Source organism: Streptomyces acidiscabies, from assembly GCF_020010905.1.
Taxonomy (GTDB): Bacteria; Actinomycetota; Actinomycetes; order Streptomycetales; family Streptomycetaceae; genus Streptomyces; species Streptomyces acidiscabies.
Window position 1 is genome coordinate 3,915,568 of record NZ_JAGJBY010000002.1, and the last position, 57,671, is coordinate 3,973,238.

The window sequence follows — 57,671 nt, forward strand, 5'->3', positions numbered from 1 at the left end:
GTGCGCGGTCCTGCTGGCCGGCGTCGCGGTGAGCGCGGCGGGCCCCGTGCCGTTCGTCGCGCTGGTCGCGCCGCAGGTGGCGATGCGGCTGGCGCGCTCCGCCACGCCCCCGATGGCCGCGTCCGGGCTCTTCGGGGCCGTCCTGCTGCTCGGCTCCGACCTCGTCGCGCGGGCCGTGCTGCCGGCCACGCTGCCGGTCGGCGTGATCACGGCGGCGATCGGCGGACCGTTCCTTGTCTACCTGTTGGTGCGGGCGAACATGAAGTAGCTGGTACAAAGGTTAGGCACACCTAAATAGGCAAGGGGGCCCTGTGGTCGCTCAGCACATCACCGAGATCGAGTCCCCGGCCGTCGCGGCGACGCGGCTGGCCGCGCGAGGCGTCACGGTCGGGTACGGCAGCCGGACCGTCATCGACGACCTCGACGTGGCCGTGCCGCCGGGTGTCATCACCACGATCATCGGGCCCAACGGCTGCGGGAAATCAACCCTGTTGAGGACGCTGTCGCGGCTGCTGAAGCCCACCAAGGGCTCGGTCGTGCTGGACGGCGACGACATCGCGCGCCTCAAGACCCGGGACGTCGCCAAGAAGTTGGGGCTGCTCCCGCAAGCGCCGGTCGCACCCGAGGGGTTGACCGTGTCCGACCTGGTCGCACGCGGCAGGCACCCGCATCAGAGCTGGCTCAGGCAATGGTCCTCGGACGACGCCGAGGTCGTCGAGAAAGCCCTCGCGATGACCGGCGTACTCGACCTCGCGGACCGGCCGGTGGACTCGCTGTCGGGCGGTCAGCGGCAGCGCGTATGGATCTCCATGACGCTGGCTCAGGGCACCGACCTGCTACTTCTCGACGAGCCGACCACCTATCTCGACCTCGCGCACGCCGTCGATGTACTCGATCTCGTGGACGACCTGCACGAGTCGGGGCGGACCGTCGTCATGGTGCTGCACGACCTCAACCTCGCGATCCGCTACAGCGACAACCTCGTGGTGATGCGGGACGGCGCGATCCTCGCGCAGGGGCATCCCCGGGACGTCGTCACCGCCGAACTCCTCGACGATGCCTTCGGGTTGAAGGCGCTGGTCATCGACGACCCGGTGGGGGACCGGCCGATGATCGTGCCGATCGGGCGTACGCATGCCCAACTCGCCGAATGATCCGGATGATTGTGCTGGTTAGGCTAGGCTAACCTCAGTTTTCTGGGTAGGGTTTGCCTGCCCTGTGAACGAGGCGCGCGCTTTTTCACCGGGCGCCGGACCAGCTGGACAACGCGAAGGCAAGGGATTGCGGGATGCTCCTCCACAGAACGACGCTCATGAAGCCCTGGCGCCGGCTGGCGGCCACGCTGGCCGTCGCGACGCTCGGCGTCGGCCTTCTCGCGGGGTGCGGATCCAGCGACTCGGACAACTCCGGTGACAGCGTGGGTGCTTCCACGACGCCCGGCGCTTCCGGCGCCTTCCCTGTCACCGTCGACCACTTCTTCGGCTCGACGACCATCAAGAAGGCCCCCGAGCGCGTCGTCACCGTCGGCTACACCGACGACCAGACCGTCCTCGCGCTCGGCACCAAGCCCGTCGGCATGGTCGACCAGTACCCGAACCCGGCCGGCAAGTCCCCCGACATCAACACGCAGTGGCCGTGGGTGAAGGACAAGTGGGGCGACGCCAAGCCCGAGGTCATCATGAACAACGGTGACTCCGGACCCAACTTCGAGAAGATCGCCGCCCTGCGGCCGGACCTGATCGTCGCGGTGTACTCCGAGATCGACAAGGCCGCCTACGACAAGCTCTCGCAGATAGCGCCCACCGTCGGCCGTACGAAGGCGGAGAAGGAGCCCTTCAGCGCCCCCTGGCAGGACAACGCGCTCCAGATCTCCAAGGCCCTCGGCAAGGAGAAGGAGGGCGAGCAGCTGATCCAGGGCGTCCAGGGGCAGTTGGCCGCCGCGAAGAAGGCGCACCCCGAGTTCGCCGGCCAGACCGCCGTCGCGTTCTCCTGGTACAAGGACTCCATCGCCGCCTTCACCTCCACCGACGTACGCGGCCAGCTCCTGACCGGCATGGGCTTCAAGTACCAGACCGGTATCGACAAGGTCGCCGGCGGCGGCTTCTCCACGCAGCTCTCGCCCGAGCGCGTCGACCTCGTCGACGTGGACCGCGTCGTCGTCATCAACGACAAGGCCGACACCGAGGCGCTGAAGAAGTTCAAGCTCTACACCAACCTCGGCGCCGTCAAGAACAACAAGGTCACCTACCTCCTCGACAGTGAGGGCCCGGCGATCGGCGCCGCCATGTCGCAGGCCACGCTCGCCTCGATGCCGTACGCGATCGACGAACTCGTCAAGGCGGTCAGCCAGTAATGTCCGACGCCGGCGTGAGCACCGCCACGCGCTCCGCCCCGGCGGCGCTGCGCACGGCGACCGGCCGTGAGGCCGCGCGATGGGTCGCGGACCACTGCCGCGAGGTGCCCGGACTGACCGCGGCCACCGTGCTCACCACGGTGGCCGGGGCCGCGCTCCAGGTCCTGCCCGTCCTGCTCCTCGGCCGCGTGGTCGACGGGGTCGTGGGCGGCGACGACCGGTCGGTCCTGTTCACCATCGGCGTCACGATGGTGGTCGCCGCGCTGCTCGGCGCGGTGGCCACGGCCGCCTCCACGTATCTCATCGGGCGGCTCGGCGCGGATCTGCTCGCGCGGCTGCGCGAAGGCGCCGTCCGCGCCGTGCTCGGCATGCCGAGTTCGCGTGTCGAGCAGGTCGGGCGCGGGGACGTGCTCTCCCGGGTCGGTGACGATGTCGCCGTGATCTCCCGGGGGATCCGGACCGCCATCCCAACTGTCTTCTCCGCCGGGGTACTTGTCGTCATCGCCACCACTGGGATGTTCGGGCTCGACTGGCGGCTCGGGCTCGCGGGGGCGGCTGCGCTGCCCGCGTACGCGTTCGCGCTGCGGTGGTATCTGCCGCGGTCCGCTCCGCTCTATCGCAAGCAACGCGCTGCGCAGGCCGACCGGGCTCAGGCCCTCATCAGCGGTCTTGACGGGATCGATACCGTTCGTGCTTACCGGCTTGAGGACACCTTTCGCGAGAAGGTCGATGCCGAGTCGTGGCGGGTACGGAATTACGGCATCGAGGTTTTTCGGTTCTTCGGGCGGTTCGTCGGGAGGGAGAACCGGGCCGAGTTCATCGGGCTGACCCTCATTCTCCTTGTGGGGTATGCCCTGTTGGAGAACGATGCCGCGACGCTCGGTGATGTTTCCGCCGCTCCACTGCTTTTCCATCGGCTGTTCACGCCGCTCGGGGCGATCATGTTCACGTTCGACGAGGCTCAGAAGTCCGGGGCCAGTCTTACGCGGCTTGTGGGTGTGTTGGGGGAGGGGACTTCGGGGCGGCTCGTCGGGGATGCGGATGTGGCTGGCTCCGGGGCGTACGGGGTGACCGTGCGGGGGGTTACCTTCAGCTATCCCGATGCCGAGCAACCTGTGTTGCGGGACGTCGACTTGACCATTCCCGTCGGGGGTTCGCTCGCGCTCGTGGGTGCCACCGGGGCCGGGAAGACCACCCTTGCCGCGCTCATCGCCGGGATCGGGACACCGGATTCGGGGTCCGTACGGGTCGGCGGTACCGACCTCGCCTCCGTCGACGAGGCCGGCGCCCGTGCTCTGGTGAGCATCCTCACCCAGGAGAGCCACGTGTTCTCCGGTCCCCTCGCGGAGGACCTGCGGCTTGCCTCGCCTGCTGCTACCGACGAGGAACTCGCCGATGCGCTGCGGACGGTGGGGGCCTGGGAGTGGGCTTCCGCGCTTCCCGAAGGACTTGAAACGCCGGTCGGTGAAGGCGGCGAGCGGCTGGATGTGACCAAGGTTGCTCAACTGGCGCTGGCGCGGCTCGTGTTGGCTCGTACGCCGGTGGTCGTGCTGGATGAGTCCACCGCCGAGGCGGGCAGCGAAGGGGCTGCCGAACTGGAGCGGGCCGTGGTGGCGGCTTGCGCCGGGCGGACGACGTTGTTCGTCGCTCACCGGTTGACGCAGGCGATGTCGGCGGACCGGATCGCTGTTCTTGACGCCGGTCGGGTTGTGGAGCAGGGGACGCATGAGGAGCTTGTTGCGTTGGGCGGGCGGTATGCGCGTCTTTGGCGAGCTTGGCGTGAGGGCAGCTGAGTGCTCCTCGGGGGGTGCCGAGAAAGGTTGTCTGGAGGCTGCGGCTTCGTCGTGGCTGGTCGCGCAGTTCCCCGCGCCCCTAAAAGAAAGGGCGTTGCCCTGCCCCTAGTTGCTCAATAGGCCGAATCTCCGGGGCGCTTCACCCCCCACCTGAAGCCGACGTTCATAACGTGAAAGGGACGCGGAGTCTTCGATGCTGGAATCTGGTACTCGATTTGTGCGGCTTTCTTCCGAGCGCCTTGCCGGTGTGCGGCGGCGTACCGGTGGTGATCAGTCCGACCGGGCCATCAGTGAAGCGTGTGCCATCGGGCTGGAGTTCTGGGCTTCCGGGGCCAACCCCGAGGGTATTGAGCTGACTTCGGCGACCCTCTTCACCGACGTACTCGCCTGGGTCGGGAACCGTGACGGGGAGGCGTACGACATTGCCGTCCCCGACGGTGTCGACCCCGGCGATGCTCAGCTCGCCCTCGATGATCTCGCCGACTTTCCCGACCGCCCGCTCGGCACGATCGCGCCCTCCAGCGTGGCCGCGCGGCTCGCGGCGCTCGCGGAGTGGAACGACAACCGGGCCGACCGGGACCGTCCGACGATCGTCGAGATGTTCCGGGAGCAGGCGCGGACGAGGCCGGACGAGACAGCGATCGTCGACGAGTACCGGTCTCTGACGTACCGTCAAGCAGCTGAGCTGTCCAGCCAGTTGGCGCATCACCTGATCGAGCGAGGGCTCACTGAGGAACAGGTAGTCGGCATCTCCCTCGGCCGCTCCGCCGAGATGGTCGTCGGCCTGCTCGCGGTGCTCCAAGCGGGCGGCGCCTTCGTCCCGTTGGACCCGCAGTGGCCGGCCGCGCGCCGGGCCGTGGTGATCGAGGACGCGCGGGCCGTCCTCCAGCTCAATACGACGGGGGAGTACGACGAGGCCGAACCTCCCGCCGTAGCGGTCGACTTGGGGGAGTGGGCGTACGACGCGTACCCCACCGGCGGCACAGGGATCACCGCACCCGGCAACGGACTCGCCTACGTCATCTTCACCTCCGGCTCCACCGGCCGCCCCAAGGGCGCGATGATCCGGCACGAGGCGATCAGTGAGCGCCTGCTGTGGCAGGTGAACGAGATCCTGCACTTCGGGCACGACGACGCGTCCCTGTTCAAGGCGCCGCTGTCGTTCGACATCTCCATCAACGAGATCTTCCTCCCCCTGGTGAGCGGCGGACGCCTGGTCGTCCTGCGCCCCGGCGGCGAACGCGACCCCCACCACCTGCTGAGCGTCATCGCCGAACAGCGCGTCACCTTCACCTACTTGGTGTCGTCGATGCTGGACGTCCTCCTGGAGATGGCCGGCGACTCGGGGAAGCTGGACAGCCTGCGGCACGTGTGGTGCGGCGGCGAGGTCCTCACGCCGGAGCTGTACGAACGGTTCCGCACGAAGCTCGACATCCCGATGTACCACGGCTACGGCCCCGCCGAGACGACCATCGGCGTCTCCCACGTCATCTACCGGGGCCGGGCCGGGCGCCTCACCACGTCCATCGGCAAGGCCAACCCGAACACGCAACTGTACGTTCTGGACAACGAGTTGCGGCCGGTCCCGGTCGGCGTCGGCGGCGAACTCTACGTCGGCGGCTTCCTGTTGGGGCGCGGGTACGTCAACGCGCCCGGCCTGACCGCGTCCCGCTTCGTCGCCAACCCCTTCGCGAACGACGGCTCCCGCCTCTACCGCACCGGGGACTTGGCGCGCTTCGCCCCCGACGGCTCGCTCGACTTCCTCGGCCGCGTCGACAACCAGATCAAGATCCGGGGCATGCGCCTGGAGATCGAGGACGTCGAGGTCGGCCTCGCCGAACACCCCGGCGTCCGCTACACGTGCGTCGTCGCGAAGAAGAACTCGGCGGGCGGCACCTACCTCGTCGGGTACGTCATTCCCTCAGCCGGATATTCGGCCGGATATGGGGAGTTGACCGCCGACGAGGTCAAGGCGTGGGCGACCGAGCACATGGTCGAGTACATGGTCCCGACGCACGTCGTCGTGATGACCGAGTTCCCGCTCACCGCGAACGGCAAGCTGGACCGCAAGGCCCTGCCCGAACCCGAGGTCCGCACCGGCACGATCGTGCCGCCCGGCACCGAGAACGAGCGGATCGTCTGCGCGGCCGTCGCGAAGGTGCTGCGCCTCGACGAAGTCGGCGTCAACCAGGACATCTTCCAGCTCGGCGGCGACAGCATCCTCGCCATCTCCCTGCTCGGCGCGCTGCGCGAACAGGGGCTGCACGTCACCGCGCGCCAGATCTTCACGCACAGCGTCATCGGCGCGCTCGCCGCCGTCGCGAGCCGCGAGGACGTCTCCGCGACGGACCACGCGGACGTCCCGACGGGCACCGTCACCGGCTCGCCCATCGTGCGCTGGCTCGGCGAGACGACGGGCGCGGTCGACGGGTTCGTGCAGTCCGTCGTCCTCAACACCCCGGCCGAACTCACCGAGGACGCCCTCGACTCGGCGCTCACCGCACTCGCCGAACGCCACGACATGCTGCGCGCGCGGCTCGTGCGCGCAGAGCAGTGGGGCTTCGACGTCCCGTCCGCCCGCAGGGCTGCCGTGGACTGGCAGGAGAGCGACCTGTCGCTTGAGGAGTGCGTCGCCCTCGCCACCGCCGGACTCGACCCCGACGACGGCGTGATGCTGCGCGCGATCTGGCGCCGCGCGGCACGCCAACTCGTCCTCGTCGCCCACCATGTGATCGTCGACGGCGTCTCCTGGCGCGTCCTGCGCGAGGACCTCGCGACCGCGTGGAGCCAGTACAGCTCCGGCGCGAACGTCGAACTCCCGCCGGTGGGTACGTCGTTCAGGCGCTGGACGCAGCTCCTGGAACGCGCCGCCTTCGACGCCGATCGCGCCTACTACGAGCGGGAGTTGCCGGGGCCGGACCAACTCCTCGGCAGGCGCGCTCTGGTGGACACCGACACCGTGGCGGGCGAACGCGTCCGGGTCCTCACCACCGACCCGAAGACCACCGCCGCGCTGCTGGGCGAGATTCCCGCGAAGTTCCACGCGGGCGTCAACGACGTCCTGCTCACCGCCCTCGCCGTCGCGCTGTCCCGGTTCCGTCGGGAGCGCGGCCAGGAGCAGACGTTCGCGCACATCGAGCTGGAGGGGCACGGCCGCGAGGCGCGGTTCGTCGCGGACTCCGCCGGGTTCGAGCCCGAACTGTCGCGTACGGTCGGGTGGTTCACGACCCTGTTCCCGGTGACCGTCGACCCCGGTACGACCGAGGATCTCGCCGCCGCCCTCAAGGCCGTCAAGGAAGACCTCGCCCGCGTCCCCGGCAACGGCCTCTCCTACGGCGTCCTGCGCCACCTCCACGGCGCCGGCTTCACCGCCCCCGCGCCCCAGGTCCTCTTCAACTACCTGGGCCGCTTCGACACGGGCGCCGACGGAGACTGGGAACTCACGGGCACCACCGACCAGTTGGGCGAGAAGCGCGACCCCGCGATGCGGCTGCCGCGCGCCCTGGAGTTCAACGCGATCGCCGAACCCGACGCGGACACCAGCGAGTTCCAGCTCGTGACGACCGTGTCGTGGCCGTCGGGCGTGTTCACCGACGACGACATCACGGCCCTCGGCGACCACTTCCACGCCGCCCTCGCCGGACTCGCCGCGCTGGAGACCGGCGGCCACACGCCCAGCGACTTCGACCTCGTCCCGCTCACGCAGGCCGACGTGGACGCGTACGACGGGCCGCAGTTGAGGGACATCCTGCCGCTCACGCCGTTGCAGGAGGGGCTGTACTTCCACTCGGTCTTCGACGACGACTCGTCCGGCGCGTATGTGGAGCAGCAACTGCTCACGCTGGAAGGGGAGATCGATTGGGGTCGCTTGGAAGCGGCGGCCACTCGCCTGCTCGACCTCTACCCCAACCTTGCCGCCCGCTTCACCGCCCTCGCTGACGGCCGTGTGGTCTCCGTCCTGGAGAGCGGGGTGCAGGCGCCGTTCACCGTCCTGGACCGACCCGGTATCACCGACGCCGAACTCCGCGATCTCGCCGAGCGCGACCGGCGTGCCGGATTCGACCTGGCCGCAGGGCCGTTGATGCGGTTCACGCTGGTCCGCGCCACGGACCGCACGGTGCTCGTCCAGACCGTCCACCACATCATCGCCGACGGCTGGTCCGTCCCGCCGATGCTGCGCGCCCTCCTCGCCGAGTACCACGCGCCCGGCAGCGTCTACCCGATCGGCGGCTTCGCCGACTACGTCCGCGCTCTCGCCGGACGCGACGCCGCCGAGACCGACCGGGTGTGGCGCGCGGAGTTGGACGGCTTCACCGGTGCCTCGCTGGTCGCCGAGGGGCATACGCCCTCCGACACGTTCGCCGAGGTCTTCGCATCGGCGGAGGTCGAGACGCCTGGCGTGCCCCTGAGCGTCGCCGTGCACAGCGCTTGGGCCGTGACCCTCGGCAGCGTCCTGCACAGCACGGACGTCGTCTTCGGCTCCACGGTCTCCGGCCGCGACGCCGATGTGCCCGGCATCGCGGACATGGTCGGCCTGTTCATCAACACCATTCCGGTGCGGGCGAGTTGGACGCCTTCTACGACTCATGGGGATCTACTCGCGTCCGTCCGTGAACACCAGAGCGCGGTCCTCGCCCACCAGCACGTCTCCCTGTCCCGGATCGGCGCGGGCGCCCTCTTCGACACGCTCGTCGTGTTCGACATAGCGACGGACGTCACCGCCCTGCGCCGCCCCGGCGACACGCTTGCTGTCACGGAGATCGTCAACGAGGGTGCTCCGCACTACCCGTTGACGTTGGTCGTGGAACGCGACCGGTTCAACCTCATCTATGACGCGGAGGTGTTGGGGGAGCGCGACGCCCGCACCGTCCTGGACACCTTCACCTCGACGCTCACGGCGCTGCTCGCCGATCCGGACGCCCTCGTCGCCGGTCCGCGTTCCAAGGTGCCCTCGGTCGAACAGACCCCCCTCGGCGTCCGCTTCGACACCGCCGCCGGTCGCGCCCCCCACGCCACCGCCGTCACTCAGGTTGCCCTGGACGGCACGACCCGCTCTCTCTCGTACGGCGAACTCGCCGACGCCAAGACCGAGTTGGCCCGCGCCCTGCGCGCCGCCGGGGTCGGTGCGGGCAAGCGTGTCGCCGTCGCCGTGCCTCGGTCGGTGGAACAGGTTGTTGCGCTGGTCGCGGTCGTTAGTGCGGGCGGTGCGTATGTTCCGCTCGATCTCGCGTATCCGGACGAGCGGTTGGAGCACATCCTCACGGACTCCGCGCCCCAGGTCGTCCTCGTCGATGCCGAACACCGGGGGCGGTTCACGGAGTTGCTGGCCCGGACCGGGGTCGACGCGCGGGTGATTGTGCAGGGTGATGAACTCCCCCTGGACGATGAGCCGTTCGAGGTCGGCTGGCACGACCCCGCGTACGTCATCTACACGTCCGGCTCGACCGGGCGGCCCAAGGGTGTCGTCGTCCCGCATTCCAGCGTCGTGACGCTGCTCGCCAACACGCAGCCCGCGATGGGGTTCGGGGCCGATGACGTGTGGGTGCAGTTCCACTCGTACTCCTTCGACTTCGCGGTCTGGGAGCTGTGGGGGGCGCTGCTGCACGGGGGTGAACTGCTGGTCCCGGAGTACGGGTTGACGCGGTCGCCGGTCGACTTCCATCGGATGGTTCGTGAGCGGGGGGTGACCGTTCTCAATCAAACGCCGTCCGCCTTCTATCAGTTCGTCGAGGCGGATCGGCAGAACGGGCAGGCGTTGCCTGCTCTGCGCCGGGTCATCTTCGGGGGTGAGGCACTCGACCCGGTGCGGCTGCGGGGGTGGGTCGAGCGGCACGGGGTTCAGTCGCCCGAGTTGGTGAACATGTACGGGATTACCGAGACGACCGTGCATGTCACTCATCGGGTGCTGACCGATGAGGATTTTGCGGCCGACGTCAGTCCGATCGGGGGGCCGATTCCGGGGTTGGTGACCTATCTTCTCGACGACCGGTTGAGGCCGGTTCCGCCGGGGAAGGTGGGGGCGATCTACGTCGCCGGGGATCAGGTGGCTCTGGGGTATCTGGGGCGGGCCGGGCTCACGGCGGGGCGGTTCGTTGCCGATCCGTTCGCCGGGGACGGGTCGCGGATGTATCACACCGGGGATCTGGCGCGCCGGACGCTCGGTGGGGAGCTGGAGTTCGCCGGCCGAGCGGATGATCAGGTCCAACTCAAGGGGTTCCGGATCGAGTTGGGGGAGGTGGAGGCCGCCGTACGCGAGGTCGACGGGGTGACGGATGTTGCCGTGACCGTCGCGGACAGTGGGGATCACCTCGTCGCGCATGTCGTCGGGCGGGTGTCCGGGGATCTATCCGAGCGGCTCGCCGCGAAGCTGCCGGTGCACATGGTGCCGGGGCGGGTGCTGGCCGTGGACGCGCTGCCGTTGACGGTGAACGGGAAGCTGGACCGGAAGGCGTTGGTGGCGCGGGCGGCTGAGGAAGTTGCCGGTGCCTTCGAGGGCGCTGCCTTTGAGGGCTCGGGTGCCGCTGTCGGCCTTGCTGCCTCGGGCGCTGGCCTCGCGGCCTCCGGTGGTGCTGTTGGTATCGCTGCCTCGGGGGGCTCCGTCGACGCCCCCGCCCCCGAGGCTCTCGCCGCCCTGATCAGCATCTTCGCCGACACACTCCCCGGCACCGACATCGACGCCGACACCGACTTCTTCCGCGCCGGCGGCGACAGCATCGTCGCCATCACCGTCATCAACCGGGCCAGGGCGCTGGGCCTGGCCATCGCCCCCCGGGACGTCTTCCTCCTACGGACCCCGCGTGCACTGGCCGGACGCGTGAGCGCCCCCGTGCCCCCCGCACGCAAGGCCGAGGTCGCGATGGACGGCCCCCTCACCCCCACCCCGATCATCCTCCGCCAACGCCAACTCGGCGGCTCCCTCGCCAGGTTCGCCCAGGCAAGGACCCTCACCACTCCCGAAGGCACCGGCTTCACAGACGTCGAACGTGCCGTCAAGACCGTCGTCGCCGCGCACCCCACCCTCCGGCTCCGCCTGGCGACCGACCACGGCGTCTGGACACTCAGCACCGAACCCGACACCGAACTCACCGTCGTACGCAGCACGTTGACCCCCATGGCCGCAGCCGACGACCTCGCCGACCGCCTCGACCCCGAGGCCGGACGAGTCGCCGGGTTCGCCTGGCTGGAGGAGACCCGGACCCTGGTTGTGGTCGTGCACCACCTCGCCGTGGACGCGGTGTCCTGGCTGATCCTCCTGGAGGACCTGGCAACGGCCCTGAGCCGCAAGGAACTTGCGCCACCGACAACGTCGTACGCGCAGTACGCCGAAGCGCTGGCCGCCCGGGCGCAGCAGGACACCGGCACCCTCGGCCGCTGGATCACCACCCTCGACGCACCGCAACTCGTGTCCTCCATCGGCGAGTTGCGCGAGGCGACGGCCGTTCTCGACGCGGACATCACCGACCGCCTCACCCGAACCGCCCCCGCAGCCCTGGGAGTCGACCTCACCGAACTCCTCGTCGGCGCCCTGCGCCTCGCCCTTACGGCGATCCAGCCCGAACCCACCGACCTGGCCGTGGAGTTGGAACGCCACGGCAGGGTCCCCGTCCGCGAGGACCACGACTACACGCGCACCGTCGGCTGGTTCACCTCGATCGCCCCGGTCCGCCTCACCGCCCACACCGACCCCGTCGAAGCCGCCCGCGAGGTCGCCGACCGGCAGCCGGACGAGGAGGGGCACGTCGCGTACGGCCGCCTCAGGTACCTCAACCCGCAGACGGCCCCGCTGCTCACCGCCCGCCCCCAGGTGCTGTTCAACTACCTGGGCCGGGGCAGCGAGTCGCAGGCGCTGCACATCGCCGGGGGAGACCAGGGTAGTCCGTACGCGGTCGAGGTGAACGCGTGGATCGCCGACGACCGGCTCCACACGGAGTTCACACTCGCCGAGGGCATCCCGGACACGATCACCGACGCGTGGACCGAGGCGCTCACCCGCATCGCCGACGCCTCGACGACCGCCGAGCGCACCGCACCCGTCACCCCCCTCCAGCGCGGCCTGTTCTTCCAGGCCCAGTTGGCGGGGCAGGCCGGGCACTACGTCGCGCAGAGCTGGTTCACCTTCGAACGGCGGCTCGACGCCGACAAGTTGGCCGACGCGATGGCCCAGGTCATCGACCGGCACCCGGTCGTGGGCGCCGGGTTCACCACCGACGACGACGGCAACCCCGTCCAAGTCCTCAAGGCGGGCAGGCACGTTGACGTCCAGACCGTCCAACTGTCCTCTTTCGAAGAGGTAGACGCCTTCCGGGCGGCGGACCGCGACGCCGGGTTCGACCCCGGGGAACCGCCGCTGATCCGCCTAACAATCGTCCAACTCCCTGATGGCCGGGACGGGTTGCTGCTCAGCTACCACCTCCTGCTGTGGGACGGCTGGTCGCGCGAGATCGTGCTGAGGGACCTGTTCGCCGCGTACGCCGGTGAGCTGACCCAGGCCCCCGCACCCAGCTTCGAGGAGTACGCGCGGACACTGGCCACTCGCGATACCGCCGTCTCCGAGCGGTTCTGGTCGGACCAGCTCGCCGAGCTGTCCGGACCGACCCTCCTCGCCGGCCCGGCGCCCGAGCTGTCGACGGAGCTGCCGCCAACCCTCGTCCACACCCTGTCGGTTGAAGACTCCGACCTCCTCCGCGAGGCAGCCAAGGCGCACGGCGTCACCCTCAACTCCGTCCTCACCGGCGCCTTCGGCCTCCTGCTCGGCGCGCACACCGGCCGCAGCGACGCCGTGTTCGGCGTGACCGTGTCCGGGCGCGAGGGGGAGGGGCTCGACGAGATCGTGGGCGTCCTCCTCAACACGGTCCCGATGTGGACCCGGGCCCGCCCCCAGGACTCCGTGCGCGAGTACCTGGAGAGCGTGCAGTCCGCGCGGGTCGCCGCGATGGAGCACGAGCACCTCGGACTCGGCGAGATCCAGCGGGCCAGCGGCCACGACACCCTGTTCGACAACCTGTTCGTGCTCCAGAACTTCCTCGACATGGACGCCTTCGCGGAGATGAACGCACGGCACGGCATCGTCGAGGTGAAGGCCGACGACTCGACGCACTACCCCTACACGTGGGTCGTGACGCCGGGCGACCGGCTGACGGTCAAGGTCGAGCACCGGTACGGGAGTTCGGCGGACGCCCGGCGCCTGCTGGACGACTACCTCCGCGTCCTGCGCGACCTGGCCCGCGCGAGCGGACCCGTCGGCGCGCTGCCGGGACTCGGCGCGACTCCCGTACCCGGCGAGAAGACCGACATCACCACGGACACGGTCGTCGACCGCTTCGACCAGGCCGCCGGGCGCAACCCGGAGCGGCTCGCGCTCGTCGCCGACGGCAACACGCTGACCTTCGCGCAACTGAGGGACCGCAGCCGCGAGTTGGCGGGCGTGCTCGCCGGGCGCGGGATCGGTCCGGAGACCAACGTCGGTCTCGCGATCCCGCGTTCGCTGGACTCGATCGTCGCCCTGTTCGCCGTACTGAGGGTCGGCGCGGCCTATGTGCCGCTGGAGCTGGACCACCCGGACGAACGGATCGCGGCGATCGTGGCGGACGCGCGGCCGGACGTCATCCTGACCGTGTCGTCGGTGTCACCCCGCCTCAGAGGTGAACTGATCGAGCTGGACCGGCCGTTGCCGCCCGCCGAACCGTTCGTGACGTTCACGCCGGACGACCCCGACCGGCTGCGGCACCCGGCGTACACGATCTACACCTCCGGTTCCACCGGCAAGCCCAAGGGCGTGGTGACCGAGTACGCCGGTCTCACCAACATGCTGATCAACCACCAACGCCGCATCTTCGAGCCGGTGTTGGCGCAGCACGGGCACCGGGTGTTCCGGATCGCGCACACCGTGTCGTTCGCGTTCGACATGTCGTGGGAGGAGCTGCTGTGGCTCGCCGACGGGCATGAGGTCCACATCTGCGACGAGGAGTTGCGCCGGGACGCGCCCCGACTCGTCGAGTACTGCCTGGAGTTCGGGATCGACGTCATCAACGTCACTCCGACCTACGCGCAACAGCTCGTCGCCGAGGGCCTGTTGGACGACCCGACCCGGCGGCCCCCGCTCGTCCTGCTCGGCGGGGAGGCGGTGACGCCGACGCTGTGGCAGCGACTCGCCGAGACCGAGGGGACCGTCGGCTACAACCTGTACGGGCCGACCGAGTACACCATCAACACCCTGGGTGTCGGCACGTTCGAGTGCGCCGACCCGGTGGTGGGCGTCGCCATCGACAACACCGACGTGTACGTACTGGACCCGTGGCTGCGTCCCCTCCCGGACGGTGTCCCCGGCGAGTTGTACGTCTCCGGTGTCGGTATCGCGCGCGGCTACCTCGGGCAGCCGGGCCAGACCGCGCACCGGTTCGTGGCCTGCCCGTTCGGGGAACCCAGTGAACGCATGTACCGCACCGGTGACTTGGTGCTGCGGCGGCCCGACGGCAACCTCATGTACCTCGGCCGCACCGACCAGCAGGTCAAGATCCGGGGCCACCGCGTCGAACTCGGCGAGGTGGAGGCCGTGTTCGCCGCGCACCCGGCCGTACGGTTCGTCGCCGCCGTCGCGCAGCGCGATCCGCAGGTCGACGGGGCGTACCGGCTCGCCGCGTATCTCGTCCTGGACGGCGCCGAGTTGGCGGACGTCGCGGCCGAAGTCGGCGCCGGGCTCCCGGACTTCCTGCGGCCCACGCACTACGCGCAGGTCGACGGCATCCCGCTGACCGTCAACGGGAAGGCTGACACGAAGGCGTTGCCCGAGGCCCGGCCGCTCGGCGCGCTGACGACGGCGGGGGAGCGCGGGCCCGAGACCGAGACGGAGACGCTGGTCTGCGAGTTCTTCGCCGAGGCACTGGACCTGGACGACGACGAGGTGAGCGCGGTGAGCGACTTCGTGTCCCTCGGGGGACACTCGATGCTGGCGGTACGCCTGATCGGCCTGCTCCGCCGCGAGTTCGGCCCCGTCGTGACCATCCGAGACCTGTTCACCCTGCGCACCCCCGAAGCGATTGCCCACCACCTCGATGACAACTCCTGACCTCCAGCAGCCCCGCACCGGGGCCGACATCCTGCGCACCGCGCTGCGCCGCAACGTCGGCGCGATGGCCGGCGGCACCCTCCTCATGGGCCTCTACCAGGCCGGGGAGACCGCCTTCCCGATCGCGCTCGGCCTCATCGTCGAACACACGATGCAGGGCCGCAGCCTCGACAAGCTCGGCATCTCCATCGCCGCGCTCGCCGTGATCATCACGACGGTCTCCCTGTCGTGGCGGTTCGGTATGCGCATCCTCCAGAAGGCCAACACCACCGAGGCGCACCGCTGGCGCGTGGAGGTCGCCGCCTGCGGCCTCCAACCCGTCGCCCGCGACGTCGACTTGAAGTCCGGCGAAGTCCTCACCGTCGCCACCGAGGACGCCGACCAGACCGCCGACATCATCGAGGTCGTCCCCCTCCTCATCAGCTCCGTCGTCTCCCTCCTCATCGCCGCCGTCGCGCTCGGACTCGCCGACCTGCGGCTCGGGTCGCTCGTCATCGCCGGGTCCGCCGCGATCCTGACCGTCCTGTCGGTCATGTCGAAACGGATCGGATCGAGTACGCAGGAGCAGCAGGCCCGGGTCGCCCGTGCCGGCGCGAAGGTCGCCGACCTCATCACCGGCCTGCGCCCGCTGCACGGCTTCGGCGGCAACCATGCCGCGTTCCGCTCCTACCGGGCGGTCAGCAGCGAGGCGAAACAGCAGGCGGTCACCGTCGCCCGCGTCAACGGCATCTACGCGGGCACGGCCCTCGCCCTCAACGCCGTTCTCGCCGCCGCCGTCACCCTCACCGCCGGGTGGCTCGCCTTCGAAGGCCGCATCAACATCGGTGAGTTGGTGATGGCCGTCGGCCTCGCGCAGTTCATCATGGAGCCGCTCAAACTCTTCTCCGAGATGCCGAAGTACGTGATGATCGCGCGCGCCTCGGCGGCCCGCATGTCCCTCGTCCTCTCGGCCCCGCCGACGATGACACCGGGCACCGAAACACCCTCCGCAGGAGGGGACTTGGAGATCAACTGCGTCAGTTACGGCACGCTGCGCGACCTCACGTTCCAGGTGAAGGCGGGCGAGTTCGTCGCCATCGCCGCGTACCAGCCGCGCGCGGCGGCCGACTTGGTGTCCCTGCTCGCGGTGAACGTCCCACCGGACGGGTACGAAGGGGAGGTTCGCGTCGACGGGTCCGCGCTGGGGGAGTTGGCGGTGGAGGGGGTGCGCGAGCAACTGCTGGTGAACCCCTACGACGGGGAGATCTTCGCCGGGACCCTGCGCACGAACATCGACCCCTCGGGGACGAGCCGTACGGTCGACGAGGCGGTGGAGGCGTCGCTGCTTACGGACGTGGTCGCGCTGCACAAGGAGGGCCTCGACTATCCCGTCCGCGACCGGGGCGCCAACCTGTCCGGCGGCCAGCGTCAACGGCTGTCGCTGGCACGGGCGTTGGCCGCAGACACGGACGTACTCGTCCTGCACAACCCGACGACGGCGGTGGACGCGGTGACCGAACAGCTCATCGCCCGGCGGGTCGCGGATCTGCGGAGGGGGCGTACGACGCTGGTGATCACCAGCAGCCCTGCGCTGCTCGATGCGGCCGATCGGGTGCTGGTGTTGAACGACGGGGCGGTCACGGCGGAGGACACGCACCGGAATCTGCTGGCGACGGACGAGGAGTACTGCGCGGCTGTGGCGAGGTGAGACGGGGCGGGGGCGGCGTCGTGTTGCGAGGCGCGGTCACCGGGCGGGCCGTCGCGGGAGCGTCCGCGACGGCCTCTTGTCCGCTGCCGCCCGCGTGACGCGTCTACTCCCGGGAACCCCGCCCCCCTCACCCCAGCAGCCACCCCACATCCCGCACCAACGCCCCCCGCCACCCCGCCCGGTCATGATCCGCCGCCGCGCGCGACACCCGCACCCGCGCCCCGGCCCCCTCCACCAACCCCTCCACCAGCTCACAGTGCGGCAGCATCGCCCGCTCGTGCTCCCCGAGGTCGAACGCGACCCGCAGGCCGCCCAGTTGACCCGCTTCCCGCACCCGGTCCGCCATCACACCCCCGACCACCCCACCCAGCGGATCAGCGGACCCCACCGCCTCCGGCGTCCACCAGAACGACCCCGACTGACACGCCACCCCGGACACCAACTCGGGGAATTCCAGGGCCGCGTAGAGCGCGCTGAGCCCCCCGAAGCTCTGGCCGACGGCCACGAGGCGCGAGAGGTCGGCCGGTACCCCCGACTCGGCCACCAGCGGGAGGAGTTCGTCCCGGACCGCCTCCCACAGCTCGGGACGGCACGTGTACTCGGCCTCGCGGTCCTTGGCCGGGAGGAAAGCGAGGGTGACCGGCGGCAGCTCGCCGGCCGCGAAAGCCGCGTCGAACGCGGTCGTCGCGGGATGCAGGTACAGCCAGTCGTCACCGTCCAGCAACAGCACCAACGGCCCACCCCCACCCACGGGATGGAGCCGGACGGTACGTCGCCCCCCGAGCCGCTCACTCGCCCACCGCACCCGGGCCCGCGGCACCGGCAGCACCGCGTCCGCCCCCACCGCAGGCCAGTACGGCTGCGCCGGGGCGTCCGGCGTCGCGGCGATCGACCGGTCGCCCCCGGCGCCGAAGGGGTTGAAGGGATCGGCGTGCGCGTCCTCGCCGACGATGAACTGGTAGGTGACACGCAGGCGTTCAGGCATCGGGACCTCGGCGTACCAGCAGTCCGTGTCGGCCCAGCGGGTCAGCGCGACCGGCCCCGACCAGCTCTCGAACTCGATGCGGGCCTCGTCGCCGCGCCACAGGAACAGGGTGCGCCAACCTCCGTCGGCGGGCACCGACTTGGGCCCGTCGACGGCCGTCCAGAATGCGTCGGTGCCGACCTCGCCGTAGATCCCGTACTCGGTGAAGGCGTTGTCGGCCACGGCAGGTGTCTCCTTGTGAGAGGGGAGGGGACAGACTAGGCTCAGCTTCAATTAGGCGAGCCTAACCTAACGTTGACGTCCGTTTCCAGGAGGCCCGGAACATGAGCACGAACCCGTTCGACGACACCGAAGGCCGTTTCCTGGTCCTGGTGAACGACGAGGGGCAGCACTCGCTGTGGCCGTCCTTCGCGGAGGTCCCCGGCGGCTGGACGGTCGCGTTCGGCGAGGGGTCGCGGGAGGCGTGCCTGGCGTACGTCGAGGCCAACTGGACGGACTTGCGCCCGCGTTCACTCGCGGGGTGAGCCAGCGGGCCCGGTTTGGTCGGAAGTTTAGGTAAGGCTAACCTTGCTCTGCTCGTCGAGGAGTCGGCGCGTACCCCTGCCGGTACGCATCCCTCGTACGACGCGACAGAGAAAGGACACGTCCAGACCATGGCCACCCCCCACCCGGCCCCCCTCGCCACCGCTTCGCCGGTCTCCCTCGTGCGCCCTGCACGCCGGAACGACGCCGAGCAACTCGCCGCCCTGTCCCGCCCGTTCGCCCTCTCCGGTGCCCTGCGGGAACGTCCGACGGACCTGTACGCCACCCACGCCGCCGAGTTCCTCGTCGTCGAGTCCCTCGCCGGCGAACTCGACGGCTGCGTGGGCCTGAAGACGTACGGCGAGGCCGGGGTGCTCTACAACTTCTGCGTGGCCGAACACCGTCAGGGCACCGGAGTGGGCGGCCGTCTGATGGAAGCGGCCCTGGAACGCGCCCAACTCCTCACCCTCACCGCCCTGTTCACGGCGACGGCAGGCAGCGGCGCGCTGTTCCTGAGGCACGGCTTCACCCCGGCGTGCACGGACGCGAGAACCCCGCCCGGCTGGCACCCGAGGCAGGGCTCGCGCGTGCTGGTCCACCACGTCCGGTGAGCCAGCGCAACCACCGCCCCCGTAAAGGGACTTACGGCACCACCGTCGTACCCCCCGCCCCCTCCAGCAGACTCCGCACAACCGCATGCGGCACCCGCCCATCGATCACCTGAGCCCGCCGCACCCCACCCCGCACCGCCCGCAAACACCCCTCCATCTTCGGCAGCATCCCGCTAGCCAACTCCGGCAACAGCGCCTGGAGTTCACCGGCCGTCAGCCGGGGCACGACCTCCTCGCAGCGCGGCCAGTCCGCGTACAGCCCCGGCACGTCCGTGAGCATCACCAGGCGTTCGGCGTCGAGGGCCGAGGCGAGTGCGGAGGCCGCGAGGTCGGCGTTGACGTTGTAGACCTCGCCGTCGGCCCCGCGCGCGACCGGCGAGACGACGGGTATGCGGCCCTGGTCGAGGAGTGCGCGCACAGTGTCCGGGTTGACGTCGACGACCTCGCCGACGAGCCCGATGTCGACCGGACGGCCGTCCACCCACGCGGGCCGCCGCACGGCCGTCATCGTGTGCGCGTCCTCGCCGGTCAGACCGACCGCGAAGGGGCCGTGCGCGTTGATGGAACCGACCAACTCCCGCTGCACGCGCCCGGTGAGGACCATCCGGACGACCTCCATCGTCTCCGGCGTGGTCACGCGGAGCCCCGCCTCGAAGCGGGTCTCCAGGCCGAGCCGGTCGAGCATCGCGCTGATCTGCGGCCCACCGCCGTGCACGACGACCGGCCGCACCCCGGCCCGCCACAGCTCGACGACGTCCTCGGCGAAGGTGCGCCGGAGTTCGTCGTCGACCATGGCGTTGCCGCCGAACTTGACGACGACCACACCGCCTCGCAGCCCCTGCGGCAGGGTTGCGAGGCTCTCCCGGGCAGCGGTCACACTCACGGGGGCCACTCCATTCATGGACGGGCCCGGCTTCGTGGGCCGGGCTGGAACGGTCGTACCACTCGGTGATGTCCGGATCGCGAACGGCGGGGGGCGCACGCCTGTCACCGACCCCGGCAAGATTATTAGGTTAGCCTAAACTAACTATCGCTGGGTGGTTTTTGTCATCACCCTGTCCAACTGCTCCGACGCCTCGGTCACAGCCGAGACCAGCCGCTCGTGGTGAGCCTGGGTCAGGTTGGGGGAGAGCGGCACTTCGACGAGTTCGGTGAGGAGACGGCGGGTACGAGGCAGCGCTTCCTCGCCGACGTCCAGGAAGCGCCAGTTCCAGTAGGCGCGGGCGTTGTAGCCGGGCCCCGGACCGGCGTACGTACGGGCGGCCACGCCACGTTCGCGCAGATGCGCGGCGAAACGGGCGGTGAGCAGCGCGTCGGCGCCCGGCACCCGGAAGAGCAACTGCTGTCCCGAGTACGCCTCGGGGGCCACAGGTCTGCGCACCGCGATACCCGGCAGACCGGCCAGCGCCCCGGTGATCCGGTCGTAGTGCGCGCGCTGGAGAGCGAGCCGCTCGGGCAGCCGGTCCAGCGAGGAGAGCGCGAGCGCTGCGCGCACCTCGTCCATCCGCCAGCCGTAGACCGGGAGCGACCGCTCGTCGATCGTCGGCACCTCCTGCCCGGCGAAGTGCCGGGCGAGCCGGCCCTCGTAGGCACCGCAATGGATCACCGCGCGGGCGTACGCGTCGGGGTCGTCGGTGACGAGGAAACCGCCCTCGCCCGTGTTGACCGGCTTGTCGGCCTGGGTGGAGAAGGCGCCGAGCCGGCCGTAGGTGCCCAGGGCCCGGCCGCCGAGACCGACCCCCAGCACCGGCACGGCGTCCTCCACCACCGGCACGCCGAACGCGTCCGCGGCGGCGCACACGGCCGTCATGTCCGACGCCATGCCCCGCATGTGCACGACGACGACGGCGGCTGCCCCGGCCGCGAGTGTGCGGCGCAGGTCGTCGACGTCGAGATGCAGGTCTTCGTCGCACTCCACCAGTACCGGACGGTGGCCGGCCAGGACGATCGCGCTGGGGGTCGCCGCGAAGGTGAACCCCGGGCAGGCGACGGGCGACCCCTTCGGCAGGTCCAGCGCCAGCAGGCTCAGAGCGATCGCCGTGGTCCCGCTGGTGCAAGCCAGTACATGCCGGGCGCCCAGCGTCCCGGACAGCCGGTGTTCCAGTCTGCCCGTCCAGGTGTCGGACAGCGCTCTCGCGTCGTAGCGGTAGTACCTGCGCTCCCGCACCGCGCGGATCGCGGCGGATTCGTCCGCCGTGGTGAGGAAGGTGTCGCCCGTCTCGTAGGCGGGCCAGAAGGCCGCAGGGCTCGTCATGTCGTCTCTCCTGCCGGGACACGCGGTGGTGGTTCCACCTTCGTACGGACACGGCGGCGGCACTCCCGCTCCCGCTCGCGTCGGGCCGGCCGCAGCCTAGGTCGGCTGGACCTTGTCCGTCGTCCAGGCGCTGCGGAAACGCAACACGTTCAACATCCGTCTGACTGCGACGGGTTGGTGCACGGGTCCGCAGGACTGTCCTGGAGACGCGACCGCCGACGCGATGACCAGGCATCACCAGGTGGCGCAGGTGCCGGTCCAGCACCGCGGCAACCGCCGGACGGATGAAAGGTTGGCCGGAAACCACCCTGGTGACGTCCCGCTTCTGCTCGAACACTGTCGGCAGTCGCATGTGGCGCTCGCGAAGGGAGCCGGGGACCATGGCAGGACGCGCCGAGGTACCGCCGCTCCGGGACGAGGACGTCGAGCGGCTCGACGCCGCCGAGGGCGCGCTGCTCGCGCCGGTGCGCGGAACGGACGAACGCCGGTCGCTGCCCAAGGCGTACTTCGTGAAGAGCCCCGGCCGGTTCACGGCGAAGTTCCTCACCGCGCTCGGCGTGATTGCCGTCTGCTGGACGGCGATCGCTCTTCACTTCCACTGGTCCGTCACCGTGGCCGCGATGGCGGTGACCGGGCTGATGTACGCCCACCTGGTCGAGTTGCAGCACGAGTGCCTGCACGAGCATGCCTACCGCAGCCGCCGCCTGAACCGGCTGTGCGGCGTGGCCGCCGGGATGTTCCTGCTCAGCTCGTTCTGGCACTACAAGCACGACCACCTGCGCCACCACGCCTTCCTCGGCACCCCCGACAACCGCGAGTTCTTCAACTACCGCTTCCGCGACCTGCACCGCTGGTACGGACTCGGCTTCCTGCTCGCCGCCCTGCACCCCGGCCGCTACGCCGGCGTGGGCCGCAACCTGGTCCTTTCCTGCCTGGGCCGGCCCGTGCCAGGGGTGTCCCGGCCGCTCGACGCCCGGCGGATCAGGAGCGAGTACCGGCTGCTCGCCCTCCTGCTCGCGGCCGGTGTGACCGCGACCGTCCTCACCGGCTCCCCGCTGCTCGTCCTCGCCTGGCTGCTGCCCGCCGTCCTGGTCGGCGAACCGGTCCACTTCCTCATCGAGATGCCGGAGCACTTCGGCCTCAACACCCAGTCGGACCCGGACGTCCTGGCCAACACCCGCACGGTACGGACGTCCCGCCTCGCGCAGTGGTTCACCAACTACAACAACCTGCACACCGCGCACCACTACCACCAGGGCGTCCCCATGGCGCGGATCGCCGACCTGCACGTGCTCATCGCCGACCGGGTGGTGCCCGTGGCGGCCTCCTACCGGGGCTTCTACACGAGCGTCGTCCGCGGCCGGATCAGGTATCAGGACTTCGACGAGACCTGCATGACCCGCTGAGCATCCGCCGCGCGAGCACCTCGGCCAGCAGCACGGACTGCCGTACGGAGTTCTCCACCGCGTTCGTCGCCAGCCAGACGCCCCGGGTCAGGTCGCCGACGACGTGCAGGCCCGGACCCGCCTCGAAGGTCCGTTCGTCGACCGCGAACCCGCCGAAGGGGTGCACCGCCGTCGTCCCCGAGCGCCACAGGGACCGGGTCAGCTCGGTGGCGTCGAGGGAGGCGCGGCCGTAGCCGGGCCCGGTGGCGTTGACGACGGCGTCCACCCGGACCGCCGTACCGTCACCGAACCGCATCAGGTACCCGGAACCGGCCGGCACCACGTCCACCAGCCCCGGCCGGACCGTGAGGCGCCCGTCCTCCATCATCTCCAGCAGCCGGCGCGCGCTCACGGCGGGGAAGGACGCGATCCGTACCGCCCACGCGCCGACATAGGCGCTCATCAGCAGATGTCGGCCGGGCGCGTCCAGCAACCGCCACAGCGTGGGCACCCAGGGCACCACGGCTGCCAGCACCGACTGCCAGCCGATCACCCGCCCCGACTCGGCGACCGCCAGTTCGGCGCGGAGCGTGCCCGGCGATGCCGGGGGAGGGTTCAGGGCCCGGGTCCAGGACACCGGGCCGCCCTCCGCGTCCCGCACCTCCCGGGCGATGGCGCGGGCGATCTGCGCGAGAGTCACCGAGCCTGGCTGACGGCCCGTCACGAAGGTGGGGAGGTACGCGAGTTCGTACGCGGCGACCCGGCCCTTGACGCTGGGCAGCCGGCCCGACCTGGACGCCAGCAGAACCGGGCCCTCGTGCCCGCGCTCACGCAGCGCCAGCGCCGTGTCCACCCCGGTCAGCCGGGTCCCGACGACCCCGACCCGGGCCCGGCGGGGAAGGTCCAGGCCGTGCCACGGGTCACGCAGGAACCCGGCGCGGCCCTCGGCGGGCGCGTACGGCGCCGACGGCAGGTGGCCGAGCGTCAGCACGACCGTGTCGTACGACGCCGCACGGCCACAGGCGAACCGGCACCGCCAGCCGCCCGCCGTACGGCGCACCTCCACGACCCGGTCCCCGGTCAGCCGCACCGGCTCAGGAGCCGTACGCAGCGTGTCGGCGAGGACGGCGCGCGCGTAGCTCCCGAACAGGCGGCGGGGCGGGTAGTCGGCGGGGCCCGCGTCGGTGCGCCGACGCGCGAACTCGCCCTTGTCGTGGGGGTGCAGGCTCATCCGGTCCGCCCGCACGTTCAGCAGATGCAGGTCGTACGGGGTCGAGAAGGCCAGCCCCGGGCCCATCGGCGCGGGGTCGGCCACCTCGTAGCGCACCGGCAACCCCGCCGTCCTGGGCAGGAGTTGGCGCAGCAGGCTGGTGCCGGTGGGGCCGCAGCCGATCTGGAGCACCCGGTGCGGTGTCACCCGTCGCCGCCCAGTTCGGCGAGTTCCGGGCCGCTGATCCGGTACACCGTCCACTCGTCCATCGGCTTCGCGCCCAGCGACGAGGTGAAGGCGATGGTGTCCGTGTTCCAGTCCAGGGTCCAGAACTCCAGGCGCCCGTACCCGCGTTCCACGCAGACCCGGGCCATGGCCCGGAACAGGGCGCGGCCGACGCCGAGGCCCCGGTAGGCGGGCTCGACGTACATGTCCTCGCCGTAGACGCCGTGGACACCGGTCCAGGTGGAGAAGTTGAGGAACCACAGGACGAAGCCGACCACCTGCCCGTCGGCCTGAGCGACGTGCCCGTGCAGGGCGGGCGAGGGGCCGAAGAGGGCCGCGCGCAACTGGTCCTCCGTCAGCAGGCACTCGTGTGCGGAGCGTTCGTACGCGGCCAGGTCGTGCACCATGCGGACGACCGTCCCCACGTCCGCCGCGCCGATGGTCCGGATGCTGATGTCCGTCATGATGGTCATGGTGGGCAACGGTCCGGCGCACACGCCAGCCTCTCGCACGGGGCAGGGGCAGCCGGCGGCTCGAACGCGCCACGCGGATCCGCCGGTACTCGGTCGTCCGGGTTACGGGTGCCGCCGTCGTTCATCTGAACGGCCGATCGGGTCTGGCACGGACTGGTCCGCACCGCCACAGAAGACGTCGAACTCGGCGGCCAACTGGTCCACTTCTGCCTCGCCCGCCCGCACCGAAATGCGCATCGCCATCCCCAGAAGGTGAACGGGCGGTTGACCAGGGTCTGGTGGCGTCGGATCGCGGTGCCGGAGCGGACCTGGAAGTCGGCTCGGCCGAGGTCGTCACCGCGCCGGCTGCGCGGACCACCCGGCCGTCCGGGACCTGAGGGCGGAGGTACTCGAAGGCCCGGACGCGGTGGACTGGCTGGACGTGTTCGGCGCGGCCGGCCTGGTCATCGGCAACGACACCGGTCTCCCCACGCGAACTCCCCGTCCCGCGGCCGACGATCACTTGCTGTCGATGGCATCCCCGACCAGCGCGGGTGCCCCAGGCGGGGGTGGGTGATCTTGTCCTACGCGTACTTGAAGGGCTTGAGGGGCCGGTCGGGGTTGTAGGGCGGTGGTGTCGGGTTCGGGGCGGCTCTTGTCGTCGAGGCGTACGGTCGTCTCGCTGCGACACCCTGAAGATCAGGGCCTCCCCTCGCCGAGCTCTGCGCGCAACAGGGTGAAATCCGGGGCAAGTTTGGCCAGTACGGCGCGTGACCGGACGGGCAGCAGCAGCCTCGGCCGCCCGTTCGACGCCCCGCAGGCGTCCCCGGCGACCGCGTCCTCGGGCAGTCCGAGGCCGTGTGCGATCGCCTCCAGCTCGGGCCCTCGGACGTCGCTCAGGCTGACCGGGCCCGGATCGAACGATGCTGTCAGGCCGGCACCGGGCCGGTGGTCGGCAGCATCGTCAGGTCGAGGGCGGGTGCGCTGTGTGTCGACGCTCCGACCGGGATGAGGGCGATGCCCGTTTCGGCGATGGTGTGGGCCCTGTTCAGGCGGACGGTACCCGGGGCCTCCGGCAGTTTCCGGGGAGCGTCGGGTCGTCCGGCCCTGATCCTCACTACCTGCTCGATGCCGGCCAACGGCATGTTGTCGAGCAGGGGCCAGCGGGCCCCGGCATCGAGTGCCTCGGCGGCTTCTCTCATCTCGACATCGACCTTCACCGTCTGCCCGGTACGCGCCATCCCGCAGCGCATGGTGCGGGGTGACGCGGGTGGGTGGTTGCCGCCGTGGTCCCCTTCGGTTCGGTTTCCGAAGCGGTCGCCGATGGTAGCGTTTCGGAAACCGAAGCGTCGACCTTGGAGGCTGGACTCCACACCATGCCAACCCCAAAGCCCGGCAAGCCAGTTCGCGGTTCGGCCACCGGTCGTCCCCTCATGGCCGCACTCGACCTGTTCGGACGGCGGTGGAGCCTGCGCATCCTCTGGGAGCTGCGCGAGGGCCCCCTGGGGTTCCGCCCCTTGCAGGCGCAGTGCGACGACATGTCCTCCAGCGTGATGCGGCAGCGCCTGACCGAACTGCTGGACGCCCACGTGGTCCACCAACTGCCCGACAGTCGGTACGAGCTCACTCCGCTGGGGCGCGATGCCTGCCTCGCACTCGGCCCCCTCGTCCAGTGGTCGAAGCGCTGGGCGGCGACGCTCGACGCGCAACCGGCGCACCGCGACAGCGAGGGGCCCTCCGGCGGCACCCCGGATCCCGGCACCGTGAGTGGGTGACGGGACGTCCGGGAGGGGTTCTGTCGGCTGACGCCCGCGCGGCCCGGGCTGACGGCGCGCCCAGAACCTCCTCCGGCACCCGGGTCCTCGCCAGCCTGGGGGAGGTGCGCAGAGTGAGCATGCGGGCGCCGGCCGGCTCGCCCAGCCCGGATGCTGGCCATGTTCGACGGCATGGGTTCGCAACGGCGCTGCAACTCCCCGAAGCCCGCCGGGACTTGGCCCGTTTCCCGCAGGATGCGCAGCGTCCGGCGCTGCCCGGGCAGATCGAGTGCGGCCACGGCCGGCCGCCCTGAACCGCACCCCCGTACCCGGCCGAGGCGCTCCGGCTTCCGTACCTACCCCCTTGCGCTTCGGTTTTAGAAGCGTCATAGTGATTCGGAAATCGAAGCAGGAGGCGTCCATGCCGCGCATCGAACCGCTCACCCCGCCCTATCTCGCGCCCATCGACCAGGCACTGCGCCGATGGATGCCTCCCGGCGCGCCACAGGAGCCGCTCACCCTGTTCCGGGTCCTGCACCGCAACCCGGAACTCGCCTCACGCATGTTCGCCCTGGGGTCCGGCCTGCTGGGCCACGGACTTCTTCCCGCCGTCGACCGCGAGATCGTCATCGCCCGGGTGACCGCACGCACCGGCTGCGCCTACGAATGGGGAGTACACGCCGCGACCCTCGCCCAGCAGGCCGGACTGAGCCAGGAACAGCTCCGGGTCACCACCGACGCTGACGGCGGCACCGAGTGGGCGCCCCATCATGCGGCCCTGCTCAACGCCGTCGACGAACTGCACGACACCGCACTCCTCTCACAACCCGCCTGGGACTCCCTGCGCGCCCACTACGAAGACGCCCAGCTCCTGGAGTTCCTCGTGCTGGCCGGCTGGTACCGGACCATCAGCTACCTCGCCAACGGGCTCCTCCTGGAGGAAGAGCCCTGGGGCGCCCCGTTCCCGGCGCGGTGAGCGGCTTGGGCGGGACATCGTTCACGACTTCACCCGGACAGGGATGTCCGGGTGCCGAACAACAGGAGGTTTCCATGCCCAAGGGCTACTGGGTCAGTGTCTACCGCACCATTTCCGACCCCGAGAAGCTGGCCGCCTACAACAAGTTGGCCGGTCCGGCCGTCCGGGCCGGGGGCGGGCGCAGGCTCGCCGTCGGCGGCCGGGTCGTCGCCCACGACGCCGGGATCGCCGAACGCACCGTCCTGATCGAGTTCGACACCTTCGACCAGGCGGTCGCGGCACGCGAGAGCGCGGCGTACCAGGAGGCGCTGGACGCCCTTTCCGACGGCGTCGAGCGCGACTTCCGCATCATCGAAGGCGTGGACTGACCTCCCAAAGCCTCGCCTCGGCCAACTTGACGCACCACACCTCGGTACGAGAACTCCGGTCATTCGCCCGGCGCCACCGCGCGGCGAGCACCGAGGCACACCCGGTGCACCGTTGCCCCAGCCTCCGTCTCCGTCGTCAAGGACAGCCCGGCCTCCTCCACCGCCCGCCGCCCGGCCACATCGCCGTGCAGCCAGAGCGTCTCGCAGCCGCCCGCCTCAGCAGCCGTGACCGACTCGCGCAACAGAGCCCCGAGAAGCCCCCGGTCCCGCCACGCCTCGACGGCCATCAGGACGAGGTCGGCCTGCCGTCCGTCCCACGTCAGCGCAGCCCAGCCGACCACCTCTCCGTCCGCCGCCTCGGCCAGCAGACCCCGGCCGGTCCGGGGATGCAGCAGGCCGGCGAGATCCCCCGCACCCCCGGCCGACCGAGGCGCGCACCGTGTGTGCAGAGCGGTGACCACAGGCAGATCGCGGGGCGTGGTCGCACGCAGACGGACCGGGGTTCCACAGGCGAGACGTACGGTCCTGCGCGGCGGCGACACCACGGGACGGCACGCGAACAAGCGGAGCAGATGGACGGCGAACCGGTCCCCGACGGTGAAACGGTGACCGTCGCGCACCACCGTCAGCACCCCGCCCGCCGGATCACGCAGCCGCAGGACCGCACGGTCGTCGGCGGCGAGATACCGGACGCCGTCCCAGTGCCGCGCCTGCCAGTACACGTCGACACCGTCGAGCAACTCCCGCAGAACGTACGGCAGTCCGTCCGGATGACGCAGCGTTTGACGGACCGCGCCGAGCAGACCCACCCCTTCACCCTTCCCCATGTCACGCAAAGCACAGAAAAGAATGCATACCGTAGCGTCCGCTCTGTGATCCCCCCGCACACCCTCACTCCGCCCTACTTGCGCACCCGCCGCTACGCCACCTGGACGGCCGTCATCCTGGGTGCAGCGGCAGCCGGCGAGGCTGCCGAGCCCTTCCTGCCTGCTCCGCACCTGCTGGCCCCGCTGCTCACCGGACTGGCCGTCGCTGTCGCCGGATTCAGCGCCGGAAAACTACCCCTTCGGGTGAACCGCTGGATCCAGGCCGCACTGGGTGTCCTCATGGGCAGCTACCTCGGTCCGCACGCTCTCCAGCAGACGTCCGGCCGTGCCGCCGTCCTCACCCTGGTCACCGCCGCCACCGCCCTGCTCAGCCTCGCCGGGGGCGCTGTCCTGGCCCGTGTCGGACGTGTGGACCACGCCTCCGCCCTGCTCGGCATGGTCGCCGGGGGTTCGGCGGCCGTCGTCTGCGCCGCCGAGGAACTGGACGCCGACCCACGCACGGTCGCCTTCCTCCAGTACCTGCGCGTCGCTCTGGTCGCCGCCACCGCGCCGGTGATCGCCCACTGGTTCTGCACAGCCCCCACGGGGCGGGATGCCGCGCGATCCGAGCAGTGGCTCCTGGTGAACGGCCCTCATCAGACCGCCGGTCTCCTGCTGCTGGCCGCCACGGCAGCGACCGGCACCTGGCTCGGCACCCGCGTACGGCTTCCCAGCCCGGCCCTCCTCGGCCCCATGCTGCTCACCGCCGCCCTCACTGTCTCCGGCACCGCCACCGGCTTCACCCCGTCCGGCCTCCTGCGCGCGGCCCTGTTCACCGCCGTCGGACTGGACATCGGCCTGCGCTTCACCCGTTCCGCCGTGGTCCGTATGCGCCGTCTGCTCCCTCTCGCGCTGACCCTGACGCTCACGATCTGCGCGGTCTGCGCCGCTCTCGCGTGGCTCATCGCCATCACCACCCGTATCCCGCCGACGGACGCCTACCTGGCCACCACCCCGGGTGGCATCAACGCGGTCCTGGCCACCGCCGTCGCCACGCGCGCCAACGTCCCGCTCATCTCGGGCGTACAGAGCCTGCGCCTGTTCGCCATGGTGCTCATCGCGCCGCCCCTGATCCGGTGGGTGGAGCGATACCGCCCACCCCGAACGCACAAGGGATAGGGCCGCCTCGCTACGTGCCGTGCTCCCCGACGCGCCCGCGCGCGGCGTCGAGCATGAGGTCGAACAGGCGCCCGAGCTGCTCGCGTCCTCCTGCGATCGCCGTGGCCGAGACCATGCCGACGACGGCCGTCACCATGTCCTCGGCCCTCAGGTCCGCGCGGAGGGTTCCGTCGGCCGCGCCGGCCGCCAGCAGGTGCCGCAGTGCCCCGGCGAGCCGCTCGCGCGACGTCGCCGCCGTGACCACGCCGGTGTCGATCAGCGCCCGCAGCGCGTCGCCCATCTCGCGCTTCGCCTCCACGTAGTCGGCGAAGTGGTCCATCCAGCTGCGCAGCGCCAGATCGGGGCGCAGCTGCGCGAGCAGGGTGTCCACGCTCGCGCAGAGCTGCTCCACCTCCTCGCGGTAGAGCGCCTCGACGAGTGCCTCGCGACTGGGGAAGTGCCGGTACAGCGTGCCGATGCCGACGCCCGCCTGCCGAGCGACCTGATCGAGCGTCACCGGCCGCCCCGTCTCGCGATCGGCGGCGAACGCGGCGCGGGCGGCCTCTAGCAGCCGCTCCCGGGTCGGCTACGGCGCGATGCAGCTCACCCACGGCGGCCACGTGGCGCCGGACACCGCCGTGACCGTGCTGCGGCTGGCCGCGGGGTCCGGCGTGAACCACATCGACACCGCCTGGTTCTACGGCGCCGGAACCTGCAACGCGCTCATCCGCGAGGCGCTCGCGCCGTATCCCGAGAGCCTGGTCGTGGCGACGAAGCTGGGCGCCGACAACACCGCTGACGGCGGGCTGGTTCCGGCGCAGCGCCCCGAGGAACTGCGCCGGCAGGTCGATGCGAACCTCGCCTCGCTCGGCACCGAACGCCTCGACATGGTCTACCTGCGCCGGCTCGACTTCGCGCCCGGAATCATCGCCGAGGGTGAGCAGAAGGTCGACATCGACGACCAGCTCGCCGAACTCGGCGCTCTGCGCGAGGCGGGCAAGATCCACTCGATCGCGCTCAGCAACGTCGATGCCGACCAGGTGCGGCACGCGCTGCCGATGGGGATCGAGGCTGTGCAGAACGCGTACAACCTGCTGGACCGCGAAACGGAGCCGGTGCTCGAAGCCTGCCGCGAGCACGGCATCGCGTGGATCCCGTACATCCCGCTCGGCTCGGCGTTCCCCGGCCACCGCAAAGTGACCGAGGACGCCACGGTCCTCGCCGTCGCTCGCGAACTCGGCGCGACCGCCTCGCAGGTCGGCCTGGCCTGGCTCCTGGCGCACTACGAACGCACCCTGCTGATCCCCGGCACCGCGAACGCCGGACACCTCGCGGAGAACCTGGCCGCCCCCGACGTCGAACTCGGACCGGACGCGATGGCACGCCTCGACGCGCTGACCGGCTGACCGCGTCCGGTCCCCGACGGTTGACGGTCACCGGTTCCACCCCGCCTGAAGACGAACACCGTTCAACTCGTTCAACACGTCGGCGCGGCTCCGGACCTGGTTCCGGTGGTTCCGGGTGCGTTTTCCTGGATCACGAGAGCAGCGCCGCAGGGGACGGGGACGGGATACGCATGACAGCGGATACGGCTGAAGGCCCGCTGCGGCACATCAGCGTTCTGGAGCTGGCGGCGGCGCACCGGATCGTGGACCGGGGAAAACGGTTGATCGCCGTGGATCTGCGGCACGCGGAGGGCCGTGCGCTGCTGCTGGACCTGGTCTCCTCGGCCGACGTACTGGTCGAGGGGTTCCGGCCCGGAGTGATGGAACGGCTCGGCCTCGGCCCGCAGCCGTGCCTGGAGCGGCGTCCCCGGCTGGTGTACGCGCGGCTCACCGGGTTCGGACGCGCGGGCCCCTGGAGCGAACGCCCGGGACACGACCTCGGGTTCTGCGCACTGTCGGGAGCGCTGGCGCTGACCGGGCCTGCCGACGGCGCTCCGCTTCCCGCCGCGAACGCCGTGGCCGACATGGGCGGTGGCGGGCTGATGCTGGCCATGGGGGTGATCGCCGCCCTGCTGGAGGCGGAGCGCGGCGGGGCCGGACAGGTCGTGGACACCTCCATGGTCGCGGGTGCCGCGTCCTTGCTGAGCATCGTCCTCGGCCTGCGGGCGAGCGGGCTGTGGTCCGACCGGCGCGGGACCAACCTCCTCGACGGCGGGGCGCCGTACTACGCGACGTACAGGTGCTCGGACGAGCGGTACGTCGCGGTGGCCGCGCTGGAGGAACCGTTCTACCGCGCTCTCGTCGAGGCGCTCGGGATCGACAGCCGCGCCCTGGCATGGCGCGACGACCCCGGTCAGTGGCCCCTGCTGCGCCGCCTCCTCGCCACCGCCTTCGCACGCCGTCCGCGCGACGACTGGGCCGCCGAACTCCCCCCGGACGCCTGCGTGGTTCCGGTGCTCGAACTCGGCGAGGCCGTATCGGGCTCCGCCTACACCGTCCACGCCGGCATCCCCCAACCCGTACCGGGACCGCACTTCGGCCGGACCCCGGCCGGAATCTCCCGGCCGGCACCGGAAGCCGGTCAGCACACCGCCGAAGTACTGGCCTCGTACGGCGTCCCCCAAACCCGTGTGGAGACCCTCGCGGCGCAAGGCGTCATCTGCCGTGAGAGACAGGCGGCGTCATGACCGTGACGCCCGGGTTCGATCTCACCGCATCCTCGTTCCACCGGAACCCCTACCCGGTCTACCGGCACCTGCGCACCCTCGGCCCCGTCGTCCGCACCGCCCATCGCGCCTGGATCGCCACCCACTTCACGGAGGTCTCCGCACTGCTGCGGGATGCGCGGCTGCGCGCCGACTTCCCCGCCGATCCCCGCTGGGTGGAACGTCACGGAGGCGAGGACAGCGTCATGGTGGCCGACGGCCGGAGGTGGATGCTGCTGCGGGAAGACACCGGGCACCAGGAAGTACGGCGGGTGTTCCAGCGGTACTTCACACCGGCCGCCGTCGAAAGACGTGCGGAGCGTATGACGGAGACCGTCGACGCCGTACTGAGCGGACTGGACGTCACGCGTCCGGTCGACGTGGTGTCCGAAGTCGCCGAACCCGTCGTCACGTCGACCATGTGCGACCTGCTGGGACTCCCCGTCCACCGGCGGGAGCGGTACGCCGGGTGGACCTCGGACATCAGCAGGCTCACGGACCCGGTCCCCGGACACCGGGTCAGGGAGCGCGCCGAGACCGCCATGCGGGAGTTCCGCGAGCACATCGAGGCGCTCGGACGGCAGGGCCGGCTCACCGGGATCGCGGCGGAAGTCCTGTACGGCTCCCCCTCTCCCGCCGACGTCACCGCCAACCTGGTCATGCTCGCCATGGCCGGCACGGACACGACGGTCAGTCAGATCACCCTCGCTGTCCACGCCCTGTTCGCCCACCCCGACCAGCTCGAACAGGCCGTACGGGAACCGGACTCGGCACTGCGCGGGGTCGCGGAGTTCGCCCGCTACGACGGACCCGTGCAACTGGTGACCAGACGCACCAGCAGGCCCGTACGGATCGGCGGGACCGAGATCCCGGCGAACGCGAAGGTCATGCTCTGCCTCGGCGCCGCCAACCACGACCCGGCACGCTACCCGGCCGCACACCGCCTCGACCTCACCCGAACCGGCGTCGCCACGCTGCCGTTCGGCGACGGTCCGCACTACTGCCTCGGCGCACGGCTCGGCCGACTGATCACAGGAACGCTCCTCTCCGCCCTTTTGCGGCGCCACCCCTCACTCAGTCCGGCCGCACCCCTCGACCGGCTCCCGTGGCGACGCAGCGTCGTGGCCCGGCGACCTGAACACCTGCCGGTCCTCCTCGACGGGCACACCCCGGCCGGGTCACGGCCACTCCCGCGACATGACCTGTACGACGACGAAGGACGGAGAAACAGCCATGGCGCCCACTGATGTGGACAAGCTGGTCGCGGGGGCCCGTGAAGCGCTGGCCGAGTTCGGGACTTTCGGCCAGGCGGACGTCGACCGGATCGTCACGAGAGCGGCACTGGCCGCCTTGAGCCGGAATGTCGAACTGGCCCAGCTCACGGTCGAGGAGACCGGGCGCGGCGTGGTGGAGGACAAGGCGGTCAAGAACCATTTCGCGTGTGAACACGTCGTCCACGACATGGCCGGCCTGAAAACTGTCGGCGTGATCTCCCGCGACGAAGTCCGAGGCATCACCGAGATCGCCGATCCCGCCGGGGTCATCTGCGCTGTCACCCCCGCCACCAACCCGCGCGGACAGCGCGCGACGCGGCGGTCGCCGCTGGAGCTCCGGCCCACTGTGTGCAATGGCTCGACCAACCAGGCCGCGCGTCCACCACCGCGTACTCCTCGGGAAATCCCGCCCTGGGCGTCGGCCCCGGCAACGTCCCGGCGTACATCGAGCGCACAGCCGACGTGACACGCGCCGTGCACGACATCGTCCTGTCCAAGACCTTCGACAACGGGATGATCTGCGCCTCCGAGCAGACCGTGATCCTCGACGAGGAGATCGCCGCCACGGCACAGGAGGAATTCCGCCGCCTGCGTGCCCACATCGCCACCCCGCAGGAGAAACTCCTGCTGGAGCGGTACTTGTTCGGCGGCGAGGCGAAAACGCCCGGAGCCTTCAACATCGCTGCGGTGGGACGTTCGGCCTGCTGGATCGCGCGGGAAGCCGGTTTCACCGTCCCCGACGACACGTCGGTCATCCTCGCCGACACCCCAGAGCCGGGCCCGGCCGAACCGCTCACCCGCGAGAAACTGTGCCCCGTCCTCACCGTGGTCCGTACCACCGGCCGCGACCACGCCCTGCGCGTGGCCCAGGAAGTCCTCGCTCTCGACGGTCTCGGACACACCGCCACCGTCCACACCTCCGACCCCTCGTTCGCGCAGGAGTACGGGCACGCCGTCAAAGCGGCCCGGGTGGTGTGGGACGCACCGGCCTCACACGGCGCCATCGGCGGCCTCTACACCTCGTTCACCCCCTCCCTCTCCCTGGGCTGCGGCACCTCCGGCGGCAACTCCCTGTCCGGCAACATCAGCGCGCACCACCTCCTCACCATCAAACGCGTCGGACGCCGCACCAGGAATCCCCAGTGGTTCAGGGTGCCGCCCAGGATCTACTTCGAGCCCTACTCGCTCGACTGCCTGGCAGACCTTCCGGAACTCGGCCGCGTCACGCTGGTCACCAGCCCGTCGGCGCGCCGGCGCGGTCACATCGAGCGAGTACGGGAGGCACTGGCCGGGCGCCTCTCCCCGGCGGAACTGGACGTGATCGACGACGTCGGACCCGAACCGGGGATGGATGTGGCACAGCGCGGCGCCGAGCGCATGCGGGTCTTCGGAACCGACACCGTCATCGCCCTCGGCGGAGGCTCGGTGATGGACGCGGCCAAGGTGATGTGGCTGCTGTACGAGCATCCGGATCTCGCGTTCACGGATCTGCGGGAGAAGTTCTACGACATGCGAAAGCGCGTGTTCGCGTTTCCCGAGACCGGCCGGCGCGCCCGCCTGATCTGCGTCCCCACGACAGCCGGCTCCGGCTCGGAGGTCACCCCCTTCGCCGTCATCACCGATCCGGCGACGGGACTGAAGTACCCGCTGGCCGACTACGCCCTCACCCCGGACGTGGCCATCTGCGACCCGACCCTGACCACCGACCTGCCTCCCCACGTCACGGCGGACGCCGGTTTCGACGCCCTCACCCATGCCATCGAGGCGTACGTCTCCGTCTTCGCCAACGACCTCACCGACGGCCTCTGCCTCAAGGCCGTCAGACTCGTCCACGACCACCTGGAATCCGCGGTCCGTGAAGGCGCGGCCAACCCCCGAGCGCGCGAGCACCTGCACAACGCCGGCACGATCGCCGGCATGGCTTTCGGGAATGCCTTCCTCGGCGTGACCCACGCCATGTCCCACACCCTCGGAGCCACCTACCGGCTCCCTCACGGACGGACGAACGCGCTGCTCCTGCCCCACGTCATCCGCTACAACGGCACCCTGCCGGGCAAACTCACCGGCTGGCCGAAGTACGAGCGTTACCAAGCCCCGGAACGCTTCCAGGACATCGCCCGCTTCCTCGGCCTGCCCTCCGCAACCCCGCAGGACGCCGTCACCGCTCTTGCCACAGCCGTCGAGGACCTCCGGGAACGCGTGGGAATCGAACCCTCCTTCCAGGCCGCCGGCATCCCGGAAGAACCTTTCCTCGCCGCCCTGCCTCAGCAGGCGATCAACGCCTACAACGACCAATGCGCCCCGGCCAACCCCCGCATGCCCATGCTCAGCGAGATGCAAGCCCTGATGCGCGACGCCTACTACGGACACTGAGCGCCTCGCCACTCGCTCACGCCGTAAGTCGGGGACGTACGGTCAGCTCGTCCGGTTCGGCGCCAGGACCGCGAACGACGAGACGTTGTCGGTCTGGTCGGGATCGACGTCCTCGGGGCTCGCGGGAGCGATGAGAGCGGGACCGAAGAGCAGGCCCGCCGCGTGTCCTCCCGACGCCGCGCGCACCGGAACCGTGAAGGTCCGCTGCTCCTTCGCGGCGAGCGCCGGGAATGTGCAGACGACGATCTCCGGGATGCCGAGGAACGGTTCCTGGAGAGCGATGGCGCAGCCGTCCGGGAGGGGCTTGTCCCGGTCGACGTTCACCGCGAAGGGAGTGACCACGGTGACCTGTGTCGCGCCGACTCCCGCCGCCGGACCGACGTTCCCGTAGGTGGAAGTGACCTCCGCCGTTCCGTCCTCGGCCAGCGTGGCCATGGGAACCGACAGATACAGCCCGGTCTTGTTGCCGTCCGGCGTCTGCGGGGTGGGCCGGGTCAGGGAGAGATAGGCCGGCATCCAGTTGTCGTTGAGGTTGACGTCGGTGTCGGACGACCCTTCGGCAGGAACGGCGTCGACCACTCCCCGGACCATCCCGGTGATCCGCGCACGCGGGGTCACGTCGATCGGGATCGACAGCTCCGTCCGCTCCTTCTCCCCCAGCCCCGCGGGGAGTTCACAGACGACCACTTCGGGGACGGTCGGGTCGAGGTTCTGGTAGCGCATCACGCAGCCGCTCGGGAGCGGGACGGCCCGGTCGATGTTCGTGTACGGCGGCGTGACGTAGGTGAGGAGCGTCTTGCCGGTGGTGGTCCCCTGCTGGTTGGTGACAGTGATCTTCTGCTGTCCGGTGATCCCGGGGGCCTGCTGGACGATATCGGCCTTCACCGACAGGTCTACGGCGGTGGAGTCGTCGGCGGGTTCCGCGTACGACGGTGAGGCCACCGTCCCGGTCGCGAGCACGGCGAGGGAACAGACGAGGAGCCGGAAGGGGGAACTGCGCGGCAAGGGTGCCTCCGGAGCGAGAGTGGGTTACACAGAGTGACGTACACGTTGCCTCAAGGGCCGGTGGGTGTCCCTGTGGACGCGGCTCGTTTCACCTGAACGGAGCGGTAGACCTCCCGGATGCCGTTCAGCCAGGTGGCGGACGTGAAGCGCGCGGTCACCCGCTCCAGGCACGCCTCGTGGAAGTGGTCGCGCCCCCGGTCGAGGACACTCAGCAAGGCGTCCGCGAGGGACATGGGGTCACGCGGGGGCACCAGCGCGCCGACACGTTCGTCCGCCACGGTCCAGGACAGACCGCCGACCCTCGTGGCGACGACGGGAGTCCCGCAGGCCATGGACTCCACGGCGACCAGACCGAAGGGCTCGTAGTGGGACGGGACGGCCGTGACGTCCGCGCAGCTGTAGTAGAGGGCGGTCTCGTCGTGAGGGACGGAACCGCACAGCCGGAGGTTCGCCAGAATCCCGTATCGCCCGGCGAGCCGGACCAGGGGATCGGTCTCCGCCGCACTGCACCCGCCGACGACGAGCAGCACCGCCGTCGGCCGCTCCCGGCACACACGGGAGAAGGCGTGCACCAACTCCTCCCACCCCTTGCGCGGCTCCAGCCGGCCGAGGAAGAGGACCACGGGAACGTCCGCAGGCAGACCGACCGCACGCCGTGCCAGGGCGCGGTCCAACGGCCGGAGCACGCTGGTGTCCACCCCGGGAGGGACGAGCCGCATCCGCTCCCCGGGAGTCCCGAGGAGCCGGCGCAGATCGTCCGCCTCGGCGGGACAGCCGACCACGACGGCATCGGCCCGCTCCCCGATCCTGCGCTCCGACTCCTCCCGCAGAGGCGGACACGCACGGTCCAGCGCGGCCCGGCGGACCGCTCCCAGCGAGTGATGGGTGTGCACGACCGGAGTCCGGTGCCGGCGCGCGAGATCGAGAGCGACCCGGCCGGAGTACCAGTAGTGGCTGTGGACGACGTCGTAGCCACCGCCCTGCCGGAACAGCCGGTCCACCTCCTCGGAGAACTCCTCCAGGACCTCACCGAACCGGTCCCGGTGCAGCGGCTCCCGGGCACCGGCGGACAGCCGTACGACGCGTGCGCCGGCGCCGATCCGTTCCCGCGCCGGGAGCCGGGGGGAGGCCCAGCGGGTCGCCACGTCGACCTCGTGGCCGAGTGCGCCCAGCGACGCGGCGAGACTGCGGACGTAGACGTTCTGGCCTCCTTGGAAGCCTGTTCCGGGTGCGGCGAGCGGGTCGGCGTGGTCGGAGATGTGCAGTACACGCAAGGCTCTTCGGTCCGTTCCGGTCAGAGAGTCAGAGAGTCAGAGAGGGAGGTGCGCGGTGTCGTTGTGCGCGGTGAGCGTCCAGCGCAGGCCGAGCCGGGGACGGTGCTGGTCCCACGGCTCCTCGCGCCAACGGGTGACGCCGGTGTTCTCGACGGTCAGCGGCAGTGGTCCCGGCCAGCCCTCCGGCAGCCGGAAGAAGACGTGGTGCGCGGCGTTGACCGCTTCCCCGTGGGTGACGAGCAGGAGCCGGCGGCCGGCGTGGAGCCGGGTGAGGGCGGAGAGGGTGCGGCCGATCCGCGTGACGTACGCGGACCAGGACTCGGCGCCGGGTGCCGGGACCCGCCACGGCTCCAGGACCGGGTTCCCGGCGAAGTCGCCGTGCAGCAGCGCCCGGGGGTGGCCGTCCGCCGTACCGAGGTCCTGTTCCCGCAGGTCGGGGACCAGGTCGACGGGGAGGCCGAGTGCCTCGGCGGTCTCCACGGCGCGGCGTCTCGGACTGGAACACAGCACGTCGATCCGCTCCTCGCGCAGCCGCGCGGCCAGGTGCTTCGCCTGATCGTGGCCACGGGGAGTCAGCCCCCGGCAGCCGAGCGGTCCGCCGACGGTGTCCTCGACGTTGCACCAGGCTTCGGCGTGGCGTACCAGCAGCAGTTCCGTGGCGCTCATCGCGTTTCCTTCTGAAGGTCCGGCAGGAGAGGGACAGGGAGGCGGGACCGCGTCCCCAGGGCCAGCAGGCAGGCCATCGCCAGGAACAGCACCGGCACGAGGACGAACCCCGCGCGCAGTCCCACGCGGTCGGCGAGCGCGCCGAGCAGGAGCGGGGACACGAACGCCGCCACCCCGACCAGGAGATGCAGCCGGGACATGGCACGGTCGGCCGCACCCGGAGCGCGCGAGGAGGCCAGGGAAGCACCGACCGGGAAGAACCCCGCGATCCCCGCACCGGCGGCCATCAGGCCGATCAGCCGCGCCGTGCTGGAATCCGCCAGCCAGAAGGCACCGAACCCGGCCGTCGCCGTCAGCAGCGAACCGGCGAGGAGGGACGCCTCGCGGCCGGGACGCCGTATGACCCCGAACCCGACGGCACGACCGGCCGACTCACCCGCGTAGTACAGGAGGAGGACCGCACCGGCCGAGGGAACCGCGGCTGCCGCCTCGGACCGGGGAGCGAAGAACACCACGCAGAGTTCGGCGGCCACCCCGGCGGCGACTCCCGCCGAGACCAGCCAGTAGGAAACCGGCAGTACGGCTCCTCTGCTCACGGCTTCGACCGCCACCGGCCCACCGCGCGCGGCGGACGGCAGCAGGAGCGCCAGCAGCAGGAACCACAGCGCCGGCCACCACCAGGCGCGACGCCAGCCGGTATCCGTGTGCGCGGCGGCGGTCACCAGCAGGGGACCGATCAGCGAGGCCAGGCTCGCGCAGAGCCCGTTGAGCGCCAGTCGGCTCGCTCGCCGCTTGGCGGACGCGTCGACGAGGACCGCTATCACCCCGGCCTGCGACACCGTGCTGGAGAGACCGAGTCCCGTGGCGGCGATGAGCAGCGTCGTCGGATCGGGTGCCACGGCGAACAGCACCGCACTCGCGGACAGCACGGCCGACGCGGTCCCGAGGACGCGTGCTCGTCCCCACCGCGCCGACCAGCGTGCGTAACCGAGACCCGACACGACCATCGAGGCGGCCAGCAGCGACGGGTACAGACCGATCGCCGCGTACGACATCGGCCAGGTCCTGCGTGCCTCGGCCAGGGTGGGACTGATCGCCGAGAGGGAGACGCTGCAACCGGCCTGGGACGCGTAGAGGACGGCATGGGGAAGCAACCTGGATCTACCGGTGGGCATGTTCTTCGAGGACTTCCGGGGTTCTGTGGTCGATGCGCCGGGTGGCGGCCGGTTCGAGAGAGCTTTCGAGGTCGTCCAGAGCGGCGCGCGCCGCGACGATGGCTCCCCGCAGCCGGCTCGCCGCGTCCTGCGGGTGCGGGACGGCGGCCTTCTCCAGCACGGCCTCCTCCAGCCGGCGTGCCTCGTCGAGGGAGTTGAGGACGACGCCGATGAGCAGGTTGACGAGGATGAAGGAGCCGAAGAGCACGTACGACGCGAAGTAGAAGATGCTCCAGGGGGAGATCGCCAGACCGGCTCTGACCGTCTCTCCGACGCCGTCGAGGGTGACGAGGAGGAAGAGGGTGAGCGTCGCGCGGCCCAGGGAGCCGTAGTGCGCGGGGTCGGCCTCGGCGAACAGTATCCAGCCGAGCATCGCGTACAGGTACAGCAGCAGCGTGCAGGCCAGCGCGAAACCGACCGCACCCGGAAGGCTCTTGCCGACGGCGACGATGATGATCCGCAGTTGCGGGAGCATCCGCGCGGCACGCAGGACCCGTGCGAGGCGCAGCAGCCGCAGCATGGTGGCGTTCTCGCCGGCCACCGGGAGGAACGCCAGGAGCACGATCGCGAGGTCGAAGAGGTTCCACGGGTCCCGCACGTACCGGCTCGGCCGGTCGGCGTGCGCGGCGATCCGCAGGACGGCCTCGACGGCGAAGGCGGCCAGGAACACGTGCTCGACGGCCTTGAGCAAGGGTCTCCACGCCGCTACGACTCCGGAGTACGTCTCGACGCCGAGCAGCAGCGCGTTGGCGAGGATCAGCCAGAGCATCAGCTGAACGAACCGGTCGGACTCGGTGACCGCGCGGCAGCGCTCGGCCACGGTCTGCCGGTGTGACAGAGGGGACAAGGGATTACTGCGCTCTCGTGGCGCCGGACGGATTCCCTTTCGTCGCCTTCCTCGCGACGGACGGCGGGGGAGCGGAGGGAGGTGTTTCCGTGGCCCCGCCGGAACCGGAGGCGGATCCCGGGGAGCGGATGGCGTCGGATCCGGAAGCCGGCCGGGAAGCGGTGGCCGGTGCCGGTCCCCTGGAGTCGCTGGGACTGTGCTGACCAGGCACCCCTCGCGAGGACACCGCCGCCTTCAGCAGCTCCGCCACCTCCGCGTGCCCCCCGCGCTCCGCGTCCGCGAGCGGCGTTCCGCCCCACCGGTCCCGGGGAGCCGGTGCCACCCCGTGCGAGAGGAGGTACCGTACGGCCTCCGTGCGGCCCTCCGAGGCGGCCAGGTGCAACGGTGTACGTCCGTCGTAGTCGGCCGCCGACAGATCCGCTCCCGACGCGGCGGCCCGGCGGATCTCGTCGAGGTCGCCCTGGCTGGCCGCCCAGCAGGCCGCGACCACGTTCTCCACCCGGCTCTGGTGGCGCAGCAGCCGCAGATCCTTGCGGTGCGAGGTCGCCGTACCCGCCGCGTGCGGATGGACGTTGTACGACTCGACCAGCCGTCGGCAGAACTCGATCCCCCGGACGGAGTTGCCCAGTTCGTCCAGTCGCGGCGACCAGACACACACCCCCAGGACCTGCGGGATGACGACGATCAGCGCACCCGAGACGCCGCTCTTGGCGGGGAGCCCCACCGTGAAGGCGAACTCGCCGGAGAAGTCGTACATCCCGCACGACGACATCAGCGACAGGCAGTGCTGGACGGTCTCCTCGTGGAACACCCGGTCGCCGGTCAGCGGACACACCCCGCCGTTCGCGAAGGTCGCCGCGACGATGCCGAGCCCCTGCGCGTCCAGCTCCACCGAGCAGCACTGGAAGTAGAAGTCCAGAGTCTCCTGGAGGTCGGTACCCGGCGGGAAGGCGTTGCGCTCCCGCATCGAGTAGCCGAGCGCGAAGTTGCGGTCCGCGGTCTGCCGTTCGGAGAGGTAGACGGCGTTGTTGAAGCCCGGCCTGCGTCCTCCGGCGAGCCGCTGCCAGGTCTGCGCCACATGGTCGAACCGGTCGGCGAGCGGCCGGCCGGGTTCGATCAGCGCGCAGCTCATGATGGCACCCGCGTTGATCATCGGGTTGTGGGGACGGCCCTGCCGGTTGAGGGTCAGCTCGTTGAAGCTGAGTCCGCTGGGTTCGCGTCCCACGTGCCGGTGAGCGGCCTCGACCCCCTGGTCCTCCAGCGCCATGCAGTAGCCGACGGTCTTGGACACCGACTGCACGCAGAACGGCACGTCGGCGTCGCCGATGGTGTGCCGCTGTCCGTCGACCGTGCACAGGGAGATGGCGAACTGCTCCGGGTCCACGCGCGCGAGCTGCGGGATGTAGTCGGCGACCGCTCCACCGCGCAGGGGGAGCACCTCCGCGTGGATCCGGTCGATGTCGGCCGTGAGGCCGGCGAAGTCCGGTACGACCAGCCGGCCTTGCATCGCGCGCTGCACCAGTCCGCTGTGGTGCTGGATCAGCGTGACGAACTCGGCGAAGCCGATCTCCCGCTCCGCGTCCTGGGTGGCGTCCAGGATCCCCTGGATCCGCGGGTCGTCCTCCAGGATCCCGGTCCGAGCGAGGTGCTCGACCAGTTCCGTGCGGGACAGCCCCTGGCTGGAGTCGTCGTCGAACGCGTCGAACAGAGCGCGGTAGGCGGGCTCGAAGGCGTCGGGGGAATTCAACGGGTTCTCGTTTCTTCGGTGGGGGGATTCTGCGGGGAAGGCGCGGTCCCCGGTATGTCGACCGTCCCGACCGACTGGATCCGCATCCCCGTGAAGGACAGGACCGGTTCACCGGCGAGCGTCAGCGCGTGGAAGCGGCCGAGCGTGCGGTCCTCGACGAGTTGGATGCCGTCCGGGTGCCGTACGAAGTGGCTGAGGTCGTCGCCGTGCCGGTAGATCTCCAGCCGGTCGAGCCCGGTGGGAGCGCTGACCGGGGTGCCGGACGCGCCGGCCGGCCGCAGCGCGTGGGTGCGTGCGAGCGCGTCGACTAGGAGCGCGGGGACGAGCATCCGGCCGTAGAACAGCGCGTCGGGCGCGGTCCGGGGACGCCAGAGGCTGCGACCGCCGTCCGAGGTGAACCGGTGGTCCGTGGTGTTGACGAACGAACCCCGCAGGGGGATGGGGCTGTCCGGTTCGTAGTACGGGTCGTACGCCGCCGTCCCCTCCGTGAGCGCCGGCGGGGCCTGCGCCTCGGGGTGCGCGTCGAGGTCGACGAGCGCCTCGGTGTGCAGAGCGTCCCGGCTCAGGACCCGGCCGTCCGGCGCGGAGGTGGTGGAGGTGACGGTCACGCGGACCGTGCCGGGTCCGGTCAGTTCGGCGCGGACCGTGTGCCGTACGCGACTGTCGGGACGTACCCGGATGAAGCGGTGGTACCGGACGTCCCGTACGACGTCGGGCCGGGCGCCGGGGACGAGCGCGGCGGCGGCCTCCGCGAGCAGCGCCAGCACCAGGGTTCCCGGGAGCGTCGGCAGACCGGTCACCGGGTGCTCCGACACCAGACGGACCTGACGGTCGGTGAAGGTCAGGTCCCACTCAGCGACGCCGGTCCCGCGCGGGCGGGGTACGCCGAGGAAGGCGCCGGTGCCGGCAGCTGCCAGCCGCGGCATGCGGCCGGCGATGAACCGTCGTTCGGTGCTCCCCAGTTGGACCACCCCCGGCAGCCAGCGCTGGGGGAGCCGCAGGAGGCTCAGGAAGTGCTGTGCCCCCTCCTCGTCCGAGACCTGGGAGAGATGACCCCGGCGTTTCACGGCGTCGCCGACCAGGTCGCGGGTCGCCATGCCGCTCTGCGACCACAGGGTCCAGGCGACGGTGAACTCGGTTCGGTCGGTGTGCGAGCCGGCCCTCGCCGCAGCGCCGAGGAGGTCGTTGGCGGCGGCGTAGTCGATCTCGCCGGGCAGCCCGAGGACCCCGGTGAGGGAGCCGAAGTTGCACCACTGCCGTACGGGCACGGAGTCGAAGGCGTCGCGCAGGCAGTGGTAGCCGAGGAGCTTGACGTCCCTGATGCGCCGGAACTCGCTCAGCGACTTGGTCGCGAGGTCGCCCCCGCGATGGACCCCGGCCGCGTTGACGAGCAGGTCGATACGGGGGTGCTCGGCCGCGACACGCCGCGCCGCCGCGCTCACCTGGCCGGGGTCGGTGACGTCGGCCCGCAGGTAGTGGACCCGGCCCTCTCCGCACAGGGCGCCGAGCCGGTCGACGGTGCGAGCGGCCTCGCGCGCCGAGGCCAGGATGTCGTACCGGCGCACCGCCTCACCCGGCGTCGCCCCCGCCCCGGTGCAGAGGAGGTCCGCGATGAAACCCCGGCGCCGGCCCGCGAACTCCTCGTCCGACTCGGCGCGGATCTCCGGCGGGACCGCGTCGAGGTCGCTGGACCCGATGAGCCACAGATGGCAGCGGTGCCGCCGTACGAGACGGAGCAGGATGCTCGCGGTGATGCCGCGCGCGCCGCCGACCGCGACGACCACGCTGTCGTCGTCCAGGAGAGACAGGAGAGGAGGCCCGTCGGGGGTGATGTCGGCGGGGGAGAGGGTCTCGGTGTGCCGCACGCCGTGCCGCAGGAAACTCACCGGGATCTCCGGCCGGTGCCGGGACGCCTCCTCGATCTGGCCGAGCGCCTCGGGGAGCGGCGCGTCGGTCGTGAGCGCGTGCAGCCAGACGTCCGGCAGGTCCCACAGCGCGCTCTTCAGCATCCCGGTGAACAGCGCCCCGTGCGGATGCGCCACCCCGCCGGCCTGCGGGTCCAGCAGACACACCACAGCGGAACCCCCGGCTGGCAGCTCCCGCAGCGCGAGGAACGCGGCCTCCTGCGCGGCCAGCAGAGCGGGACGGGGACGGCCGGGCCAAGCGGTCCTCGCCGGACTGACGAACACCCGCAGATGAGCGGGGCGCCCGCAGTCCCGCACCAGACCGGCCACGTACTCCTCACTGACCTTCGACCTGGCGTCCATGACGACCAGCGTGGCCCCGGCCGCACGCACCGCGTCGGCCAGCGACTTCGCGAGCGCCGCGTCGTCGACGATCACCAGACACCCGTCGGGAAGCGGAGCGACGGCCGGATGCTCCTCCGCACCGTGCCGCACCGGATCTGCGGTCACCTCGAAACGCATCAACTGAGGCCGCTCGCCGACAGGTTGCTCCTGGAGAGCCAACCGCCGCAGGAGTACGACGATGTCGTCGGCACCCCCGAAACAGCGGTTGGGGTCCAGCGGCGTCGCCGCGAGCGCGTCGGGAAGCTCCGCGAGGACCGGCCAGCCCCGCTCGGCGGCCTGCTCGGCGCTGGCCAGCGCGAGCAGGAAGGCACCCTCGCGTACCGCGTCGTCCGCCACCCCGAACAGCGCCCCGGACGCGGGCAGGGTGTTGCCGTGCGCGGCGACCAGGAGCGCCAAGTCGCAGTCCCCGTCGCGCAGATAGCGTGCGGCGACCGCGTAGGCGTCGCGCCCCGAGGTACGGCCCGTGTCGACGGCCAGCGCGGGACCGTGCAGGTCGTGCCGCCCCGCGATCCGTCCCGCGACCACGTTCGGGAGGATTCCCGGCAGCGAGTCGGGACCGACCTCGGCGACCCTGGCGGACAGCTCCGTACGGTACGTCCGCCACCAGCGTGCCGTCCGCGACGTCGTGCCGGCGGCGGAGTCCAGCGCCGAGGCGAAGCAGCGTACGGAGAGCTCCTGCGAGAGCCGGGTGGGTCCGCTGTGCGCGGCGATGACGCAGGTGCGGTCCGCGACGTCCTGCCAGAGGCGGCCGTGGTCGGCGCCGAGGCGCTCCACCAGCTGGAGAGCCATCAACTGGGTTCGGTCCACCGCACGGACGGAAGGGGGAGGCAGCCGTACGGTGGAGAAGGGGGGTGGGGGATAGGTGGCGCCGAAGGTGGGCGGGTGGTCACCCGAGTGCAGCGCCGCGAGCGCCGAGGCCGAGTCGGAGCTGTCCGGCAGGAGTGCGCTCCAGCCGACGAGGACGAGGGGAGAGGGGGAGGCGGGGGGCGCGGTGGGGGTTCCGGGGCGGTCGCTGAGGACCAGGTGAGCGTTGGTTCCGCCGAAACCGAACGCGGAGACACCCACTCTGCGCACCGCGCCGGGGGAGAACGGGACCGGCCGGGTGGGGATGTCGACCGTGCCGCCCCGCGGAGCGTCGTAGCGGGCCTGGGCGGGGATGGTCCCGTGCCGCAGACCCAGGACCGCGTGGATCACCGAGACGAGGCCGCTGGTCCACGCGCCGTGCCCGAAGAGGGACTTGTTGCCGGTGCAGTGCACACCACTCGCGAACTCGCCTGACAGGACGTCGAGTTCGGTGCGGTCGCCGAGCGGCGTCCCGGTGCCGTGGCCGACGACCCAGCGCACGCCGTGGGGACCGCCGTCCGCGTAGGCACGCCGGATCGCGAGCCGCTGTCCTTCGGCGCGCGGCGCGTGGAGGGCCTTGCCGCGGCCGTCGGAGGAGGCGCCGAAGCCGTCGAGGAACGCGAGCACGGTGTCGCCGTCGCGTTCGGCGTCGGAACGGCGTCTGAGGACGACCGCCGCCACCGCGTCGGAGAACAGGGTGCCGTCCGCCTTCTCGTCGAAGGCACGGACCTCGCCGGTACGGCTCAGACCCGTGAGCTTCGAGAACAGGACCTGGTACCGGATCGTGCACATGGACAGGCCGAGCGCCAGCGCGACGTCCGTGTCCCCCGAGCGCAGGCTCCGCGCGGCGAGATCGACGGCGTACAGGCCGGAGGAACAGGCCGCGTCGACGTTGAGACAGTCCGCGCGGTCGGGTACGAGTCCGCGCAGCGCCCGGCGTACCAGGCCGGCCGGCCCGAACGCGCCGGGCTCCGGCACAGCGCCCGGCAGCGCCGCCGACAACAGGTCCGCCACCGCGCCGGGTTCGAGTCCGGCGTCCGCCGCCTCCCGGGACAGCAGCTCCCGCAGCGCACCCTCCTCCATCTCCCGCGTGCCGTCGGCCCAGCCTCCGACGTACAGCGACATCCGGTCGGAGGCGGTCGGCGTCCGGCCGTCGAGAGCCTGCGCGACGGTGTGCCGGATCCAGCGCTCTACCGGTGTGGCTCCGACGATGTCCTGTGCGCGGGGGTGGAGTTGCGGGTGGTCGATGATCCCCGAGACGGCCGTGTAGGTGGAGTCGGCGGTGGCCGGGTCGGGGGAGAGGAAGTGCTCCATCGGGTAGCGGCGGCTCTGGTCGGTGAACTGCGGGGTGCCTTCACCCAGCAACTCCCAGAAACGCGCGGGGGATTCGGCTCCGGGGAGGAGGAGGCCGATGCCGGTGACGACGATCGGGTCGGGGTCTTTCCGGGGGGCGGGTACGTGTCTGAGGGCGGTGGCGGCTGCGAGGTCGGTGGCGTCGGTGAGTGCGGTGGGGTCGACGGCGGGGTGGGAGCCGGTGAGCTGGACGGCGTCGGCGGACTCGGTGTCACCGGCGGCGTGGGGTGTGCCAGAGGGGCGAGCGGGCGGACCGTGCAGAGCCGCGCCGCACGACAGTCCGCCGTCCGCCAGCAGCGTCTGGCCGGTGACGAACCCGGCCTCCTCGCTCGCCAGCAGGACGGCCAGCCGCGCCAGATCCCGCTCCGTCGGCAGCCTCCCCCACGGTGTCGCGTCCCGCGTGGCGCTCTTCATCCGCGCGGCGTCGGGGAACATGTCGCCGACCCGGTTGTCCATGACCTGACAGCCCGCGACATTGACCCGCACGCCGTACGGCGCGAACTCCACCGCCAGATACCGGCTGAGGCCCTCCATCGCGGCCTTGGTCGTCCCGACCAGCCCGTAGTTCGGCACCGTGTGCCGTGCCCCGTGGCTGGAGAGGTTGACGACGCTGCTCCCGGCCCGCCGCGCCAGCAGCGGCAGCGCGGCCAGCGAACAGTGCCGTACGGCATGGAGGTTGAGGTCGAAGGCGCGGCGCCAGTCGTCCTCCGTCAGCTCTCCGAGAGGGAGGAAGACCCCGCGAGCCGCGTTGTTGACCAGGACGTCCAGGCCGCCGTGTTCCTCGCGGACCCGCTCCATCATCCGGTCGACCTCACCGGGTTTCGCGACGGACGCCTTGATGAACTCGGCCGAGAGCCCCGACCCGGCGAGTTCGTCCACGAGCCTGCGGGCGTCCGGCTCGCTGTGGAAGCAGTTGACGATCACATGCGCACCCCGGACGGCGAACTCCTCGGTGACGAACCGCCCGACCCCGCGAGCACCTCCGGTGACGAGGACGACCCTCCCCGCGAAGGACGCCGCCGTCACGACGCGACCCCGTCGGCGATCTCCCCGAGGAGCCGGGCCACTTGGGAGAGGGTCGGATAACTCGTGACGCGCAGCCGCGCCTCGGGTCGCGGCAGGCCGTAGCGGTCCAGAGCGCGCGAGAACAGCTCGATCTGCCGTACGGAGTCGACGGCCAGGTCCGCTTCGAGATCGGCGTCGGCGGTCAGCACGTCGAGGGGGTACTCCAGTGCGTCGGCGTAGAGCTGCTGGAGTTCCTTGAGGAGGACGGGGGAGGACGGCAGGACCGGCTCCGGCGACTCCGGCGCGGGAGCGGGTACGGCCGGCTGACGGGCGGGCGGTACGGTCACCGGTCCGGTCCCGCCGAGGGCGGCGCGCATCGCGTCGAGGCCGCGACGGGTCCGCAGCGGTGCGACGGCTTCGGCGCCGGGAAGGTTCTCCGCCACGAGGTCCGCCAGGATGGACTTCGGTCCGCACTCCACGAACCGCTCGACCCCGTCGCCGTACAGCGCCGCCAACGCCTGCCGGAAGTACACGGGTTGCGTCAGGTGACGGACGATCGCCGCCCTGACGGAGTCCGCGTCCCGGTGGTAGCCGCCGTCGGTGGGGGAGTACACGGGGAGAACCGGAGCGGAGATCCGTACCTCTTCCACGGCGCTCCGGAAGTGCGCGGTCACCTGGGACAGCAGGGGACTGTGGAAGGGGTACGCCGAGCGGAGCCGGAAGCGGTCGACACCCAGCGTGTCCAACACCGAGGCCAGGACGGCGAGTTCGTCGTCGGGGCCCGAGACCACCGCCTGACGGGGCGCGTTGTCCGCCGCGATGTGTGTACGGGGGAGAGCGCAGCCGCGTACGAGCGAGCCGAGCCGGTCCGCTCCCAGCCGGACCGCGAACATCCCGCCGGGCGGTGGCGGAACCGTCCGGAACGCCGTATCGCGTGCGGCGAGCAGCCGTGCGCCGTCCGCGACGCCGATCGCGCCGGCGGCCACGAGCGCCGTCAACTCACCGACGCTGTGTCCGAACAGCACGTCGTGCCGGACCCCGAGCGGCCCCGACAGCAGCCGCCAGACGGCCAACGAGCCTGCGTAGAGAGCCAGATGGAGCCGTTCCGGGTCGTTCTGAAGCAGTGTGTCGGCGGTGGGGGCGGCGTGGTCGGTGAGCACCTCACGGACGGACCCGGCCACGGCCTCGTCCACCTCCTTGAGCACCTCGTCGACGCCGTCGACATGGACCAGATCGGCGAGCGCGCCGGGGAGATAGGCACCCTGGCCGGGGAACATCAGGGCCCCGGCGTTTGCCCGGGTCGTCCGGTTTGATCATGTGATGCCGTAGAGGCTGAGGACGAGGGTGCGTTCGGTGTGGGCTCGGCGGCCGGCGGCGGTGTTGACGTACCCGGCAAGCTTGAGCGCACCGCGGATCAGGTCGCGGACGGCGGCGAGGACTGAGGGCGTGTTGTGGGTCCTGACCTGGGACTTGTCCTCGTTGAAGGTCACATCCCGACACCAGTGGACGGTGTTCTCCACGGTCCAGTGCCCGCGAGCCCATGAAGCGATCTCGGCGGCACTCGCTTCCTCGGCGGGCAGGTCGGTGATGGCGTAGACGGTCTCGCTGGACCACTTCTTCGCTCCGTAGAGACGGCGTCTGCGCTGGATGCGCAGGACCTGGGCCGCGTGGGGAAAGAGCAGGCCGTTGACGGTGACGACCTGGACGAGACGCTGTTCGTGGCGGCCGTGGCCGCGGGCGTCGTCACGGTGGATGACGGGGATCTCCTTCCAGGGCAGGGCGTGGAGCTGACGGGCTTGGCCGCGCTGGTTGTTCTTGATGGTCAGCAGGTAGTGGGCGCCGCGTTCGTGCAGGTAGGTGGCGTGGTCGCGTTGGGCGTGGAGGGCGTCGGCGGTGACGACGGCCCCCTTGAGATCGGCGTCGTCGAGCTGGTCGAGCAGGGGTTGGAACTCGGGGATTTCGTTGGTCTTCGCGCCGATCTCGCGGGAGGCGAGGGTGATGCCGTCGCCGTGCCGGACGGCGGAGAGCACGAAGACGCGGCTGCCGTCCGGGCGCTTCGCACTGCGCAGGCACTTGCCGTCCACCGCGATGGCCCGGCGCCGGGAGCGCACCGGTTCGGCGCGGGCGGCCGCCCGGTGGGCGCGGCGCTGTTCGCGTTCGATGCCGCCGTCGGGCATGAGCGGCTCGGGAGAGTGGGACACCGTGGACAGCAGGGGCCGCAGGTGGTCGTAGCCGGCCGCGCTGACCTCACCGGGATCGAGCCGCCCCAGAACGGTGCGCAAGGTCTTCTCGCTCGGGATCCGGTAGCGGCCGCGCAACGGATGGTAGGGCAGACCGAAAGCGGCCAGTTCCTCAGGCGTCGCACGTCGGCACCACTCCGCCGCCGCGGTGATGGAGTCATGGCCCGCCGGGGTCATCGCACAGACCACCAGGGCCAGCAGCGAGGAGACCCGGTAGCGCACCCCGCACGCCCCGCGAGGATCGGTGACCGACTCGAACTCGGCAACCAGGCCGCGGACTTGGTCTCGCGCGGCATCCGAGCCGAGGGCCTCCAGGCGGGGCGCCGGAGAGACGGGAACGACGGCAGGGGATGATGGAGGAACGAACACGGCACCTTCGTGGATCTTGCAGCGTAGAGAACTCCATGATCCACAGGTGCCGTGTTCATCTGCTTCCGAGGCCCGCCAGCATGATCAACCGGCCCAGGCCGGGGCGATCCGGGCAAACGCCGGGGCCCTGCGGGGAACATGACGGCAGTCCGCTGAATCATTCGGATTCCTTTCGGCGTCGTTCCTTGCGAAAAGGCAACCGGTTTCGCGGTATCCGGGTCAACGGCTGGACGGCACCGGTGCGTTGAACATGTTGAACGCCGATCGCCGGACCGCCGGAAAAGAATGGAAAGCAGATTTAAGCGGGGTGGAGTGGTCCCCGGCACTGACGGAGAGTGCTTTGCGATGGGTGGGAATTCCTTGGTAGAAGGGCACGATTCCACGAAGTGACCTGTCTGTTCTGGGAGATCGAATGACACGGAGCCGCCTTCCGAACACCCGATTGCGCACCCTCCTCGAAGAGGCAGGCTGGACACAGGAGGGACTGGCCCGCGCCGTCAACGCGGTAGGCTCGGAAATCGGCCTGCGGCTGAGGTACGACCGGAGCGCGGTGGCGCACTGGCTGTCCGGCAGCTGTCCCGAACAGCGGGTGTCGGCCCTGGTCTGCGAGGCGCTGCGGCGCCGTACCGGACGGGTCGTGACAGCGGAGCAGGCGGGGTTTCCCGCTACGGCGGCCGGCCTCGAAATCGGCGGGAGCCGTCTGGGCGCGCTGCTGCACGAGCTGTCCCCGAACCTCCCCTACCAGTCGGCCGCCGTGCTTCCGGGGCAGCGCGGCGGAGGCGATCCGCCGGTCGTCCCCGCGCAGAGAACCGACCCCACGGGGCAGCCGTGGGGAGCCGTACGGTTCTTCACGGAGGTCTTCCTCGCGCACGGAGGCGGATTCGCGCGGACGACGCTGCGCGCCTACCTGTCCGACGCGATCGCGGGTCGGCTGGCCGGCACCGGCACGCCGGCCGGCCGTACGCGGTACGCGGAGGCGTCGCAGCTCACGCTGCTGCTGGGCCGGATGTACGCGGACGACATGCTCCACGGCGCCGCACAGCGCTGCTTCCTGACGGCCCGGGACCTCGCGCTGGCCGGCGGGCACCAGGGGCTGGCGGTGATCGCGCTGCGGACCCTGAGCACCCAGGCCCACAGGTTGGGCCACCTCAGGACCGCGGACGCCGCCGCCGAGGTCGCTGCCCGGACGGCCCGGCACACCCCGCGAGCCGTCCGGGCCTTCACGCAGGCCCAGTTGGCGGTCACGGCGGCGAGCAGGGGGAGGCGTGCGGACGCGCTGCGCGCGCTGTCGGCGGCGGACTCGGCGGCGGACGGCGCCGCGCAGACCCGCGGCCACCCCTTCGAGTCGTACCCCCGCGCCGACCTGGAGTTCCAGCGCGCCGGGGTCCTGCTGGCGCTCGGCGAACCGGCTCAGGCCGCCGACGCGCTCGCGCACGCGCTGGCGACGCGCCCCGGAGCCGACCGCCGGGGAGCCGCCCTGACCAGGCTGCGGCTGGCCGGGGTCCTCCTGTCGCTCGGGAGACTGGACGAGGCGCGGGACCACGAACGGGTGCTGCGGGGGGAGGGGACGGGGCTGCGGTCGGTGGCGGTGCACCGTTCGATGGAGTCGCTGCGGCAGACGCTGCTGCGGGTCGCGGGGAGGGTGGGGGAGGGGTGACGGGCTTCAGGACGGTGTCGGATCGCCGGGTACGGGAGGGTGTTGAACCATGTTCGGCGGATCGGCCGGCTCTTCCTCGGAGCGGTCCGTGAGGGAGCGGATTTCCAGAACACGGTCGAAGGGGTCGATCATCTGGCACCTGTCGTTCCGGGGAGAAGGCGAAGATAGCGGTCCATATGATCGAGAGTGCACCAATTCCAGGCGGACGGTAGCGCGTCGTATTCGACAGTCGGGAAATGCGGATCGGTTTCCCTCGATCGAACTACCGCGCATCTCCTGGAAGCCGGCGGCCTGAGCGCGGTCCCCTCAGGTTGTCCCTCAGCACGAGGGGACCGCGTGACCTCCCAGACAGGAAGGCGCGACGCCAAGAGCAGGCGTGCGTCTCCATGGTGGACGGCGCGGCGGAATCAGCGGCCGGAAGACGGCCGAAGCCCCCGAAAGTGTTCATCGCGACCGATTCCCCCACACCGGACGCGCCGATACGGTACAAGCGAGCGCGCGCTCATTTGTTCCGGGCGCCCCGGGCCACGTTGAGCGCCGGGCGGCCCACACACCATGCTGGCGGGCGACTCCTTCGCGGCGCCTCAGCACCGCCGCGCGGGGGCCTTCCAGACCTCAGGCACCAGGAAGGTCCGATGACCAGCAAGCAGGTGACGTCATGACGTTATCCCCGACGTCCCCGAACCCCGAGGAACCCGCCGCCCGGCCCGTACGCCGGCGCGGCCGGCCCCCGGAGGCGATCGAACCGCAGATCGGCCCCACCCACCGCGCGTGGCTGGAACCCGTCCGCACCCGCCTGTTCGCCAGCGGCCTCACCCTGGACGAACTCGTCGGCCGCTCCGGCTACTCGAAGACCCGCATCTCCGAACTCCTGCGCGGCAAGGGCTACTACCCCGGCTGGGCCATCACCTACAGCGTCGTCCGCGCTCTCGACATCCCCGTCCGGCCGGTGCACCGCCTGTGGACGTCCGCCGCGCACGAGGCCCGCAAGAGCCCCGGCTGGATCGAGCACCGCGTCGACGACGCCCGGCCCCCCGACAGCGAGGTCCCGCCGGTCGCGCACCGCGGCTTCACCGAGGCGATGGCCCACCCGTACACCGCGTACGCGCACGCCTTCCTCCAGTCCGAGCAGCGCGCCCGCACCACCGTCGGCGAGGTCTTCGACATCCTCTGGCTCACCTGGGACCAGGCCGTTGCCGCCCCCGACACGCGCCGGTACGCCTGGCACCTGCTGCGCGGCCGGGTCCTGCACCGCGCCCACCGCAGGCCCGACGGCCGCCCCGACCTGCGCGCCGCCGCCTTCGCGACCGAGGCCCAGGCCCGCATCCACGACCTCGGCGAACGCTTCGCCCACATCGAGCGGTTCACCCGCTTCTTCGACGCCGTCGCCGCCCTCCCCGAGGACCAGCGGGACGTCGTCGTCCTGCGCTACCTCTGCGGCATCGACCCGCACGCCGTGCCCGGCGTCCTCGGCCTGTCCCCGGCCATCACCCACACCCTGGACCACCACGCCCGAGGCGCGCTGGAGGTCCAGGTCCCCCACCTCGACGAACCGGGAGCGACCACCCCGTGACGACCGCCATCGACGACCTCCTCGTCCAGTCCCTGCTGCTGCGCGACCCCCGCGTCCCCAGCGACGTCGTCCCCTACGAGGAGGAGTACGACGACGAGGCGCCCGCCGCCGGCATCCCCGGCGACCCCTGCGCCGCCCGCTCCCTCGACGCGCTGTGCGAGGCCGCCCTCCTGCACTGCACCCCCGACCGGCTCGCCGACTTCGTCACCGACCAGCTCCCCGAGCCGCCCGTCGCCTGGACCCTCGGCTGCGCCCTGCACCTCGCCGGGCTCCAGAGCGGCGCCCGCTTCTGGTGGCAGTACGCGGCCGGCGCCGGGGACCGGGCCGCCGCCTACAGCCTCCACCTGCACCACCTCGCGCAGGGCGACCCGCACGCCGCCGCGCTCTGGCGCGCCCAGGCCAGCGCCGAGGACGACTTCATCGGCACCGACACGGACACGGCGACCGTGCTGCGGGTCCTGAGCCGGCTCACCGAACAGGCCGCGCCGCGCGCGCACACCCCGGCCGCGACCGCCGTCATGGACTTCGTCCGCACGGCCGTCGCCATCGGGTACGACCGTCACCCCGGCTTCGAAATCCCGTTGCCGGGGCCGGACTTCGCGGTCCACCTGGAGATCATCGCCGCCGCGACGACCCCTCGCCGCCACCCCCCGGCCCGCCGCCACCCCCTGCCCAACCGCCCCGCCCGCCCCCGCCCCGCCCCCGAACCCACCCTGGAACGCCTCACGGTCGAGGTGACCTCCGAGGACGGCACCCGCCTGCGCTACTACCTGGTCCAGTAACGCTGCTACAGTGGATCTTGAGCCGGTCACCCCAACTCGGGGCCCCGGACAGTGCGTTGGTGGTCCAAGGAAAGACGCCCCGCTTCCTGCGGGGAGATGCAGGTGCAAGGCCTGCCCGGCGCTCTACGACGAGGAGCCCGTCCCTTTCGAGGGGCGGGCTCCTCGTTTCTTTCAGCTCAGCGGCTCGCTCAGTTCGATCGCCCGCATCGCCGCCGCCAGCGCCTCCGCGTCCCCCACGTCCAGCGCCGTGTCCGTCAGCTTGATGACGTGTTCGTCGCCGTGTGCCAGAGCCTGTTCGACGACCTCCTCGGGAGCGAGGGTGGTCGGACGGAGAGGGACGGGCTCGGTCGGGGAGTACATCGCCGTCACCGCCGCCGAGGCCGTCCACGCCGCGTGGAGGCTGGGGGCCCACAGCGCGCGGGGGAGTGCAGGGAGCGTGCGTAGGACGGCGTTGGGGGCCGTGGCCGCGTGGACCAGCATGGTTTCCTCGCCGTGGCCGTGGGTGGCGTAGCGGTGGGTGGCCGCGCGGACCAGTTCCGTGAGGCGGAGGTGCGCCTCGTCGGGGTCGGTGACCGTCGACGCCCACACCGGGAGCGCCCGTACGCGCGCGAGGAGCGTCGGGAAGCCGCCGTTCTGGTCGGTGAGGGGGCGTACGGCGTCCAGGGCCGCCGCCGCGCTGCCGGCTCCGGTCAGGGGGGTGAGGGCGGGGAGCGTGTGGTGCCGGGCGGCCCAGTAGCCGAGGCCGTGCGCCAGCTCCGTCAGCCGGGGCGCCGTCCCCTCGCCGGCCAGCAGGGTGCGTACGGCGTGCCCGACGCGGATCACGGGGTGCGTGGAACCGCCGTACAGCCCCGGCAGCAACCGGGGCCACCACTGCGCGAGCACGTCCCGCCAGGGCCGTACCGCCAGCTCACGCTCGAAGTACCCGATCCAGTCGGCCGCCCGGCGCGGATCCCCCAGCGCCGTACGCCAGTTGTCCACCGTCACCGCAGCGACGGCGGACGGGAACTCCTCCAGCCGGGACGCGTACAGGTCGAGCCACCGATGCACGGCCCCCGCGCGCCCACGCGCGGCGAGCGCCTCCACGGCCATCGGCGCGTGATTGGTGAGCCGCCCCAGCCGCTCCGGCCCCGAGCCGTGCAGCCGCTCCAGAGCCTCGTCGAGAATGCCGGTCGTGTCGTCCATGAACACGACGCTAGGCGGACGGCGACGACGACGTAACGGCCGGAAGGCGTAGGACCGCTCGGGCGGGCTGGTCCAGAGGGCCTACGTCTCCCGGACGAGCACCGCTCACAGCGACATCCACGTCCCGTCGGCACCGGATTGCCGCCGAGTTCGGCGACCTGCACGCCACGTTCCCCAGCTACGCGTCGAACAATTTCCTACGGCCGCTTGTACTCCAGGCACTTCAGCGGCGTCGCGCTCCCGTTGTCGAGGCAGACCAGGACGCTGCCCGCGCCGCCGGGTACGTCGGCCGGGACGGTGGTGTTGATCGTCCGGGTTCCGTTGCACAGCGTGCCCGTGCTGCGGGCGTCGAGGAGGCGGCCGGAGCCGTCGAGTGTGCCGAACCAGGCCCGGCGGCAGTCGGTCGCGGACACCGAACGGTAGGTGCCGGTGAAGCTGACCGAGCGGTTGTTGAAGGTGAGGTCGCCCCGGACGTACGTCGCGCCGTAGGTGACGTCGACGTGCGTGGGCGCGGCGGCGGCCGGGGAGGTGAGCGCGGCGGTCAGGCCGAGGGTGGCCAGGGCGAGGACGGAGTGGCGCAGCGGAACCATGATGAGAAACCCCTTGGGTCGAAAGGTGTGGACCAACGCGTCCACCCTGTCGGCCGGTTCACCCTTGCCGCGACGGTTACGGCAGGTAGCGCCCCCAAATCGGTAGCGTCCGCACGTCAGTTCCCGATGCCTGTCTTGATCTCCCGCACCCGGTCGAGGTACTCCGACGCGTCCGTCGGCTCCATGATCATCCGGAACTGGTAACTCTGGTTGTGCGCGTCGACCGTCGCCATGACGTGCTGGAACTCCCAGCCCGCCCCCCGGCCTGCGCCGTACGAGGTCCTCGGCGGTCATCCTTGCCAGCACCCGCTCCGCCTGACGCGACGTCGGCCGAGGTGAACGGCCCCTCCAGGCGCCCGCCGACATGGTCGTCCGCCGGCTCGAAGTACGCCGCGTCCTCGGCGCTGTCGTCGGGGCCAGGCCCGGTCAGTCCGGAGGCGTCACGCGTCAGGAAGTACCCCAGGTTCTTCTCGTGCTCGGCCGGCGCCCACGCCTGCACGGGAGCTCGCGCGTCGCCGTCAGGAAAGGGCACGCAGGCCGGTGCGGATTTCGTCGAGCAGGATCTCGGGCTGTTCCAGGGCCGCGAAGTGCCCGCCCTTGTCGGCCTCGCCGTAGTGGATCAGATTGCTGTAGGTGTCTTCGATCCAGCTTCGCGGCAGGCGTGGGATGTCCTTCGGGAAGACGGTCACCGCGACCGGCAGCGTCAGCTTCGGGCCGGCGAAAGTGCCCGATCTGTTCTCCCAGTAGATGCGGCCGGACGACGCCGCGCTGTTGGTGAACCAGTAGAGGGATATCGCGTCGAGCATGTCGTCCATGCTGAGGGCGTCCTCGGCGAGCCCGTGGTTGTCGGTCTTGGACTGGAACTTCTCGTAGATCCAGGCCGCCTGGCCGGCGGGAGAGTCCGCCAGCGCGAATCCGACAGTCTCCGGCTTAGTGCCCTGAAGATGGTTCGACCCGCCGAGATCGCCGGTGTAGACGGCGAGGGTCTCCACGGCGTCGCGCTGCTCGGGCGACAAGGTGTCGGGTATCTGTGCGGGAAACGCGAACTGGGTGTTCAGGTGAATTCCGAGCAGCCCCTCAGGCCGCATGACCCCGAGCGCGGTGGTGACGACGG

General features: G+C 71.1%; 40 protein-coding genes and 1 pseudogene (2 of these 41 only partly in view). 21 read left to right on the top strand and 20 right to left on the bottom strand.

The window, feature by feature from the left end:
* The 6 genes from J8M50_RS43645 to J8M50_RS43670 form a co-directional block, all read left to right on the top strand.
* Positions 1-268, top strand: partial view of a FecCD family ABC transporter permease gene (locus J8M50_RS43645; protein ID WP_010356989.1) — the final stretch only. The gene continues 803 nt to the left of window position 1, outside the view; 268 of the gene's 1,071 nt are visible here — the last part of the coding sequence; the start codon falls outside the window, past its left edge; it ends in the stop codon at positions 266-268.
* Positions 269-311: 43 nt separating this feature from the next.
* Positions 312-1,154 carry an ABC transporter ATP-binding protein gene (locus tag J8M50_RS43650; RefSeq protein ID WP_010356990.1) on the top strand — a complete coding sequence of 281 codons (843 nt, stop codon included), beginning with the start codon at positions 312-314 and terminating at the stop codon, positions 1,152-1,154.
* A gap of 134 nt (positions 1,155-1,288) precedes the next feature.
* On the top strand, positions 1,289-2,353 hold the full coding sequence (locus J8M50_RS43655; RefSeq protein ID WP_010356991.1) for an iron-siderophore ABC transporter substrate-binding protein: 1,065 nt from the start codon (positions 1,289-1,291) through the stop codon (positions 2,351-2,353).
* On the top strand, positions 2,353-4,146 hold the full coding sequence (locus J8M50_RS43660) for an ABC transporter ATP-binding protein (protein WP_010356992.1): 1,794 nt from the start codon (positions 2,353-2,355) through the stop codon (positions 4,144-4,146). Before J8M50_RS43655 ends, J8M50_RS43660 begins: the two co-directional genes overlap by 1 nt.
* A 193-nt stretch (positions 4,147-4,339) precedes the next feature.
* Positions 4,340-15,211: a non-ribosomal peptide synthetase gene (locus tag J8M50_RS43665; RefSeq protein WP_029184280.1), complete on the top strand. Its 10,872-nt coding sequence runs from the start codon at positions 4,340-4,342 to the stop codon at positions 15,209-15,211.
* Positions 15,198-16,898: an ABC transporter ATP-binding protein gene (locus J8M50_RS43670; RefSeq protein WP_010356994.1), complete on the top strand. Its 1,701-nt coding sequence runs from the start codon at positions 15,198-15,200 to the stop codon at positions 16,896-16,898. Before J8M50_RS43665 ends, J8M50_RS43670 begins: the two co-directional genes overlap by 14 nt.
* A 127-nt stretch (positions 16,899-17,025) precedes the next feature.
* Here J8M50_RS43670 and J8M50_RS43675 read toward each other — a convergent pair whose 3' ends face one another.
* Positions 17,026-18,105 (bottom strand): alpha/beta hydrolase-fold protein, encoded by a 1,080-nt coding sequence (locus tag J8M50_RS43675; RefSeq protein WP_010356996.1) that lies wholly within the window; start codon positions 18,103-18,105, stop codon positions 17,026-17,028.
* A gap of 101 nt (positions 18,106-18,206) precedes the next feature.
* On the opposite strand from J8M50_RS43675, the gene J8M50_RS43680 reads away from it, so the two are divergent.
* Both J8M50_RS43680 and J8M50_RS43685 read left to right on the top strand, forming a co-directional pair.
* Positions 18,207-18,407: an MbtH family protein gene (locus J8M50_RS43680; RefSeq protein ID WP_010356997.1), complete on the top strand. Its 201-nt coding sequence runs from the start codon at positions 18,207-18,209 to the stop codon at positions 18,405-18,407.
* A gap of 129 nt (positions 18,408-18,536) precedes the next feature.
* Positions 18,537-19,016 (top strand): GNAT family N-acetyltransferase, encoded by a 480-nt coding sequence (locus J8M50_RS43685; RefSeq protein WP_075692392.1) that lies wholly within the window; start codon positions 18,537-18,539, stop codon positions 19,014-19,016.
* 31 nt (positions 19,017-19,047) lie between these two features.
* Here J8M50_RS43685 and argB read toward each other — a convergent pair whose 3' ends face one another.
* Both argB and J8M50_RS43695 read right to left on the bottom strand, forming a co-directional pair.
* Complete coding sequence (gene argB / locus J8M50_RS43690) at positions 19,048-19,809, bottom strand: acetylglutamate kinase (protein ID WP_233450456.1); 762 nt, start codon at positions 19,807-19,809, stop codon at positions 19,048-19,050.
* Between the two features lie 234 nt (positions 19,810-20,043).
* Positions 20,044-21,270, bottom strand: coding sequence for a DegT/DnrJ/EryC1/StrS family aminotransferase (locus tag J8M50_RS43695; RefSeq protein ID WP_010357000.1), 1,227 nt, complete (start codon positions 21,268-21,270; stop codon positions 20,044-20,046).
* 380 nt (positions 21,271-21,650) lie between these two features.
* Between J8M50_RS43695 and J8M50_RS43700 the strand changes: the two genes are divergently transcribed.
* A complete protein-coding gene (locus J8M50_RS43700; RefSeq protein ID WP_010357002.1) occupies positions 21,651-22,676 on the top strand; it encodes a fatty acid desaturase family protein in 1,026 nt (341 codons plus the stop codon).
* On the opposite strand, the gene J8M50_RS43705 is transcribed toward J8M50_RS43700, so the two are convergent.
* From J8M50_RS43705 to J8M50_RS43715, 3 genes are all read right to left on the bottom strand, one after another.
* Positions 22,636-24,072 carry an FAD/NAD(P)-binding protein gene (locus J8M50_RS43705; protein ID WP_029184282.1) on the bottom strand — a complete coding sequence of 479 codons (1,437 nt, stop codon included), beginning with the start codon at positions 24,070-24,072 and terminating at the stop codon, positions 22,636-22,638. The two genes, J8M50_RS43700 and J8M50_RS43705, sit on opposite strands and share 41 nt — an antisense overlap.
* On the bottom strand, positions 24,069-24,563 hold the full coding sequence (locus J8M50_RS43710) for a GNAT family N-acetyltransferase (protein WP_010357004.1): 495 nt from the start codon (positions 24,561-24,563) through the stop codon (positions 24,069-24,071). Before J8M50_RS43710 ends, J8M50_RS43705 begins: the two co-directional genes overlap by 4 nt.
* Positions 24,564-25,471: 908 nt before the next feature.
* Positions 25,472-25,783: a beta/alpha barrel domain-containing protein gene (locus J8M50_RS43715; protein ID WP_010357005.1), complete on the bottom strand. Its 312-nt coding sequence runs from the start codon at positions 25,781-25,783 to the stop codon at positions 25,472-25,474.
* Positions 25,784-25,975: 192 nt separating this feature from the next.
* On the opposite strand from J8M50_RS43715, the gene J8M50_RS43720 reads away from it, so the two are divergent.
* The 3 genes from J8M50_RS43720 (at position 25,976) to J8M50_RS43730 (ending at position 27,640) form a co-directional block, all read left to right on the top strand.
* On the top strand, positions 25,976-26,317 hold the full coding sequence (locus J8M50_RS43720) for a winged helix-turn-helix transcriptional regulator (protein ID WP_010357012.1): 342 nt from the start codon (positions 25,976-25,978) through the stop codon (positions 26,315-26,317).
* A gap of 400 nt (positions 26,318-26,717) precedes the next feature.
* Complete coding sequence (locus J8M50_RS43725) at positions 26,718-27,272, top strand: carboxymuconolactone decarboxylase family protein (RefSeq protein WP_010357013.1); 555 nt, start codon at positions 26,718-26,720, stop codon at positions 27,270-27,272.
* 74 nt (positions 27,273-27,346) lie between these two features.
* Entirely contained in the window at positions 27,347-27,640 is a 294-nt protein-coding gene (locus tag J8M50_RS43730; protein WP_010357015.1) for a DUF1330 domain-containing protein, read from the top strand.
* 59 nt (positions 27,641-27,699) lie between these two features.
* Here J8M50_RS43730 and J8M50_RS43735 read toward each other — a convergent pair whose 3' ends face one another.
* Positions 27,700-28,467 carry a GNAT family N-acetyltransferase gene (locus tag J8M50_RS43735; RefSeq protein WP_162138052.1) on the bottom strand — a complete coding sequence of 256 codons (768 nt, stop codon included), beginning with the start codon at positions 28,465-28,467 and terminating at the stop codon, positions 27,700-27,702.
* A gap of 45 nt (positions 28,468-28,512) precedes the next feature.
* Between J8M50_RS43735 and J8M50_RS43740 the strand changes: the two genes are divergently transcribed.
* Positions 28,513-29,625 (top strand): AbrB family transcriptional regulator, encoded by a 1,113-nt coding sequence (locus tag J8M50_RS43740; RefSeq protein WP_010357017.1) that lies wholly within the window; start codon positions 28,513-28,515, stop codon positions 29,623-29,625.
* 10 nt (positions 29,626-29,635) lie between these two features.
* On the opposite strand, the gene J8M50_RS43745 is transcribed toward J8M50_RS43740, so the two are convergent.
* Positions 29,636-30,121: a TetR/AcrR family transcriptional regulator gene (locus J8M50_RS43745; RefSeq protein WP_010357018.1), complete on the bottom strand. Its 486-nt coding sequence runs from the start codon at positions 30,119-30,121 to the stop codon at positions 29,636-29,638.
* A gap of 61 nt (positions 30,122-30,182) precedes the next feature.
* Between J8M50_RS43745 and J8M50_RS43750 the strand changes: the two are divergent.
* The 5 genes and pseudogenes from J8M50_RS43750 to J8M50_RS43765 form a co-directional block, all read left to right on the top strand.
* Positions 30,183-31,010, top strand: a pseudogene (locus J8M50_RS43750) (aldo/keto reductase); the annotation flags it as partial.
* A gap of 20 nt (positions 31,011-31,030) precedes the next feature.
* A complete protein-coding gene (locus tag J8M50_RS43755; RefSeq protein WP_256725190.1) occupies positions 31,031-32,236 on the top strand; it encodes a CaiB/BaiF CoA transferase family protein in 1,206 nt (401 codons plus the stop codon).
* Positions 32,233-33,501, top strand: a complete 1,269-nt coding sequence (locus J8M50_RS43760; protein ID WP_010357025.1) for a cytochrome P450 — start codon at positions 32,233-32,235, stop codon at positions 33,499-33,501. Before J8M50_RS43755 ends, J8M50_RS43760 begins: the two co-directional genes overlap by 4 nt.
* A 1-nt stretch (position 33,502) precedes the next feature.
* The gene (locus tag J8M50_RS49915) at positions 33,503-33,994 is read left to right on the top strand and encodes a hypothetical protein (RefSeq protein ID WP_306080783.1); all 492 of its coding nucleotides are present in this window, start codon (positions 33,503-33,505) and stop codon (positions 33,992-33,994) included.
* Complete coding sequence (locus J8M50_RS43765) at positions 33,877-35,901, top strand: iron-containing alcohol dehydrogenase (protein WP_306044117.1); 2,025 nt, start codon at positions 33,877-33,879, stop codon at positions 35,899-35,901. Before J8M50_RS49915 ends, J8M50_RS43765 begins: the two co-directional genes overlap by 118 nt.
* A 42-nt stretch (positions 35,902-35,943) precedes the next feature.
* On the opposite strand, the gene J8M50_RS43770 is transcribed toward J8M50_RS43765, so the two are convergent.
* The 9 genes from J8M50_RS43770 to J8M50_RS43810 all read right to left on the bottom strand — a co-directional run bounded on the left by J8M50_RS43770 (position 35,944) and on the right by J8M50_RS43810 (position 50,773).
* Positions 35,944-36,906 carry a hypothetical protein gene (locus J8M50_RS43770; RefSeq protein ID WP_010357029.1) on the bottom strand — a complete coding sequence of 321 codons (963 nt, stop codon included), beginning with the start codon at positions 36,904-36,906 and terminating at the stop codon, positions 35,944-35,946.
* A gap of 50 nt (positions 36,907-36,956) precedes the next feature.
* Entirely contained in the window at positions 36,957-38,180 is a 1,224-nt protein-coding gene (locus J8M50_RS43775; protein ID WP_010357030.1) for a glycosyltransferase, read from the bottom strand.
* Between the two features lie 36 nt (positions 38,181-38,216).
* On the bottom strand, positions 38,217-38,846 hold the full coding sequence (locus J8M50_RS43780; RefSeq protein WP_010357033.1) for a histidine phosphatase family protein: 630 nt from the start codon (positions 38,844-38,846) through the stop codon (positions 38,217-38,219).
* On the bottom strand, positions 38,843-40,021 hold the full coding sequence (locus tag J8M50_RS43785; RefSeq protein WP_078481154.1) for an MFS transporter: 1,179 nt from the start codon (positions 40,019-40,021) through the stop codon (positions 38,843-38,845). Before J8M50_RS43785 ends, J8M50_RS43780 begins: the two co-directional genes overlap by 4 nt.
* On the bottom strand, positions 40,008-40,829 hold the full coding sequence (locus J8M50_RS43790) for an ion transporter (protein WP_078481158.1): 822 nt from the start codon (positions 40,827-40,829) through the stop codon (positions 40,008-40,010). The genes J8M50_RS43785 and J8M50_RS43790 overlap by 14 nt, the downstream gene beginning before the upstream one ends.
* An 82-nt stretch (positions 40,830-40,911) precedes the next feature.
* A complete protein-coding gene (gene glsA, locus J8M50_RS43795) occupies positions 40,912-42,654 on the bottom strand; it encodes a glutaminase A (RefSeq protein WP_010357036.1) in 1,743 nt (580 codons plus the stop codon).
* Complete coding sequence (locus J8M50_RS49920; RefSeq protein WP_010357037.1) at positions 42,651-48,185, bottom strand: SDR family oxidoreductase; 5,535 nt, start codon at positions 48,183-48,185, stop codon at positions 42,651-42,653. The genes glsA and J8M50_RS49920 overlap by 4 nt, the downstream gene beginning before the upstream one ends.
* Positions 48,182-49,441, bottom strand: a complete 1,260-nt coding sequence (locus tag J8M50_RS43805) for an acyltransferase domain-containing protein (RefSeq protein ID WP_063748130.1) — start codon at positions 49,439-49,441, stop codon at positions 48,182-48,184. Before J8M50_RS43805 ends, J8M50_RS49920 begins: the two co-directional genes overlap by 4 nt.
* A gap of 36 nt (positions 49,442-49,477) precedes the next feature.
* Positions 49,478-50,773 carry an ISAs1-like element IS1629 family transposase gene (locus tag J8M50_RS43810; RefSeq protein ID WP_006378747.1) on the bottom strand — a complete coding sequence of 432 codons (1,296 nt, stop codon included), beginning with the start codon at positions 50,771-50,773 and terminating at the stop codon, positions 49,478-49,480.
* A 412-nt stretch (positions 50,774-51,185) separates the two neighbouring features.
* Here J8M50_RS43810 and J8M50_RS43815 point away from each other — a divergent pair, with 412 nt between their 5' ends.
* The 3 genes from J8M50_RS43815 (at position 51,186) to J8M50_RS43825 (ending at position 54,785) form a co-directional block, all read left to right on the top strand.
* Entirely contained in the window at positions 51,186-52,430 is a 1,245-nt protein-coding gene (locus tag J8M50_RS43815; protein WP_010357039.1) for an NsdA family TPR-like regulatory protein, read from the top strand.
* 658 nt (positions 52,431-53,088) lie between these two features.
* Positions 53,089-54,003 carry a sigma-70 RNA polymerase sigma factor region 4 domain-containing protein gene (locus J8M50_RS43820; RefSeq protein WP_010357040.1) on the top strand — a complete coding sequence of 305 codons (915 nt, stop codon included), beginning with the start codon at positions 53,089-53,091 and terminating at the stop codon, positions 54,001-54,003.
* Complete coding sequence (locus tag J8M50_RS43825; protein WP_010357041.1) at positions 54,000-54,785, top strand: hypothetical protein; 786 nt, start codon at positions 54,000-54,002, stop codon at positions 54,783-54,785. Before J8M50_RS43820 ends, J8M50_RS43825 begins: the two co-directional genes overlap by 4 nt.
* Positions 54,786-54,956: 171 nt before the next feature.
* Here the strand turns inward: J8M50_RS43825 and J8M50_RS43830 are convergent, their stop codons facing one another.
* The 3 genes from J8M50_RS43830 to J8M50_RS43840 all read right to left on the bottom strand — a co-directional run.
* Positions 54,957-55,967 (bottom strand): questin oxidase family protein, encoded by a 1,011-nt coding sequence (locus J8M50_RS43830; RefSeq protein WP_010357042.1) that lies wholly within the window; start codon positions 55,965-55,967, stop codon positions 54,957-54,959.
* A gap of 197 nt (positions 55,968-56,164) precedes the next feature.
* On the bottom strand, positions 56,165-56,557 hold the full coding sequence (locus J8M50_RS43835) for a hypothetical protein (protein ID WP_040837562.1): 393 nt from the start codon (positions 56,555-56,557) through the stop codon (positions 56,165-56,167).
* Between the two features lie 518 nt (positions 56,558-57,075).
* Positions 57,076-57,671, bottom strand: the 3' portion of a protein-coding gene (locus J8M50_RS43840) for an epoxide hydrolase family protein (protein WP_010357045.1). The gene runs 565 nt beyond the window's last position; 596 of the gene's 1,161 nt are visible here — the last part of the coding sequence; its start codon lies beyond the right edge, outside the window; it ends in the stop codon at positions 57,076-57,078.

Coding starts and splice junctions, on each gene's coding strand:
- J8M50_RS43805 (WP_063748130.1), bottom strand. CDS start 49,441: ATGTTCCCCGGCCAGGGTGCCTATCTCCCCGGCGCGCTCGCCGATCTG.
- J8M50_RS43660 (WP_010356992.1), top strand. CDS start 2,353: ATGTCCGACGCCGGCGTGAGCACCGCCACGCGCTCCGCCCCGGCGGCG.
- J8M50_RS43665 (WP_029184280.1), top strand. CDS start 4,340: ATGCTGGAATCTGGTACTCGATTTGTGCGGCTTTCTTCCGAGCGCCTT.
- J8M50_RS43685 (WP_075692392.1), top strand. CDS start 18,537: ATGGCCACCCCCCACCCGGCCCCCCTCGCCACCGCTTCGCCGGTCTCC.
- J8M50_RS43820 (WP_010357040.1), top strand. CDS start 53,089: ATGACGTTATCCCCGACGTCCCCGAACCCCGAGGAACCCGCCGCCCGG.
- J8M50_RS43700 (WP_010357002.1), top strand. CDS start 21,651: ATGGCAGGACGCGCCGAGGTACCGCCGCTCCGGGACGAGGACGTCGAG.
- J8M50_RS43695 (WP_010357000.1), bottom strand. CDS start 21,270: ATGACGAGCCCTGCGGCCTTCTGGCCCGCCTACGAGACGGGCGACACC.
- J8M50_RS43670 (WP_010356994.1), top strand. CDS start 15,198: ATGACAACTCCTGACCTCCAGCAGCCCCGCACCGGGGCCGACATCCTG.
- argB (WP_233450456.1), bottom strand. CDS start 19,809: ATGGTCGACGACGAACTCCGGCGCACCTTCGCCGAGGACGTCGTCGAG.
- J8M50_RS43780 (WP_010357033.1), bottom strand. CDS start 38,846: ATGAGCGCCACGGAACTGCTGCTGGTACGCCACGCCGAAGCCTGGTGC.
- J8M50_RS43655 (WP_010356991.1), top strand. CDS start 1,289: ATGCTCCTCCACAGAACGACGCTCATGAAGCCCTGGCGCCGGCTGGCG.
- J8M50_RS43790 (WP_078481158.1), bottom strand. CDS start 40,829: ATGCTCTGGCTGATCCTCGCCAACGCGCTGCTGCTCGGCGTCGAGACG.
- J8M50_RS43760 (WP_010357025.1), top strand. CDS start 32,233: ATGACCGTGACGCCCGGGTTCGATCTCACCGCATCCTCGTTCCACCGG.
- J8M50_RS43725 (WP_010357013.1), top strand. CDS start 26,718: ATGCCGCGCATCGAACCGCTCACCCCGCCCTATCTCGCGCCCATCGAC.
- J8M50_RS43735 (WP_162138052.1), bottom strand. CDS start 28,467: ATGGGGAAGGGTGAAGGGGTGGGTCTGCTCGGCGCGGTCCGTCAAACG.
- J8M50_RS43710 (WP_010357004.1), bottom strand. CDS start 24,563: ATGACCATCATGACGGACATCAGCATCCGGACCATCGGCGCGGCGGAC.
- J8M50_RS43815 (WP_010357039.1), top strand. CDS start 51,186: ATGACACGGAGCCGCCTTCCGAACACCCGATTGCGCACCCTCCTCGAA.
- J8M50_RS43835 (WP_040837562.1), bottom strand. CDS start 56,557: ATGGTTCCGCTGCGCCACTCCGTCCTCGCCCTGGCCACCCTCGGCCTG.
- J8M50_RS43680 (WP_010356997.1), top strand. CDS start 18,207: ATGAGCACGAACCCGTTCGACGACACCGAAGGCCGTTTCCTGGTCCTG.
- J8M50_RS43830 (WP_010357042.1), bottom strand. CDS start 55,967: ATGGACGACACGACCGGCATTCTCGACGAGGCTCTGGAGCGGCTGCAC.
- J8M50_RS43730 (WP_010357015.1), top strand. CDS start 27,347: ATGCCCAAGGGCTACTGGGTCAGTGTCTACCGCACCATTTCCGACCCC.
- J8M50_RS43720 (WP_010357012.1), top strand. CDS start 25,976: ATGGCCGCACTCGACCTGTTCGGACGGCGGTGGAGCCTGCGCATCCTC.
- J8M50_RS43715 (WP_010357005.1), bottom strand. CDS start 25,783: ATGGCGCGTACCGGGCAGACGGTGAAGGTCGATGTCGAGATGAGAGAA.
- J8M50_RS43785 (WP_078481154.1), bottom strand. CDS start 40,021: ATGCCCACCGGTAGATCCAGGTTGCTTCCCCATGCCGTCCTCTACGCG.